The 55391-nt window shown below is 68.9% G+C and carries 56 protein-coding genes (2 of these 56 cut by a window edge); 32 read left to right on the top strand and 24 right to left on the bottom strand.

Annotated elements, in window-relative coordinates; all coding sequences use genetic code 11:
• Window positions 1-485, bottom strand: partial view of a hypothetical protein gene (locus IFT82_RS05410; RefSeq protein ID WP_192125282.1) — the 5' portion only. It extends 49 nt beyond the left edge of the window; only the first 485 of its 534 coding nucleotides appear in the window; it begins with the start codon at window positions 483-485; its stop codon lies off the left edge, out of view.
• Between the two features lie 127 nt (window positions 486-612).
• Window positions 613-1074 carry a hypothetical protein gene (locus IFT82_RS05405; RefSeq protein ID WP_192125281.1) on the bottom strand — a complete coding sequence of 154 codons (462 nt, stop codon included), beginning with the start codon at window positions 1072-1074 and terminating at the stop codon, window positions 613-615.
• 82 nt (window positions 1075-1156) lie between these two features.
• Between IFT82_RS05405 and IFT82_RS05400 the strand changes: the two genes are divergently transcribed.
• From IFT82_RS05400 to IFT82_RS05380, 5 genes are all read left to right on the top strand, one after another.
• The gene (locus IFT82_RS05400; protein WP_192125279.1) at window positions 1157-2815 is read left to right on the top strand and encodes an MFS transporter; all 1659 of its coding nucleotides are present in this window, start codon (window positions 1157-1159) and stop codon (window positions 2813-2815) included.
• Window positions 2812-3999 carry an HlyD family secretion protein gene (locus IFT82_RS05395; protein ID WP_192125277.1) on the top strand — a complete coding sequence of 396 codons (1188 nt, stop codon included), beginning with the start codon at window positions 2812-2814 and terminating at the stop codon, window positions 3997-3999. The genes IFT82_RS05400 and IFT82_RS05395 overlap by 4 nt, the downstream gene beginning before the upstream one ends.
• A 20-nt stretch (window positions 4000-4019) precedes the next feature.
• On the top strand, window positions 4020-5381 hold the full coding sequence (locus IFT82_RS05390; RefSeq protein ID WP_192125498.1) for an efflux transporter outer membrane subunit: 1362 nt from the start codon (window positions 4020-4022) through the stop codon (window positions 5379-5381).
• A 117-nt stretch (window positions 5382-5498) separates the two neighbouring features.
• A complete protein-coding gene (locus IFT82_RS05385; protein WP_192125275.1) occupies window positions 5499-8438 on the top strand; it encodes a TonB-dependent receptor in 2940 nt (979 codons plus the stop codon).
• Between the two features lie 9 nt (window positions 8439-8447).
• The gene (locus IFT82_RS05380; protein WP_192125273.1) at window positions 8448-9797 is read left to right on the top strand and encodes a BNR repeat-containing protein; all 1350 of its coding nucleotides are present in this window, start codon (window positions 8448-8450) and stop codon (window positions 9795-9797) included.
• A 104-nt stretch (window positions 9798-9901) separates the two neighbouring features.
• Here the strand turns inward: IFT82_RS05380 and IFT82_RS05375 are convergent, their stop codons facing one another.
• Together IFT82_RS05375 and IFT82_RS05370 are read right to left on the bottom strand one after the other, a co-directional pair.
• The gene (locus IFT82_RS05375) at window positions 9902-11869 is read right to left on the bottom strand and encodes a CocE/NonD family hydrolase (protein ID WP_192125272.1); all 1968 of its coding nucleotides are present in this window, start codon (window positions 11867-11869) and stop codon (window positions 9902-9904) included.
• A 61-nt stretch (window positions 11870-11930) separates the two neighbouring features.
• A complete protein-coding gene (locus IFT82_RS05370) occupies window positions 11931-12938 on the bottom strand; it encodes an alpha/beta hydrolase (protein WP_192125271.1) in 1008 nt (335 codons plus the stop codon).
• Between the two features lie 261 nt (window positions 12939-13199).
• On the opposite strand from IFT82_RS05370, the gene IFT82_RS05365 reads away from it, so the two are divergent.
• Complete coding sequence (locus tag IFT82_RS05365; RefSeq protein ID WP_342355055.1) at window positions 13200-15293, top strand: M13 family metallopeptidase; 2094 nt, start codon at window positions 13200-13202, stop codon at window positions 15291-15293.
• A gap of 206 nt (window positions 15294-15499) precedes the next feature.
• Here the strand turns inward: IFT82_RS05365 and IFT82_RS05360 are convergent, their stop codons facing one another.
• Window positions 15500-16195, bottom strand: coding sequence for an aspartate/glutamate racemase family protein (locus tag IFT82_RS05360; protein WP_192125270.1), 696 nt, complete (start codon window positions 16193-16195; stop codon window positions 15500-15502).
• A 74-nt stretch (window positions 16196-16269) separates the two neighbouring features.
• On the opposite strand from IFT82_RS05360, the gene IFT82_RS05355 reads away from it, so the two are divergent.
• The 4 genes from IFT82_RS05355 to IFT82_RS05340 all read left to right on the top strand — a co-directional run bounded on the left by IFT82_RS05355 (window position 16270) and on the right by IFT82_RS05340 (window position 18958).
• Window positions 16270-16923 (top strand): HAD-IA family hydrolase, encoded by a 654-nt coding sequence (locus tag IFT82_RS05355; protein ID WP_192125269.1) that lies wholly within the window; start codon window positions 16270-16272, stop codon window positions 16921-16923.
• A complete protein-coding gene (locus tag IFT82_RS05350) occupies window positions 16920-17171 on the top strand; it encodes a hypothetical protein (protein ID WP_244646529.1) in 252 nt (83 codons plus the stop codon). Before IFT82_RS05355 ends, IFT82_RS05350 begins: the two co-directional genes overlap by 4 nt.
• On the top strand, window positions 17168-17848 hold the full coding sequence (locus IFT82_RS05345; RefSeq protein ID WP_192125268.1) for an ATP12 family chaperone protein: 681 nt from the start codon (window positions 17168-17170) through the stop codon (window positions 17846-17848). Before IFT82_RS05350 ends, IFT82_RS05345 begins: the two co-directional genes overlap by 4 nt.
• A 183-nt stretch (window positions 17849-18031) precedes the next feature.
• The gene (locus tag IFT82_RS05340) at window positions 18032-18958 is read left to right on the top strand and encodes an IS110 family transposase (RefSeq protein ID WP_192125267.1); all 927 of its coding nucleotides are present in this window, start codon (window positions 18032-18034) and stop codon (window positions 18956-18958) included.
• A 133-nt stretch (window positions 18959-19091) separates the two neighbouring features.
• On the opposite strand, the gene gmk is transcribed toward IFT82_RS05340, so the two are convergent.
• The 6 genes from gmk to IFT82_RS05310 all read right to left on the bottom strand — a co-directional run bounded on the left by gmk (window position 19092) and on the right by IFT82_RS05310 (window position 22643).
• Window positions 19092-19742: a guanylate kinase gene (gene gmk / locus IFT82_RS05335; protein ID WP_244646528.1), complete on the bottom strand. Its 651-nt coding sequence runs from the start codon at window positions 19740-19742 to the stop codon at window positions 19092-19094.
• A gap of 66 nt (window positions 19743-19808) precedes the next feature.
• Window positions 19809-20018 (bottom strand): hypothetical protein, encoded by a 210-nt coding sequence (locus tag IFT82_RS05330; RefSeq protein WP_192125264.1) that lies wholly within the window; start codon window positions 20016-20018, stop codon window positions 19809-19811.
• Complete coding sequence (locus IFT82_RS05325; RefSeq protein WP_192125262.1) at window positions 20015-20227, bottom strand: hypothetical protein; 213 nt, start codon at window positions 20225-20227, stop codon at window positions 20015-20017. The genes IFT82_RS05330 and IFT82_RS05325 overlap by 4 nt, the downstream gene beginning before the upstream one ends.
• A 63-nt stretch (window positions 20228-20290) precedes the next feature.
• A complete protein-coding gene (gene fumC, locus IFT82_RS05320; RefSeq protein ID WP_192125260.1) occupies window positions 20291-21682 on the bottom strand; it encodes a class II fumarate hydratase in 1392 nt (463 codons plus the stop codon).
• 24 nt (window positions 21683-21706) lie between these two features.
• Entirely contained in the window at window positions 21707-22126 is a 420-nt protein-coding gene (locus IFT82_RS05315) for a GNAT family N-acetyltransferase (RefSeq protein ID WP_342355054.1), read from the bottom strand.
• Between the two features lie 34 nt (window positions 22127-22160).
• On the bottom strand, window positions 22161-22643 hold the full coding sequence (locus IFT82_RS05310; protein ID WP_192125258.1) for an SspB family protein: 483 nt from the start codon (window positions 22641-22643) through the stop codon (window positions 22161-22163).
• A gap of 73 nt (window positions 22644-22716) precedes the next feature.
• Between IFT82_RS05310 and hisB the strand changes: the two genes are divergently transcribed.
• The 9 genes from hisB (at window position 22717) to sppA (ending at window position 29080) form a co-directional block, all read left to right on the top strand.
• Window positions 22717-23316: an imidazoleglycerol-phosphate dehydratase HisB gene (gene hisB / locus IFT82_RS05305; RefSeq protein ID WP_192125256.1), complete on the top strand. Its 600-nt coding sequence runs from the start codon at window positions 22717-22719 to the stop codon at window positions 23314-23316.
• On the top strand, window positions 23313-23597 hold the full coding sequence (locus tag IFT82_RS05300; RefSeq protein ID WP_192125254.1) for a YciI family protein: 285 nt from the start codon (window positions 23313-23315) through the stop codon (window positions 23595-23597). The genes hisB and IFT82_RS05300 overlap by 4 nt, the downstream gene beginning before the upstream one ends.
• The gene (gene hisH / locus IFT82_RS05295; RefSeq protein ID WP_192125252.1) at window positions 23594-24199 is read left to right on the top strand and encodes an imidazole glycerol phosphate synthase subunit HisH; all 606 of its coding nucleotides are present in this window, start codon (window positions 23594-23596) and stop codon (window positions 24197-24199) included. The genes IFT82_RS05300 and hisH overlap by 4 nt, the downstream gene beginning before the upstream one ends.
• The gene (gene hisA / locus IFT82_RS05290; RefSeq protein WP_192125250.1) at window positions 24187-24924 is read left to right on the top strand and encodes a 1-(5-phosphoribosyl)-5-[(5-phosphoribosylamino)methylideneamino]imidazole-4-carboxamide isomerase; all 738 of its coding nucleotides are present in this window, start codon (window positions 24187-24189) and stop codon (window positions 24922-24924) included. Before hisH ends, hisA begins: the two co-directional genes overlap by 13 nt.
• Window positions 24921-25703, top strand: a complete 783-nt coding sequence (gene hisF / locus IFT82_RS05285) for an imidazole glycerol phosphate synthase subunit HisF (protein WP_192125248.1) — start codon at window positions 24921-24923, stop codon at window positions 25701-25703. Before hisA ends, hisF begins: the two co-directional genes overlap by 4 nt.
• A 64-nt stretch (window positions 25704-25767) precedes the next feature.
• The gene (locus IFT82_RS05280; RefSeq protein ID WP_192125246.1) at window positions 25768-26136 is read left to right on the top strand and encodes an STAS/SEC14 domain-containing protein; all 369 of its coding nucleotides are present in this window, start codon (window positions 25768-25770) and stop codon (window positions 26134-26136) included.
• A gap of 41 nt (window positions 26137-26177) precedes the next feature.
• Window positions 26178-26489, top strand: a complete 312-nt coding sequence (locus tag IFT82_RS05275) for a phosphoribosyl-ATP diphosphatase (protein ID WP_192125245.1) — start codon at window positions 26178-26180, stop codon at window positions 26487-26489.
• Window positions 26489-26866, top strand: coding sequence for a histidine triad nucleotide-binding protein (locus IFT82_RS05270; protein WP_192125244.1), 378 nt, complete (start codon window positions 26489-26491; stop codon window positions 26864-26866). The genes IFT82_RS05275 and IFT82_RS05270 overlap by 1 nt, the downstream gene beginning before the upstream one ends.
• Before the next feature lie 276 nt (window positions 26867-27142).
• Window positions 27143-29080 (top strand): signal peptide peptidase SppA, encoded by a 1938-nt coding sequence (sppA, locus tag IFT82_RS05265; RefSeq protein ID WP_192125493.1) that lies wholly within the window; start codon window positions 27143-27145, stop codon window positions 29078-29080.
• 194 nt (window positions 29081-29274) lie between these two features.
• Here sppA and IFT82_RS05260 read toward each other — a convergent pair whose 3' ends face one another.
• Window positions 29275-29919: a trimeric intracellular cation channel family protein gene (locus IFT82_RS05260; RefSeq protein WP_192125243.1), complete on the bottom strand. Its 645-nt coding sequence runs from the start codon at window positions 29917-29919 to the stop codon at window positions 29275-29277.
• Window positions 29920-30068: 149 nt separating this feature from the next.
• Between IFT82_RS05260 and IFT82_RS05255 the strand changes: the two genes are divergently transcribed.
• Together IFT82_RS05255 and IFT82_RS05250 are read left to right on the top strand one after the other, a co-directional pair.
• A complete protein-coding gene (locus tag IFT82_RS05255) occupies window positions 30069-30392 on the top strand; it encodes a glycine zipper 2TM domain-containing protein (protein ID WP_192125242.1) in 324 nt (107 codons plus the stop codon).
• Window positions 30393-30577: 185 nt separating this feature from the next.
• Window positions 30578-31141 carry a glycine zipper 2TM domain-containing protein gene (locus IFT82_RS05250; RefSeq protein ID WP_192125241.1) on the top strand — a complete coding sequence of 188 codons (564 nt, stop codon included), beginning with the start codon at window positions 30578-30580 and terminating at the stop codon, window positions 31139-31141.
• 35 nt (window positions 31142-31176) lie between these two features.
• Here IFT82_RS05250 and IFT82_RS05245 read toward each other — a convergent pair whose 3' ends face one another.
• Window positions 31177-31398: a hypothetical protein gene (locus IFT82_RS05245; protein ID WP_192125240.1), complete on the bottom strand. Its 222-nt coding sequence runs from the start codon at window positions 31396-31398 to the stop codon at window positions 31177-31179.
• 120 nt (window positions 31399-31518) lie between these two features.
• Between IFT82_RS05245 and crcB the strand changes: the two genes are divergently transcribed.
• From crcB to IFT82_RS05230, 3 genes are read left to right on the top strand one after another with little or no spacing between them, the layout of a single operon-like run.
• Window positions 31519-31896, top strand: coding sequence for a fluoride efflux transporter CrcB (crcB, locus tag IFT82_RS05240; RefSeq protein ID WP_192125239.1), 378 nt, complete (start codon window positions 31519-31521; stop codon window positions 31894-31896).
• Complete coding sequence (locus IFT82_RS05235) at window positions 31893-33005, top strand: RluA family pseudouridine synthase (RefSeq protein WP_192125237.1); 1113 nt, start codon at window positions 31893-31895, stop codon at window positions 33003-33005. Before crcB ends, IFT82_RS05235 begins: the two co-directional genes overlap by 4 nt.
• Window positions 33005-33634: an FMN-binding negative transcriptional regulator gene (locus tag IFT82_RS05230; protein ID WP_192125235.1), complete on the top strand. Its 630-nt coding sequence runs from the start codon at window positions 33005-33007 to the stop codon at window positions 33632-33634. The genes IFT82_RS05235 and IFT82_RS05230 overlap by 1 nt, the downstream gene beginning before the upstream one ends.
• Before the next feature lie 66 nt (window positions 33635-33700).
• Here the strand turns inward: IFT82_RS05230 and IFT82_RS05225 are convergent, their stop codons facing one another.
• The 3 genes from IFT82_RS05225 to IFT82_RS05215 form a co-directional block, all read right to left on the bottom strand.
• Window positions 33701-34126, bottom strand: a complete 426-nt coding sequence (locus IFT82_RS05225; protein ID WP_192125233.1) for an organic hydroperoxide resistance protein — start codon at window positions 34124-34126, stop codon at window positions 33701-33703.
• 102 nt (window positions 34127-34228) lie between these two features.
• Window positions 34229-34663 (bottom strand): hypothetical protein, encoded by a 435-nt coding sequence (locus tag IFT82_RS05220; protein WP_192125231.1) that lies wholly within the window; start codon window positions 34661-34663, stop codon window positions 34229-34231.
• 172 nt (window positions 34664-34835) lie between these two features.
• Window positions 34836-35447, bottom strand: a complete 612-nt coding sequence (locus tag IFT82_RS05215) for a TetR/AcrR family transcriptional regulator (protein ID WP_192125229.1) — start codon at window positions 35445-35447, stop codon at window positions 34836-34838.
• 216 nt (window positions 35448-35663) lie between these two features.
• Here IFT82_RS05215 and IFT82_RS05210 point away from each other — a divergent pair, with 216 nt between their 5' ends.
• Complete coding sequence (locus tag IFT82_RS05210; RefSeq protein ID WP_192125227.1) at window positions 35664-36494, top strand: FadR/GntR family transcriptional regulator; 831 nt, start codon at window positions 35664-35666, stop codon at window positions 36492-36494.
• 40 nt (window positions 36495-36534) lie between these two features.
• Here the strand turns inward: IFT82_RS05210 and IFT82_RS05205 are convergent, their stop codons facing one another.
• Window positions 36535-37017, bottom strand: a complete 483-nt coding sequence (locus IFT82_RS05205; protein ID WP_207105738.1) for a hypothetical protein — start codon at window positions 37015-37017, stop codon at window positions 36535-36537.
• A 274-nt stretch (window positions 37018-37291) separates the two neighbouring features.
• On the opposite strand from IFT82_RS05205, the gene IFT82_RS05200 reads away from it, so the two are divergent.
• Both IFT82_RS05200 and IFT82_RS05195 read left to right on the top strand, forming a co-directional pair.
• Entirely contained in the window at window positions 37292-40423 is a 3132-nt protein-coding gene (locus IFT82_RS05200) for a TonB-dependent receptor domain-containing protein (protein WP_342355053.1), read from the top strand.
• A 96-nt stretch (window positions 40424-40519) separates the two neighbouring features.
• On the top strand, window positions 40520-41770 hold the full coding sequence (locus IFT82_RS05195) for an aspartyl/asparaginyl beta-hydroxylase domain-containing protein (protein ID WP_192125221.1): 1251 nt from the start codon (window positions 40520-40522) through the stop codon (window positions 41768-41770).
• A gap of 28 nt (window positions 41771-41798) precedes the next feature.
• Here the strand turns inward: IFT82_RS05195 and IFT82_RS05190 are convergent, their stop codons facing one another.
• Genes IFT82_RS05190 through xseA form a run of 3 tightly spaced genes read right to left on the bottom strand, consistent with a single transcriptional unit; the run spans window position 41799 to window position 44306 of the window.
• The gene (locus IFT82_RS05190; RefSeq protein ID WP_244646527.1) at window positions 41799-42695 is read right to left on the bottom strand and encodes a M23 family metallopeptidase; all 897 of its coding nucleotides are present in this window, start codon (window positions 42693-42695) and stop codon (window positions 41799-41801) included.
• Window positions 42692-42892, bottom strand: coding sequence for a DUF2093 domain-containing protein (locus tag IFT82_RS05185; protein ID WP_192125219.1), 201 nt, complete (start codon window positions 42890-42892; stop codon window positions 42692-42694). The genes IFT82_RS05190 and IFT82_RS05185 overlap by 4 nt, the downstream gene beginning before the upstream one ends.
• Before the next feature lie 28 nt (window positions 42893-42920).
• Window positions 42921-44306, bottom strand: a complete 1386-nt coding sequence (gene xseA / locus IFT82_RS05180; RefSeq protein WP_192125217.1) for an exodeoxyribonuclease VII large subunit — start codon at window positions 44304-44306, stop codon at window positions 42921-42923.
• Between xseA and purD the strand changes: the two genes are divergently transcribed.
• From purD to IFT82_RS05165, 3 genes are all read left to right on the top strand, one after another.
• Entirely contained in the window at window positions 44305-45579 is a 1275-nt protein-coding gene (purD, locus tag IFT82_RS05175) for a phosphoribosylamine--glycine ligase (RefSeq protein ID WP_192125216.1), read from the top strand. The genes xseA and purD overlap by 2 nt on opposite strands.
• 39 nt (window positions 45580-45618) lie before the next feature.
• The gene (locus IFT82_RS05170) at window positions 45619-46440 is read left to right on the top strand and encodes a hypothetical protein (RefSeq protein ID WP_244646526.1); all 822 of its coding nucleotides are present in this window, start codon (window positions 45619-45621) and stop codon (window positions 46438-46440) included.
• A gap of 726 nt (window positions 46441-47166) precedes the next feature.
• On the top strand, window positions 47167-49836 hold the full coding sequence (locus IFT82_RS05165) for a TonB-dependent receptor domain-containing protein (protein ID WP_192125214.1): 2670 nt from the start codon (window positions 47167-47169) through the stop codon (window positions 49834-49836).
• A 75-nt stretch (window positions 49837-49911) separates the two neighbouring features.
• Here IFT82_RS05165 and IFT82_RS05160 read toward each other — a convergent pair whose 3' ends face one another.
• From IFT82_RS05160 to IFT82_RS05150, 3 genes are all read right to left on the bottom strand, one after another.
• Window positions 49912-50121, bottom strand: coding sequence for a hypothetical protein (locus tag IFT82_RS05160; protein ID WP_192125212.1), 210 nt, complete (start codon window positions 50119-50121; stop codon window positions 49912-49914).
• 95 nt (window positions 50122-50216) lie between these two features.
• The gene (gene serA / locus IFT82_RS05155) at window positions 50217-51794 is read right to left on the bottom strand and encodes a phosphoglycerate dehydrogenase (protein ID WP_192125210.1); all 1578 of its coding nucleotides are present in this window, start codon (window positions 51792-51794) and stop codon (window positions 50217-50219) included.
• Between the two features lie 116 nt (window positions 51795-51910).
• The gene (locus IFT82_RS05150; RefSeq protein WP_192125208.1) at window positions 51911-53065 is read right to left on the bottom strand and encodes a phosphoserine transaminase; all 1155 of its coding nucleotides are present in this window, start codon (window positions 53063-53065) and stop codon (window positions 51911-51913) included.
• 414 nt (window positions 53066-53479) lie between these two features.
• On the opposite strand from IFT82_RS05150, the gene IFT82_RS05145 reads away from it, so the two are divergent.
• Together IFT82_RS05145 and IFT82_RS05140 are read left to right on the top strand one after the other, a co-directional pair.
• Entirely contained in the window at window positions 53480-54127 is a 648-nt protein-coding gene (locus IFT82_RS05145) for an extensin family protein (protein ID WP_192125206.1), read from the top strand.
• A 31-nt stretch (window positions 54128-54158) separates the two neighbouring features.
• Window positions 54159-55043 (top strand): LOG family protein, encoded by an 885-nt coding sequence (locus IFT82_RS05140; protein WP_192125204.1) that lies wholly within the window; start codon window positions 54159-54161, stop codon window positions 55041-55043.
• A gap of 186 nt (window positions 55044-55229) precedes the next feature.
• Here the strand turns inward: IFT82_RS05140 and IFT82_RS05135 are convergent, their stop codons facing one another.
• Window positions 55230-55391, bottom strand: the 3' end of a protein-coding gene (locus IFT82_RS05135; protein WP_192125203.1) for a c-type cytochrome. It continues 537 nt past the right edge of the window; 162 of the gene's 699 nt are visible here — the last part of the coding sequence; its start codon lies off the right edge, out of view — the gene reads right to left on this strand; the stop codon is at window positions 55230-55232.

Genomic DNA, 55391 nt, shown 5'->3' with positions numbered 1-55391 from the left:
CAGCCGCCGTCGGTCCGCATCAGATAGGCGGTGCCGAGCACGCCGATCCCCGCCAGCGCGCCCGCCACCACCTGTCGCGCCGCGATGCGTTCCAGCACGACGAAGCCGCCGACGATGTTGGCCGCCCCGTTCAGCGCGATCCACAGATAGGACGGGAACATCCCGATCGATCCCCATAGCGGCAGCTTGATCGTCGCGAAGCCGCGCATCGTCCTGGGAAACAGATCCGCGGCCAGGTGCAGCCCGATCCCGAAGCCCAGACCGGCCGCCACCGCCCCGGTCCGCGGATCGAGCAGCGCCACGAGCAACGGCAGGATGCTGTGGAGCAGCGCGCTGCGATGGCCCAGCCGCAACGGCGCATCCAGATCGGGCAGCCGCGTCCCCGCCGCCGTCGCCAGCACGACGGTGGCGACGATGATCCACGACCCGGTTCCCGCGGTGAACGCCAGGATCACCGCGAGGAGAAGGAACAGGGATGCCGCCATCCCCCGCCGTTAATCATCTGTACCCGTTATGTCCAACGGGGATGGATGCAAATATACGGGCAAGCCCATGGATTCGGGCCGATTCCGAAGCACACCCGCGATCGCCTGCGCGAGATGCGCCGACCCGTCATTTCGGCGCGCCGCCCCCTCGGGCGTGGGCCAGCTTGAGGTAGCGTGGCGCCAGCGGGCCGGTGCGGCGGCTGGCGCCCGGGGGCAGGCCGCCGATCCCCCGCCCGCCATTCCCGTCGATCGCCAGCGTCCAGCAAGCATCGCTTTCGAACCGGAACCGAAGCGTATCGATCGACCGCTCGACCGGGCGGAACGCACCGGTGGCATAGGGCGCGCCGATCGTGATGTGGTCCAGCACGCGATCGTCGCGGAGCAGGACGAGGTGCAACTGCTCCTCGTAAGGCGTATCCTCGTCCAGCACGAGCAGCGTGTCGGTGCCGGACACGGCATATTGCGCAAGAAGGCAGGCGGCATCGAGGACGACCGGTTCGCCCCCGCCCCCATACATGCGACGGAGGACGATGCGGGGCGTCGGCGCGTGCCGATGCTCGACGGCGTGATAGCGATCGGTCGGCGTCATCCCGGAAGGCTATGGATGCCGCATGGCCTGGTCAAACCGCACCCCGCTTCCCGTGCCCGTCATCCGGGTCTAAGCGACGGATATGTATAGCCGCCTGCGTCGATTCCTGTCGGAGGAACGGTGGGACTTCGCCCCCCATGAGGTGCCGGTCATGCCGGGATCGCCGGGGTCGCCGGACCATCCGCACCCGCGCCGGGTCGCCTATGGGCTGATCTCGGTGCTGCTCGGCCTGACCGCGGGGTTCGGCAACGCGCTGATCTCCGCCAACACCTATACGTTGCAGGGCGCGCTGGGGCTCGATCCGGCGCAGATCGCGTGGTTGCCGACGGTCTATGTGATGACCAACGTGTCGATCAACCTCATCATGATCAAGTTCCGGCAGCAGTTCGGCCTGCGCCCGTTCGCGATGATCTTCCTGTTCGTCTATGCGGTGCTGACGCTCGCGCATCTGTTCGTCCACGGTTTCGCCTCCGCGATCGCGGTGCGCGCCGCCAGCGGCATGGCGGGCGCGGCGGTATCCAGCCTCGCGCTGTATTACATGATGCAGGCGCTGCCCGCGAAATGGCGGCTGAAGGCGGTGGTGCTGGGGATCGGCGTGCCGCAATGCGCGACGCCGCTGGCGCGGCTGTTCTCGCCCGAACTGCTGTCGATGTCGCAGTGGCGGACGCTGTACCTGTTCGAACTGGGGCTGGCGCTGTGCAGCCTGGCGGCGGTCGCGTGGCTGCGCCTGCCGCCGACCAACCGGCAAAAGGCGTTCGAGCCGCTCGATTTCGTCACCTTCACGCTGTTCGCCGGCGCGACCGCGCTGTTCGCCGCGGTGCTGGGGCTGGGGCGGATCGTGTGGTGGACGCAGGCGCCGTGGATCGGCTGGGCGCTGATCGCGGCGATCCCGATGCTGGCGGCGGCGCTGCTGATCGAGCATCACCGCGTCAACCCGCTGCTCAACACCCGCTGGCTGGGCAGCGCCGACATCGTCCGCTTCACGATCGTCACGATCATGGCGCGCATCGTGCTGTCGGAACAGACGTTCGCGGCGGTCGGGCTGCTGACGGTGCTGGGCCAGAACAACGACCAGCTGGTGCCGTTCTTCTCGATCATCTTCGTCGCCTCCGTGGTCGGCGTGGTGGCGAGCGCGGTGCTGCTGAACGTGCAGAAGCTGGCGCATCCGGTGATGCTGGCGATCGGGATCGTCGCGATCGCCGCCTTCGCCGATTCCCATTCCACCAGCCTGACCCGCGCGCCCCAGCTATATGTGACGCAGGCGCTGATCGCGTTTTCGGCGACGTTCTTCCTGGGGCCGTCGCTGCTGTTCGGGATGACGCGGGCGTTGCAGGCAGGCACCGGCCACATCATCAGCTTCATCGCGCTGTTCGGGATCATCAACGGCATCGGCGGGCTGGGCGGCACCGCGCTGCTCGGCACGTACCAGACGATCCGGGAGAAGGCGAACAGCGCCGCGATCGTCGAGCAGATCAGCGCCACCGATCCGATCGTCGCGCAGCGCATCCAGGCGGGCGGCGTGGCGGTGGCGCGGGTCGTCGGCGACCCCGCGCTGCGATCGGCGGAAGGCGCGGCGATCCTGTCGCAGACCGCCACGCGTGAGGCGAACATCCTCGCCTATGCCGATGTGTTCCGGCTGGTCGCGGTGCTGGCGGCGGCGACGTTCGGCTATCTGTTTTTCCTGCTCGCACGACGGGACTGGCGCGAACGGCGGGCGAAGACCATCTCGGGGACAGCATGACCGACACGCGTATTCCCGTATCACCTGGCCCGATCACCGAGGAACGGGCGGCCGAGGCGCCCCCCGCCGCCCCGGTCGCCCCGGTCGCCCCGGCGGCGCCATCAGCCGGGCCGCCCGCCGGATCGGGCTGGCGGCCCGGCCGGCCGAGCGCAACCGCGCTGGTGGTGATCCTGCTGGTCGCGGTGGCGGGCATCCTCGCGGTGCTGGCGGCGTGGCGGCTGCCGCCGTTCGTCACGCCCTATGAATCGACCGACAACGCCTATGTCCGCGGGCGCACCACCGTCATCAGCCCGCAGGTGTCGGGTTATGTCACCGCCGTGCTGGTCCGCGATTTCGCCGATGTGAAGGCGGGCGAGCCGCTGGTCCGGATCGACGACCGCATCTATCGCCAGCGGGTGGAACAGGCGCAGGCGCAGGTCGATGCGCAGGGGGCGACGCTGGCCAACGCCGCGCAGTCCGAACGCAGCCGCGAAGCCAGCCTCGCCGCGCAGGATGCCGCGGTCGCCAATGCCGCGGCGCAGTTGATGCGCGCGCAGGCGGACATGAACCGGGTCAACGACCTCGTCACCGACGGTTCGGTGTCGTTGCGCGAACGCGACCAGACGCTGGCGGCGCTGCGGCAGGCACAGGCCGGGGTGCGGCAGGCGAACGCCGCGCGCGAGATCGCCCGACAGGACGTGCGCACCGTGATCGTCGGGCGCGGCGGACAGGTGGCGGGCGTATCGGGGGCGGAAGCGGCACGGCGGCTGGCGCAGATCGACCTTGCCAACACGCTGATCCGCGCGCCGGAATCGGGACGACTGAGCGAAGTGGGCGTGCGGCTGGGCCAATATGTCACCGCCGGATCGCAACTGATGTTCCTCGTGCCCCCCGAAACCTGGGTGATCGCCAATTTCAAGGAGGCGCAGACCGCGCGGATGGCGGTGGGCCAGCCCGCCAGCTTCACCGTCGACGGCTTGGCCGATGCGCGGCTGACCGGGCGGGTCGAGCGGATCTCGCCCGCCGCCGGATCGGAGTTCGCGGTGCTGAAGGCGGATAACGCCACCGGCAATTTCACCAAGGTGCCGCAGCGGATCGCGGTGCGCATCCGGATCGATCCCGGCCAGCGGCTGATCGACCGGTTGCGGCCGGGCATGTCGGTGCAGGCGCGGGTCGACACGTCCGGGGGCCCGGGCGTCCGGTGAGATACGCTGCCGTCCTGTTGATGACCGCCGCGCTGGCGGGCTGTATCGGTCCGCGCCCCGCCCCGCCGGCGGGCGTGGCGGTGGTGCCGCCGCCGGCATGGCGCACCGCGCTCGGTCCCGGCGCGCCGATCCGCGCGGACTGGTGGAACGCGTTCGGCGATCCGGTGCTGGCCGGTCTGGTCGCCCGCGCGCTCGCCAACAGTCCCGATCTGGGCAGTGCGGCGGCGCGGGTGGAGGAGGCGCGCGCCGCCGTCCGCCTCGCCCGCGCGCAACAGGCGCCGCTGGTCAGCGCGGGCGTACCGCTGACCGACGGGCAGACGGTCAGCCCGCTCGGCCGGCCCAGCGACGCGATCGGCGCGCAACCGCTGGTGCAGGCCAGCTACGATCTCGACCTGTTCGGGCGGCTGCGGCAGGCGAGCGCCGCCGCGCGCGCGCAGGCACTGGCGAGCGAGGGCGCGCGCGACACCGTGCGGCTCGCCATCGCCAGTGGCGTCGCGACGGGGTACATCACGCTGCGGTCGCTCGACCAACGGCTGCGCGTCGCGCGCGATACGCTGGCGGCGCGGGCGGAGGCGCTCAGGATCGCGCGGCGGCGCGCGACGACGGGCTATACCTCCAACCTGGAACTGCGGCAGGCGGAGGGGGAATATCACGCCGCCGAGCAACTGGTGCCGCAGGCGGAACTGCTGGTGACGCGGCAGGAGAACGCGCTGTCGGTGCTGATCGGCGACGCGCCGGGGCCGATCGCACGCGGCCTGCCGATCGACCGGCTGCTCGCCCCCGCGATCCCCGACGGTCTGCCCGCCGACCTGCTGCGCCGCCGGCCCGACCTGTTCCAGGCGGAACAGACATTGGTCTCCACCGATCGCAGCCTGGACAGCGCGCGCGCGGCGATGCTGCCGGGGGTGTCGCTGACCGGATCGGCGGGGGTGGTGCTGTCGACCGCGCTGGCGAACCCGATCGGCGTCTTCTCGGTCGGGGGCAGCATCCTGTCGCCGATCTTCGATGCGGGCCGCCTGCGCGCGCAGGCCGATGCCGCCGCCGCCCGCCGCGATGCCGCCGCCTTCGCCTATCGCCGCACCGCGCTGACCGCGTTCCGCGAGGTCGACGACAGTCTGGCCGGGGTGCTGCGATCGGGGCAGCAGGCCACCGCGCTCGCCGCGCAGCGCGCCGCGCTGGCCGGGGCGTTGCGCAACGCATCCAATCGCTACCGTGCGGGATATTCGTCATACATCGACCAGCTCGACGCGCAACGCGGGCTGCTGACCGCCGAGCTGACGCTGATCCAGGCGCAGGCCGACCGGCTGAACGCCTATGTCACGCTGTATCAGGCACTAGGCGGCGGCTGGTCGCGGGAGGATGTCGCCGTCACCACGCGGTAGGCAACCGTCCGACGACATACGATTGCGGCTTGCCTGGTTTCAACTCGTAGTACATGTTCCCGGATATCGGAACGAAGCCCCGAAGGGGATCGTGATGTCGACCAAGGGGGGATGACGATGAAGGGCAAGTTGTACGCCGTATTGATGGCAGGCGCGGCGATGGCGGCCGCCGCCCCGGCATCCGCACAGAGCCAGTCGACCGCGCCGGGCCTGCCCGCGACTTCGCAGACCGACCGGCCGCCGACGCCGGTAGCCGGCACCGATCCGCAGACCGATACCGCCCCGCCCGCCCAGACCGAGATCGGCGTTGCCGCGCAGGCGGCGGGCGACGGGCCAGGCAATGGGGCGGGCGATGCCGACATCGTCGTCACCGGCATCCGCGCCAGCTACGCCAACGCGCTGCAGGCCAAGCGCAACGCGGTGGGCGTGACCGACGGCATCTCGTCGGACGGGATCGGCCGTTTCCCCGACCTGAACGTGGGGGAGGCGTTGCAGCGCGTGCCCGGCGTGCAGATCAACCGCGAGGCGGAAAGCCGCGACGCGACGATCAACCTGCGCGGCCTGCCCGGCACCTATGCGCGCACCACGCTGAACGGCAGCACCTTCGCGGACCCCGTGCTCGATGGGTCGAGCCCGCTCGGCGCGTTCGAATCGGACGTGTTCAGCGCGTTCCAGATCATCAAGTCGCCCTCCGCCGCCGACCAGCCGGGCGGGATCAGCGGCAATGTCGACCTCCAGATCCAGCGTGCGCTCGCCCGCAAGGACGGCGCGCTGAGCGTGCGTTTGTCCGGCGCGTACGAGGAACTGACCGAAAAGTTCAATCCGCAGGGGTCGCTGTCCTATTCGAAGCATTTCCTGAACGACACGCTGGGGCTGTATGTCGTCGGCGCCTATTCGAAGCAGAATTTCCGCCGCGATTCGATCACCTTCGCGCAATATACGCCGCTGTCGCGGACGACGACGCCGGATTACGTCGCGCGCTTCGGCGGCACCGGCAGCGCCAACGTGCTGTTCCCGTCCGACATCCGCCAGTTCGTGAAGACCAACAAAGGCGACCGCTTCACCATCGCGTCGGGCGCGGAATGGGCGGCGACGGACGAACTGACCTTCGGGCTGAACGGCCTTTACACCCGCCGCGACTATAGCGACGCGAACACCGACATCATCGATTACGACATGCGCGACGCCAATACGGTGGTGAACCCGACCGGTGACGTCTTCACCCTGCCCGACGGCAACCGCTACATCGACCGCTACGACTATCGCAACGCGCGCGTCTTCGCCTCGACCCGGGCGGAGCCGTCGAAGATCAGGTCGTACGGCATCTACGGCGATATCGGGTACAAGAACGAGGAGTGGCGGTCGCTGACCACCTTCTCCTATTCCGATGCCAGCAACTCCGTCATCCAGACGCAGTTCGATTACCGCAAGCTGCCGAGCGCGGCGGGCAACGGCACCAGCGGCTCCGCCTATTCGGGCGGCACCAACATCGAGGATTTCCGCTTCCTGCTGAACCCCGCGTCCGCCGTCACCTTCACGCCGGGGCCGTTCGCGGTGCTCGACGCCAATCAGTTGCGCAACGCGTCGGGCGACGTGTTCATCGTCGCGGGCAGCGAGGGGATCGCGCAGAACAACCTCTATGCCGGGCAGAGCGACCTGGAGCGGTACATCAATGTCGGTCCGCTCAAGAGCATCCAGATCGGTGCGCGGTTCGAGAAGACCGAATTCGAATCGCAGCAGTTCCGCTCCACCGTGTTCGGGGTGCAGCAGCAGAACATCGCCCCCGGCCTGATCGTGCAGAGCCCTTTCGCGAACGACTTCTTCGGCGGCCAGATTCCCGGTTACAGCACCAACTGGCAGACGCTGGATTTCGCGGCGGTCGATGCCGCGCTGAAACCGGTGACGCTGGCACCGGGGCAGTCGCTGACCGCCAACGGCTTCGTCAACAACACCGCCGACGGCGGCGTCGGCTCGCTGAACTTCAAGCTCTCCAACGATATCGCCTCGGGTTATGCGATGGCGAAGCTGGATACGATGGTGGCGGGGATCAACGTGCGCAGCAACATCGGCCTGCGCTACGAATATACCCGCCAGCAGACCGAATCGACGCAGTTGCTGCTCGGCCAGCCGGCGCGGGTCGAGCGGACCAGCGATTACGGCGAATGGCTGCCGTCGGTGCTGATCGCCGCCGACCTGACCGACAAGCTGGTGCTGCGCGGCGCCTATTACCGGTCGTTCGTGCGGCCGCAGCCACGGCAGGTGTCGCCCTCCACCGTCATCAGCGGCGGCGGCACGCTGTTCAACGTCACGCTGGGCAATGTCGGCATCAAGCCGTTCAGCGCGGATTCGTTCGACGCGTCGGTGGAATTCTACAACCGGCCGGGCGGCGTCTTCTCCGCCGCCGCCTTCACCAAGCGCATCTCCGGCCTGATCGCGCCGATCACCGATCGCAGCCTGTTGTGCCCCGCCGATGGCGGCGGCTTCGGGCTGGGGCCGTTGCGCCTCGTCGGCGACAGTTGCCAGTCGACCACGCTCGTCTCGGCGGGACAGCCGGTGCAGGTCGTCGTCGGCGGCAACATCAACTCGCCCAACCCGATCACCGTCCGTGGCGTGGAACTGTCGGTGCAGCAGAATTTCGACTGGCTGCCGGGCTTCCTGTCCGGGCTGGGCGGGCAGGTGAACTATTCGTTCACCGACGTGAAGGGCCGCGCCTCGAACGGGACGGAGGCGATCCTGCCCGGCGTGTCGAAGCACGTCGTCAACGTGATCGGCTATTACGAGACCAAGCTGTTCGGCGTGCGCGGTACCTACAACTATCGCAGCCAATACGATCTGGCGGCGGGCGGCACCTTTGCCGGCGCGGCGCGGCAGGTGAAGGCGCGGGGCCAGCTCGATGCGTCCGCCTCGCTCAACATCACCGAGAACGTCTCGCTGACCGCCGACGCGTTCAACCTGACCAACGCCAAGCGGATCGAGTTCGAGAACAACGAACGCAAGCCCCGCCGTGCGGATTTCGACGGCCGCACCTATCAGATCGGCGTGCGCTTCGCGCTGTAAGGAAACCTCATGACCCTCCACCCCCTGCGCGCCGCGCTGCTCCTGTCGCTCGCCATTCCCGTCGCGGCGGGGGCGCAGCAACCGGCGCGGATGCCGGCGCCGACGGGGATGGCGGCAGCTGCAGCTACCCCCGAACTGTCGGCGATCGACCGGGTGTGGTCCGGGCACAGCGCCCGGTTCGCGCTGGCGGTGACGGCGGCGCGGATCACCGTCGCCTATTACGACGCCAACCGGCAGTTGACGGTGGCGTCGCGGCCGCGCGGACAGGCGGCGTGGGTGTATCACAAGCTGGACAGCTGGCTGGGCTGGGACAGCCACAATTACATCGCGATGGCGGTGGATGCGGACGGGCAGGTCCATGTCTCCGCCAACATGCACGGCGATCCGCTGGTCTATTACCGCACCACCGTGGCGGGCGACGTGCGCACGCTGGCGCGCCAGCCGGTGATGGTCGAGACGCGGGTGGAGGGGAAGATGACCTATCCGATCTTCCTGCGCGATGGTGCCGGTCGCCTCGTCTACAAATATCGCGACGGCAGCAGCGGCAACGGCAACGAAATCTACAACGTCTATGATCCCGCCACCAGGACGTGGCGGCATCTGTTGCAGGTGCCGCTGACCGATGGCGAGGGACAGCGGAACGCGTATTTCATGGGGCCGGTGCTGGGGCCGGACAAGTATTTCCACATCGCCTGGGTCTGGCGCGAGACGCCGATGGCGGAGACCAACCACGACCTGTCCTATGCGCGCAGCCGCGATCTGGTGCATTGGGAGACGGCGGCGGGCCGGCCGCTGACGCTGCCGATTACGCTGAAGACCGCCGAGATCGTCGATCCGGTGCCGATCGAGGGCGGGATGATCAACAACAACACCGTGATCGGCTTCGACCCCGCCGGGCGCGCGATGATTACCTTCCACAAGTTCGATGCCAAGGGGAACACGCAGATCTATGTCGCCCGCGCGGAGCCGAAGGGCTGGCGGATCGCGCAGGTCAGCGACTGGCAGGGGTTCCGCTGGGATTTCCGGGGCGGCGGCTCGCTGGAGAGCCGGTTGTTCGTGAAGGGGGCGGAGCCAATGGGGCAGAACCGCATCCGCGTCAGCGTGATCCGCGACGGCAAGCCGATCGATTTCCTGCTGGATGCCGCGACGCTGAAACGCGTGTCGGAGACGCCGGGCAGCCTGCTGGCGGAACGGCTGGCAGGCAGCATCGCGGTGCCGGCGGGGATGCAGATCAATACGGTCGAGGATGCGGGCGGATCGGGGATCGCGCTGGCCTGGGCCACCCTGCCGCCGCACCGCGACCTGCCGGGCGAGGATATTCCCGATCCTACCGTGCTGCGGCTGGTGATGCCGCGGTGACGGTCGGTATCGCACGACGCCTCCCCCATCGCCGTTCGGCCTGAGCGAAGTCGAAGGCCCTGCGTCCGGCGCAGTGCTTCGACTTCGCTCGGCACGAACGGGGGTTACCGCGCCGTCACCGCCGCCTGATCGACCGGCACCACCGGCAACCACACCCGGCTGGGCGTGGCGCCGCCGCGCTCGATCGTCACGGTCGCCTTTTTGTAATCCGTCTTCTTCGCGAGGAAGATGTTGGGGACGTAGGTCTGCGGATTGCGGTCGTAGAGCGGGAACTGGCTCGACTGCACCTGCACCATGATCCGGTGCCCCGGCTGGAAGACGTGGTTCACCGTCGGCAGCCGGAATTTATACTCCTGCACCTTGTTCGCCGGGATCGCCGACGGCTTGGCGAAGCTGTCGCGGTAACGGCCGCGGAAGATGTCCTGCGCGATCGCCAGCTGGTATCCGCCCATCTTCGGATCGGTCGCGTTTTCCGCCGGATAGACGTCGATCACCTTGACGATGAAGTCGCCGTCGGTGCCGGTGGTGCGCGCGAACAGATCGGCGATCGGCGCGCCCGACACGCGGACCGGCGCGGTGAGGGCCGGCGTGCTGTAGGTCATCACGTCGGTCCGCCCGTCGACGCCGCGCTGGTCGCTGACCAGCCAGTCGCCCCAGCGGCCGTCGCCGAAATTCACCGGGCGCGGCAGATGCGGCACCGGCCTGGCGGGGTCGGAGACGTAGCTGTCGCCGCCCGCCGCCACCTTGTCGAACCCCAGCCCGCCGTCCGCGCCCAGATAGATCGGCGTCAGCGGCGCGGCGCAGCCCTGCGCGCACGCCAGCGGCCATGACGTGAACCGGTCCCAATGGTTCTCGCCGGTGTTGTAGATCGCCGCCGCCGGCAGGTTGGCGGGCGCGCCGTCGCGCAGATACTGGTCGAACAGCGGCATCACCATCTGTTCGCGGAACTGCTGCGCGGTGTCGCCATTCCACTGGAACGGCCCGAGCGACCGCCCCTCGCGGTTGATCTGGCTGTGCCGCCACGGCCCCATGACGAGGAAGTTGTTACCCGTCTTGCCCTTGGCCTTCAGCGCCTCCCACGCGGTGATCGCGCCGTACATGTCCTCCTGATCCCACAGCCCCTGTTCCCAGATGGTGGGGACGTTCGACGGGTTGGCGGCGACCAGCTTGTCGAGCGCCTGCCCCTGCCAGAAGCCGTCATAGGCGGGGTGATTCACCATCCGCTGCCAATAGGGCAACTGGTCGTACCCCGATTTCTGCGCCCAGGCGCCGGCCGAGCCGACCTCCCGGAAATTCTCGTAATCGTCCCAGCCGCCGGTCGGCGGCGCGGCGCCCGCGCCCTTGTATCCGGTCTGCGCCCCCAGCCATGCGATGTTGGCGAGGCGGAACGCGCCGTAATGGAACCAGTCGTCGCCCATCCAGCCGTCGATCATCGGGCTTTCGGGCGCCGCCACCTTCAGCGCGGGATGCGGGTTCAGCAGCGCCATGACGACGGTGAAGCCCTCGTAGGACGACCCGATCATCCCGACCCGGCCGTTCGATTCGGGCAGGTTCGCCTTGTTCACCAGCCAGTCGATCGTGTCGTACGCGTCGGTGACGTGATCGACCTTGGTCTGGTTCAGCGGGCCGATCACCGGGCGGGTGACGACGTAATCCCCCTCCGACCCGTATTTGCCGCGAATGTCTTGATAGACGCGGATGTAGCCGCGCTTCACGAACATCTCGTCCGCCAGCGGCAGGGTGGCGAGCATCGACGAACTGTCGCTGCGGCTGGCGCGACCCTTGGCGTTGTAGGGGGTGCGGGTCAGCACGATGGGCGCATTGGTCGCCCCCTTCGGCACGACGATGACGGTGTAGAGCTTGGTGCCGTCGCGCATCGGCACCATCATCACGCGCTTGTCGTAATCGTTCTGCGTGGCGGGCGGCGTGAACTTGGCGGGCACGTCGCCACCGGCACCTTCGGCGCGGGCGGCGGCATCCTTGGGGGCCGGCCCCTGCTGGGCAAAGGCGGGGGCGAGGACGGGGGCGACGACCAGCGAAACGGCGGCGGCGCAGAGTAACGGCTTCATCATGCGGGCATGGCTTCCGGACGGAGACAGGATGGGCGCATCGTGGCGCGCCCGCGCCGCCGGATCAACCGACTCGTTGCGGCGCCGCCGCGCCCTGGCCCAACCCGTGCGTCCCCGCCCAGACCATGAACAGGTCGAGCCACCGCGACGCGGGCTTGCTGTCCGGCAGCGTCAGGCTGAAACCATGGCCGCCCTCGGCGAACAGATGCGTCTCCACCGGCACCTTCGCCGCCTTCAGCGCTGCCCGGAATTCCAGCGTGTTGCCGACATCGACGGCACCATCGTCCTCGGCATGGACCAGGAAACAGGGCGGGGTTCGCGCGCCGACGTTCAGCGCGGTGGAATGGGCGCGCTCCAGCGCGGGCGACGCATCCTTGCCGATCAGCAGCGCGCGCGATCCGCCATGCGCCATCGGCAGCGTCATCGACTGCACCGCATAGATCGGCGCCGCGATCGCCGGTCGCGCGTCCAGCCGGTCGGCCGCGCCGACGGGCGCATAGGTCGGGGCCGCGAACCGCGTGGCGAGATCGCCGCACAGATGCCCGCCCGCCGAAAAGCCCAGCACCCCGACCCGTTCCGGCCGGATGCCATAAGTGGCGGCGCGGGCGCGGATCAGCCGCATCGCCCGCTGCGCATCCGACAGCGCGACGTCCGGCCCCGCCGCCCAGCCGTCCCCCGGCAGGCGATAGAGCAGCACGAACACCGTCCACCCCTGCGCCGCCAGCCGCCGCGCGACCGCATGGCCCTCATGATCCATCGCGATCAGCGAATAACCACCGCCGGGGATCACCAGCAGCGCCGATCCGTTGGCGCGCGCCGGCCGGAACACCAGCAGCCGTGGCCGCACGATCCCCGTGACGGTGCGGTTGTGGTATCCCGGCTCGCGGCTCCGTTCCTCGACCTTCTCGACCGGCGGGGTGGCCGGCATCCCTGGCGCGGCACCGGGCCACAGCTCGATCGTCTCGACCGGGTCGGCGGGCGCGGCCCCGCCCCCGACCTTACCCTGCGCCAGCACCGGTGCGGCGAGACCGGCGGCAAGCGTGCCGAAAATGGCGTGACGGCGATCGATCATGGCGGGGATTCCGGCGGACGGGGACAGGGAAGGCGATGATTATCGCCGATAAACCAATCCGTCACCCCGGGCCTGTCCCGGGGGCCACCGTTCCCCTTGGTCGACATCTTTTGCTTTTGCGGCACCGTGGACCCCGGGACGGGCCCGGGGTGACGGATCGCGCATGGTATCGCGCCCTGCCCTTCCCGGTTGCACGACCGGACGGGCCGTGCGAACCATGGGGAATATTCATGCCTTTCAACGCCCCCGGAGATACTGTCTGTGAAGAAGCTGCTGCTTGCCTCCACCGTCGCGCTGGTGGCGATGGCTCCCCTTGCCGCCCGTGAAGCCCTTTCCCCTGCCGCCCCGGCGCAGACCGCGGCACCGGCCCAGACCGCGGCGCCCGCCGCCGCCACGTCCGCCCCTTACGGCAAATGGGGCATCGATCTGGCCGGCATGGACAGGAGCGTGAAGCCCGGCGACGACTGGTTCCGCTTCGTCAACGGCACCTGGGAAAAGAACACGCCGATCCCGGCCGACCGGTCGAACTACGGCACCTTCGGCGTGCTGCGCGACCTGTCCGAAGCGCGCGAGCGCACACTGATCGAAGGATATCAGCCGACCGACGCCGCCAATCCCGATCGCGCCAAGGTCGCGATGCTCTATCGCGGCTTCATGGATCAGGCGGCGGTGGAACGCGCCGACGCGGCACCGCTGGTGCAGCGGCTGGCCCCGGTGAAGGCGGCGGCGACCAAGGACGACATCGCCCGGCTGATGGGCCGGTCGATCGGCGGGTTCGGCGGCAGCTTCTTCGGCCCCGGCGTCAGCGACGATGCCAAGCAGCCCGATCTCTATGCGCTGTACCTGCGCCAGTCGGGGCTGGGGCTGGGCGACCGCGACCTGTATGTCGATGCGAAGTTCAAACCGCAGCTCGACCGGTATCGCCAGTATGTCGCGCAGATGCTGGGCATGGCCGGCTGGCCCGATGCCGCCGCCGCCGCCGACAAGGTGGTGGCGATGGAGACGCAGGTGGCGCAGGCGCACTGGACCCGCGCGCAGAGCCGCGACCGCGACAAGACCTATAACCCGATGACGCTGGCGCAGTTGCAGGCGAGCGCACCCGGCTTCCCCTGGGCGGCATTCTGGCAGGCGGCCGGGATCGGCGGCGCGGAACGCGCGATCGTGGGGCAGAACACCGCCTTCCCGAAGATCGCCGCCGTCTTCGCCGCGACCGATCTCGACACGCTGAAGGCGTGGCAGGCGTTCCGCGTCACCGACGATATCGCGCCGATGCTGTCGAAGCGGTTCGTCGATGCCAATTTCGAGTTCCGCTCCAAATTCCTGAACGGCCAGCCGCAGCAGCGCGACCGGTGGAAGCGCGCCGTCGCCTTCGCCGATCGCGCGATGGGCGAGGCGATCGGCCGCGATTACGTCGCGCTGTATTTCCCGCCCACGTCGAAGGCGAAAATGGACCAGCTGGTCGCCAACCTGCGCGTCGCGCTGGGCGGGCGCATCCGCAACCTGACGTGGATGGGGCCGGCGACCAAGCAGGAGGCGCTGGCCAAGCTGGCCGGCTTCTCGGTCAAGATCGGCTATCCCGACAAGTGGCGCGATTACGGCGCGTTGCAGGTGCAGGCGGGCGACGTGGTCGGCAATGCCGAACGCGCCGGCCGGTTCGAATGGGATTACCGCCGCAACCGGCTGGCCGGGCCGGTCGACCGGGGCGAATGGGGCATGACCCCGCAGACGGTGAACGCCTATTACAGCCCGGTGAAGAACGAGATCGTCTTCCCCGCCGGCATCCTGCAGGCACCCTATTTCGATCCGAACGCCGATCCGGCGGTCAATTACGGCGCGATCGGCGGCGTGATCGGGCACGAGATCAGCCACGGCTTCGACGATCAGGGCCGCAAGTCCGACGGCAAGGGCGTGCTGCGCGACTGGTGGACCGCGGAGGATGCCGCCAAGTTCGACGCGCAGGCATCCAGCCTGGGTGGCCAGTACGAGGCCTATACCTTCCCCGACCTGCCCGGCCTGCACATCAACGGCGCCGCCTCGATGGGGGAGAATATCGGCGATCTGGGCGGCGTGCTGATCGCGCTCGACGCCTATCACACCTCGCTGGGCGGCAAGCCGGCGAAGGTGATCGACGGCTATACCGGCGACCAGCGCTTTTTCCTCGGCTGGGGCCAGGCGTGGCGCACGCTGACCCGGACGGAGGCGCTGCGCCAGCAACTGGTCAGCGACCCGCACTCCCCCGGCCAGATCCGCGCGGTGAACCCGCTGCGCAACGTCGACGCGTGGTACAAGGCGTTCGATATCCAGCCGGGCGCGAAACAGTATATCGCGCCGGGCGAGCGCGTGCGGATCTGGTAAGCCACGCCTGCCACTCTGGCGGGGGTGAAACCGCCTCCGCCAACTTATCCCCCCCGGCGGAGGCCGGGGCCCAGTTGGGTGAAGTGCGGTAATAACGCACTACGGTCTTTCCAACTGGACCCCGGCCTCCGCCGGGGAGGCATTTCAGGATGGGTGGGGTGACCTTCACCCACTTCCGGATACGCCGGAACGAGCCGGCGGCCCGCTCAATCGTCCCCCAGCGCCCACGCCACCGCCGCCTGCGCGTGCAGCGTCGTCGTATCGAACAGCGGCACCGCGCTGTCGTCGTCGCCCACCAGCAACATGATCTCGGTGCAGCCCAGCACGATCGCCGCCGCGCCGCGCGCCACCAGCCGGGCGATTATCGCGCGGTAGACCGCACGGCTGGCCGGTTCGATCCGGCCCTGCACCAGTTCGTCGTAGATGATCGCATGGGCGGCCCGCCGGTCGTCCGCGTCGGGGACGATCACGTCCAGCCCGTGCCCGGCGAGCCGTTCGGCATAGAAGGGCTGCTCCATCGTGAACGCGGTGCCGATCAGGCCCACCCGCCCATGGCCCGCCGCGCGCACCGCCCGCGCGGCGGCGTCGCCGATATGGAGTAACGGCACGCCGATCGCGCCCGCCACGTCGTCCGCCATCAGGTGCATCGTATTGGTCGCGATCAGCACGCCGTCCGCGCCGCCGCGTTCCAGCGCGCGGGCGGCGTCGATCATCTGCGCCGTCAGCGCGGGCCAGTCCCCCGCCCGCTGCCGCGCCGCGACCTCGGCGAAATCGACCGACAGCATCAGGATGCGCGCGGAATGGAGACCGCCCAGCCGGTCGCGCACCCCCCGGTTGATGAGGCGGTAATATTCCAGCGAGCTTTCCCAGCTCATGCCGCCGATGATGCCGATCGTCTTCATGACCAACGGGGATGACGCGGCTTTATGGCGATTGCGGGGCTGACACGCGCGGCGATCGCGCTATGGCGGGGGCGATGACCCGTCCCGTCCGCCTTGCCGTGTTCGATTGCGACGGCACCCTTGTCGACGGGCAGGCCAATATCGGCCGGGCGATGGACGCGGCGTTCGCGCTGTCCGGCCTGGTGCCGCCGCCCCGTGCCGAGACGCGCCGGATCGTCGGCCTCAGCCTGCCGCAGGCGATGCAGGTGCTGCGCCCCGATGCCGATCACGCGAAACTGACCGCCGATTTCAAAAGCGTCTACCAGCAGTTGCGCCGTGACGGCGGGCTGGACGACGAACCGTTGTTCGACGGGGTGGCGGCGGCGATCGACGTACTGGTGTCGGCCGGCTGGACGCTGGGCGTCGCCACCGGCAAATCCGATCGCGGGCTGGCGCATGTGCTGGAGCGGCATGGCCTGACGGACCGGTTCGTCACGCTCCAGACCGCGGACCGGCACCCCTCGAAACCCCATCCGGCGATGCTGCGCGCGGCGATCGCGGAGGCCGGGGCGACGGCGGCGGAGACGGTGATGATCGGCGACACCAGTTTCGACATGGCGATGGCGCGCAGCGCGGGCACGCGCGCGGTGGGGGTGGCATGGGGTTACCACGCCCCCGCCGAACTGACCGATGCCGGCGCGGACACGGTCGCCACCCATGCCAGCGAACTGCCGGGCTTGCTGGGATGAACGAGTTTCCGGACGATGTCGGCGCCGACCCCGTACCCCCGCAGGTCGCGCAGCGGCGCTGGCTGGTGCTGGTCGGCATCCGCCTTGCCGGGGTGGCGGGGGCGATGCTGGGCATGGTGCTGGCCGCGCGCACGCACGATCTGCTGCCCAAGCTGATCGGCATCGCGCTGGTCCTGTCCGCGCTGGTCGTGATCGCGGTGGTGCCCGCCAGTCTGGCGCATCGCTGGCGCAGTCCGCCCGCGCCATGAAGCGGTTCTGGGATCAGGTCGGTATCGTCGATGGCGGCATCCTGCTGGACGGCCGGCCGGTGCGGACGCCGGGTCGCCTGCCGCTGGTGCTGCCGACGGCGGCGCTCGCCACGCTGGTCGCCGACGAATGGCGCGCGGTGACGGGTGAGGTCGATCCGCACGCGATGCCCGCCACCGGCCTCGCCAATGCCGCGATCGAACGGATCGCCCCCGACCCACGCGCCTTCGCCGCCGGGCTGGCGAAATATGGCGAGACCGACCTGCTCTGCTACCGTGCCGATACGCCCGCGCCGCTGGTCGAACGGCAGGTGGCGGCGTGGGACCCGCCCCTGAACTGGGCGCGACAGCGCTATGACGTGCGGATCGAAACCACCGCCGGCATCGTCCACCGGCCGCAACCGCCCGCGACGATCGCCCGGCTGGGCGAGGCGATCGGGGCGAAGGATGCGTGGACGCTCACCGCCCTGTCGCCGGTCGTGACGATCACCGGATCGCTGGTGCTGGGGCTGGCGCTGGCGGAAGCGGCGATGACGCCCGACGCGGTATGGGCGGCGGCGCGGGTCGACGACGACTGGCAGGCGGAGCAATGGGGCGAGGATACGCTGGCGACCGCCACCACCGCCGCGCATCGCCGCGATTTCGACGCGGCGGCGCGGTTTCTGGCGGCGGTCGGGTAGGGCGGCACGACGGCCCCCCCCCCTGTCTGTTGGCATGATGGTATAAGGCAGTTGCGGAAGGGAGCCCGTCCCCCCCGAGGGTATGGAGCCCGATAGGGAGCAAGGGTCCCTTCCGCTTGGTCATCAACCTGAACAGTTGCCTGGGACTGCTGATCCCGCACGACATGGACAGGAGCCTATACCATGCCACAAGCCGTCATCGGCTGCGACCTTTCGCGTGCCTTCATCGATACCTGCGATCTGCCGTCGGGAAAGATCGGTCGGATCGCCAATACCCCTGATGCCGTTGCCACTTGGCTGGATACGCTCGATCACGATATCCGTATCGTCTTCGAGGCGACCAGCGGTTGCGACGGCGAGTTGATCGCCGCCCTGGCGGCGCGCGGCCACCCTTTCTCGCGCGTCAATCCGCGTCAGGCGCGTGAGTTCGCCCGCGCGACCGGTACGCTCGCCAAGACCGACCGCGTCGACGCCCGCGTGCTGGCGCAGATGGGCGCAGCGCTGGACCTGCCGGCCACCATACCCCTCAGCCCCGCCCGCGCGCGACTCGCCGATTTCCTGCGCCGGCGCAGGCAGTTGGTCGACATGCGCAAAGCCGAAAAGCTGCATCGCCACAGCGCCGGCCAGCCCTACATCGCGCAAGCCATCGAAACCATGATCGACCTGCTCGACCAGCAGATCGCCGCGCTCGACCGCCAGATCGCAGGCTTCATCGCCGAGGATCAGGCCTTGTCCGAACAGGCCGAATTACTCCGGGCCGTTCCCGGCATCGGCCCCACCGTCCTTGCCACCCTGCTCGGCGAACTTCCCGAACTCGGCACCCTGTGCCGCCGCAAGATCGCCTCGCTCGCCGGCCTTGCTCCCCATGCCCGCGAAAGCGGAACATGGCGTGGTGCCAGACGCATCTGGGGCGGACGGCGAAAGGTCCGCGAAGCCCTCTACATCGCTGCCCTAAACGCCTCACGACGCATTCCCGTCCTCACCGCCATGCGCGACAGGATGCGCGCCAAGGGCAAGGCACCCAAAACCATCCTCATCGCCGTCGCGCGGCAGCTCCTCGTCATCCTCAACGCCATGATCCGTAAACGACAGCCTATCGCACTCGCGTGACCAACACAGTTGCCCCCCGCGTCGTCATTGCGAGCGTAGCGAAGCAATCCAGCGCGTCACACGCGGGGCGCTGGATTGCTTCGCTACGCTCGCAATGACGGACTGAAGGGTGTTGGCTTAGTTACCGGCGGGATCACCGCGTCAGGCGGCGGATGAACCCGATCAGGCCGGTCTGGCGCGAACGCTTCAGCCGTTCGGCGGCGAGGATCGTCTTCACGCCTTGGAAGCACGCCTCGACATCGTCGTTGACGAGGACATAGTCATAGCCGTCCCAGTGGCTGACCTCGTTGGCCGCCCGCGCCATCCGCGCGTCGATCACCGCCGCCGAATCGGTCGCGCGCTTTTCCAGACGGTCGCGCAGTTCGGGCATCGAGGGGGGGAAGATGAACACGCGCACCACATCGCCGCCCGCGATCTGGAACAGCTGCTGCGCGCCCTGCCAGTCGATGTCGAACAGCACGTCCTTGCCGGCGTCCAGCAACGCCTCCACCTGCGCCCGCGGCGTGCCGTAGCGATGGTCGAAGACGTGCGCCCATTCGAGGAATTCGTCGTTCGCCGCCATCCGGCGGAATTCTTCGAGGTCGACGAAGTGATAGTCCCGCCCGTCCTCCTCGCCCTTGCGGATCGCACGGGTGGTGGCGGACACGGACATTTCCAGCCCGGCATCGTCGGCGAGCAACTTGCGCGCGATGGTGGATTTGCCGGCCCCCGACGGGGACGAGAGCACGAACAACATGCCCCGCCGCTTGAGGCCGTGTGCATCGTCAGGGAAATGGTGCGCCATGTGCGCCTTTGGCCGGGCGCGGGGGCGGGCGTCAAGCCGCCAGCCACCTGCCCGGCCGATCCGCGATCAGAACGTCGGCGGCACCGAGCGGCCCGCACGACGCCGGTCATAGGCCTTCTTCGCGACATAACCGCCGCCGAGCAACATGCCGAGCGGCCCCATCCGGCGCAGCCCGCCGCCGACCAGCGCGCCCATCGCCGCACCCTTCAACCCGCCGCGGCCATCGCGACGATCCATTTCGCGGCCCACCAGGGCGCCGATAATCTTGCCGATCATTTCACATCTCCAAAAACGGTGTCTTTCAGCTCGCCCGCCCCGCGCAGGACGGCCCAGCCGACGGCATAGGTGATCGCCATCGGCACCACGACCTTCAGCACATTGGCGACGATCGCGCCCTTCAGCGCGCCGTCCCAGCTGGCATCGTCGTCACCACCCATGCTGTCGATGACGCCACCCACCAGCGCGCCGATTGTCGTTGCACCCACGGTCCGATCTCCTTCGTGCCATGCATAGCGCGGGACGGACGATCCGGTTCCGTCCCGGCCCCATCAGCGCCCGATCATCCCCTCCGGCCGGACGACGCGATCGAACGTCTCGGGGTCGACCAGCCCCAGTTGCACGCCCGCCTGTTTCAGCGTCAGCCGTTCGGCATGGGCATGCTTGGCGATCTTCGCGGCATTGTCGTAGCCGATCTCCGGCGCCAGCGCGGTGACCAGCATCAGCGACCGGTCGACCAGGTCGCCGATCCGCTCGCGATCCGCGGTCATGCCGGTGACGGTCCGTTCCGCGAAGCTGGTCATGCCGGTGGCGAGCAGGTCGATCGAGCGCAGCACGTTGGCGCCGATTAATGGCTTGAACACGTTCAGTTCCAGATGCCCCTGCATCCCGCCCATCGTGACCGCGACGTTGTTGCCCATCACCTGCGCCGCCACCATCGTCAGCATCTCGCACTGGGTAGGGTTCACCTTGCCGGGCATGATCGAGCTGCCGGGTTCGTTGGCGGGCAGTTCCAGCTCGCCCAGCCCCGATCGCGGCCCGCTGCCGAGCAGGCGGATGTCGTTGGCGATCTTGCTCAGCGCCACCGCCAGCACGTTGAGCGTGCCGTGCAGGTCGACGAGGCCGTCGTTGCTCGCCAGTGCCTCGAACTTGTTGGCGGCGCTTTCGAAGGGCAGGCCGGTCAGCGCGGCGATCTCCGCCGCCACCGCCTCGCCGAACCCGGCCGGGGCGTTCAGCCCGGTGCCGACCGCCGTGCCCCCTTGCGCCAGCGGCATGATGTTGCGCGCCAGCGTGGCTTCGATCCGGGCGCGGGCGTTGGCGATCTGCGCGGCATAGCCGGAGAATTCCTGCCCCAGCGTCAGCGGCGTCGCATCCTGCAAGTGGGTGCGGCCGATCTTGACGATATCGTCCCATTCCCTTGCCTTCGCATCAAGCGCGGCATGGAGCGTATCGAGCGCGGGATAGAGCGTCGTCGTCACCGCGATCGCGGCGGCGACGTGCAGTGCGGTGGGGAAACTGTCGTTGGACGACTGGCCGCGATTGACGTCGTCATTGGGGTGGATCGGCGTCTTGCCGCCGCGCGTGCCGGCCAGCACCTCGTTGGCGCGGCCGGCGATCACCTCGTTCACGTTCATGTTGGACTGGGTGCCGCTGCCCGTCTGCCAGATCACGAGCGGGAACTGGTCGTCCAGCCGGCCGTCGACGATCTCCGCCGCCGCCGATTCGATCGCGTCCGCCTTGCCCCCGTCCAGCCCGTGCGCGCGATTGGCGCGGGCGCAGGCGCGCTTCACGATCGCCAGCGCATGGACGATGCCGATCGGCATCCGCTCCCGCGCGCCGAACGGGAAGTTTTCGAGACTACGCTCGGTCTGCGCGCCCCAATAGGCGGTGGCGGGAACCTCGATCGGGCCGATCGAATCGGTTTCGGTGCGGGTGTCGGTCATGCCCGCATCAACCCCGAACCCCGGTCAGTCGATCCGTTTGCGCAGGAAGAACCGCGCCTCGCCGGGCGGGAAATCGTCGATCTGCCCGATCACATCGTACCCCAGCTTCTCGTAGAAGCCGCGCGCCTGGAAGCTGAACGTGTCGAGCCAGAGGCCGATGCACCCCAGCCGCCGCGCCTCATCCTCGGCAGCGAGCATCAGCGCGCGGCCCCGCCCCTGCCCCTTCATCGCCGGCGGCACCGCGAGATACTGGACGAACAGCCAGCGAAAGCCGGTCAGGCCCCATAATCCCCCAACGATCGCACCGTCATCGTCGCGCAGGACGATCGCGACGGTGTGCCGCTCGGTCGGGCCGACCATCGATTCGTTATGGGCAACCAAGGGCGCGAGGATCGCGTCGCGGATCGCATCGGTAGGGCCGGATATGATCTCGGGAATGGTCACGGCCGCATTGCTTCGCGATGCGGCGCGCCCCGGCTCATTTCTTCCGCTTGAAATCCACGCTGACGACGTTCGATCCGTCCTCGACCGGCTGCGCGATCGGGCCGTCGTTCTCGGCGTCGTGCACCTCGGCGGCGGCGTCCGGGTCCTCCTGCGCCTGGAAGCGCAGTTCGAAATTGACCGCCGGATCGTGGAAACCGGTGATCGCCGAATAGGGGATGACCAGCTTCGACGGCACCTGATTGAAGCTGAGGCCGACCGAGAACCGCTCGTCGTCCACGGTCAGGTCCCAGTACCGGTTCTGCATGACGATCGTCATCTCGTCCGGAAACCGCTCGATCAGCCGGCGCGGGATGTCGACGCCGGGGGCCTGCGTCTTGAAGGTGATGTAGAAATGATGCTCGCCGGGCAGGCCGCCCGCCTCCGCGACCGATCCCAGCACGCGGCCGACCACGGCACGCAGGGCTTCCTGGACGATCTCGTCATACGGGATCAGGCTATCGGGCAGACCGTCGCTCATGCAGCCTTGGGTAGGCCCCCGTTACCCCCAGCGTCAAGATTGCATGGCGGGCCATGCACGTTATGGGGTGGATATGCGCACCGCCACCATCACCCGCGACACCAGCGAGACCAAGATCGCCGTCACCGTCGATCTCGACGGCACCGGCCAATACGATATCGAGACCGGCGTCGGCTTCTTCGACCATATGCTGGAACAGCTGTCGCGCCATTCGCTGATCGACCTGCACGTCCGCACCAAGGGCGACCTGCATATCGACCAGCACCACACCGTCGAGGATACCGGCATCGCGATCGGCGAGGCGGTGGCCAAGGCGCTGGGCGACAAGCGCGGCATCCACCGTTACGGCGACGCGCTGTCGCCGATGGACGAGACGCTGACGCGGGTGGCGCTCGACATCTCCGGCCGGCCATGGCTGGTGTGGAAGACCGAGTTCAGCCAGAAACGGCTGGGCGAGATGGATACCGAGATGTTCCAGCACTGGTTCCACAGCTTCGCGCAGGCGGCGGGCATCACGCTCCACGTCGAGACGCTGCACGGCGAGAACAACCACCACATCGCTGAAAGCGCGTTCAAGGGCCTGGCCCGCGCGCTGCGCAAGGCGATCGAGATCGATCCGCGAAAAGGGGATGCGATCCCCTCGACCAAGGGCACGTTAGGAGCCGCAGCATGATCGTCGTCATCCTGAATTACGTCGTACCCGTCGAATCGATCGACGCGCATCGGCCCGCGCACCTGACGTGGCTGCACGAGGGCGTTGCGGCGGGGATGCTGCTGTGCGCGGGGCGGCAGGTGCCGCTGACCGGCGGCATGTTCCTGTGCAAGGGCGAGCGTGCGGATGTCGAGGCATGGGCGGCGACCGATCCGTTCGCGGTCCACGGCCTCGCCGAATACCGGTTCATCGAAGTCGCGCCCTCGGTGGTCGCGCCGGGGCTGGACCTGCTGAAGGGATGACGCTGGCGCTGATCGATTACGGCGCGGGCAATCTCCATTCGGTCGAGAACGCGCTGCGCGCGGCGAGCTGCACCGACCTGATCGTCACCGCCGATCCCGATGCGGTCGCGCGGGCTGATCGCATCGTGCTGCCCGGCGTCGGCGCGTTCGGCGCGTGCGCGGGGGCGCTGCGCTCGATCGACGGGATGGTCGAGGCGATGTCCACCCGCGTGCGGCAGCAGGGTACGCCCTTTCTCGGCGTGTGCGTCGGGATGCAGTTGATGGCCGATGCCGGCGAGGAGATGGGCACCCATCCCGGCCTCGGCTGGATCGCCGGCCGCGTCCGCAAGCTGGAACCCGGCACGATGGACGCGAAGGTGCCGCACATGGGCTGGAACGACGTGGTACCGGTCACGCCGCATCCGCTGGTGCGGGCGGGCGAGGCGTATTTCCTCCACAGCTATGCCTTCGATGGCGACGACGTGATCGCCGTCACCGACCATGCCGGCCCGGTCACCGCCGCGATCGGCCGCGACACGATGCTGGGGGTGCAGTTCCACCCCGAAAAGAGCCAGTCCTACGGGCTGGCGCTGCTGGAAAGATTCCTGACATGGGCGCCCTGATCGTCTTCCCCGCCATCGACCTGAAGGGCGGGCAAGTCGTCCGCCTGGCGGAGGGCGATATGGACCGCGCCACCGTGTACGGCGACGACCCCGCCGCGCAGGCGATGCTATTCGCGGACGCGGGCGCGGGCCATCTCCACGTCGTCGATCTCGACGGCGCGTTCGCCGGTGCCTCGGTCAACGGCGATGCGGTGCGCGAGGTGGTCCGCCGCTTTCCCGGCCATGTCCAGCTCGGCGGCGGCATCCGCACGCGAGCGAGCGTGGAGGGCTGGTTCGACCTGGGCGTCGCGCGCGTCGTGATCGGCACCGCCGCGCTGGACGATCCCGATTTCGTGCGCGGCGTGGCGCGCGACTTTCCCGGCGGCATCGTCGTCGCGGTCGATGCGAAGGACGGCATGGTCGCGACCAAGGGCTGGGCCGACGTGTCGACCACCACCGCCACCGATCTCGCCCGCCGGTTCGAGGATGCCGGCGTCGCCGCGCTGCTGTTCACCGATGTCGGCCGCGACGGCCTGCTGAAGGGCTGCAACGTCGAGGCGACGGTCGACCTCGCCCGCGCGGTGTCGATCCCGGTGATCGCGTCGGGCGGGGTCGCGGGGATCGCCGACATCCATGTGCTGGCGCTCCATGCGAAGGACGGGATCGAAGGCGTCATCACCGGCCGCGCGCTGTACGACGGGCGGCTCGATCTGGCCGCGGCATTGAACGTGGCGGCGGCGGCGTGACCGTCCGCGCGCGCGTGATCCCCTGTCTCGACGTGGCGAACGGCCGCGTCGTGAAGGGCGTGAACTTCGTCGAGCTGCGCGATGCCGGCGATCCGGTGGAACAGGCCCGTGCCTATGACGCGGCCGGGGCGGACGAGCTCTGCTTCCTCGACATCACCGCCAGCCACGAGGATCGCGGCACCATCCTCGACGTGGTGCGCCGCACCGCTGCGGTCTGCTTCATGCCGCTGACGGTCGGCGGCGGGGTCCGCACCGCCGACGATGCGCGCGCGCTGCTGCTGGCGGGGGCGGACAAGGTCGCGGTCAATTCCGCCGCCGTCACCCGGCCCGAAGTGGTCGCCGATATCGCCGAGCGGTTCGGCAGCCAATGCTGCGTCGCCTCGGTCGATGCGCGCCGGTCCGGCCCTTCGACCGGCTCAGGACAGAGTGGGTGGGAGGTGTTCACCCATGGCGGCCGCCGCCCGACCGGGATCGATGCGGTGGCGCACGCGCTGCGCCTCGCCGACCTTGGCGCGGGCGAACTGCTCGTCACCTCGATGGACCGCGACGGCACGCGCAGCGGCTACGATCTCGACCTGATCCGCGCGATCGCCGACCGGACGAGCGTGCCGGTCGTGGCATCGGGCGGGGTCGGCGGGCTGGACGATCTGGTCGCGGGGATCGCGGAAGGTCATGCCTCCGCCGTCCTCGCCGCCTCGATCTTCCATTTCGGCGAAGCGAGCGTCGCCGATGCCCATGCCGCGCTCGCCGCCGCCGGCATCCCCGTCCGGGCGCACTGACGGGGCGGTCCGGATCATCGGCGTTAGCGATTTCGTAAAGGTCGCGCTGCCAGAACCCCGGCCGATGTACGCGATTCGCTTCCGGCACGATCTCAACCTGCTCGACATCCGCTGGACCGGCCAGTTCACGCCGGACGCGGTCGATGCCTATGCGCGCGAACTGGTCGCCCGGTTCGTGCGGGAGGGGTTCCGCCCCGGCTATCGCCTGCGCATGGACATGACGGACAGCGCGGTGCAGCCGGTGGCGGCCGCCACGCTCATCAACCGCCGCCTCGGCGACTTCCCCCGCGCCGACCGGATCGCGATCGTCACCCGCAGCGCGATCGCGCGGTTGCAGGTCCGCCGGTTCATGACGCAGTCCTATCTGCGCATCTTCGACGATGCCGCCCTCGCGCTCGACTGGCTGACCGAGGCCGATGTGCAGGCCGCATAAGCCGGATTGACCGACCGGCGGCGAGCGGTCACCAAGCGGGCATGGACCCGCTCGACCGCCTAGCCGCCACGATCCGCGACCGCCGCGGTGCCGATCCCGGCTCCAGCTACGTCGCCAGCCTGTTCGCGAAGGGCCGGCCCAAGATCGCGCAGAAACTGGGCGAGGAGGCGGTCGAGACCGTCATCGCGGCGATGGCCCAGCCCGACAAGATCGTGTCGGAGGCCGCCGACCTGATCTTCCACCTGCTCGTCCTGCTCGCCGATGCCGATGTCACGCTGGACGACGTGCGCGCCGAACTGGCGCGGCGCGAGGGCGTGTCGGGCCACACCGAAAAGGCCGCAAGGAGCGCGTGATGCCGATCGATGCCACCCTGCCCTATGACGATCAGAACATCTTCGCGAAGATCCTGCGCGGCGAGATCCCGTCGCAGCGGGTGTACGAGGACGACTGGGCGATCGCCTTCCACGACATCGCCCCGCAGGCGCCGGTGCATCTGCTGGTGATCCCGCGCGGGCCGTATGTCTCGTGGGACGATTTCAGCGAACGCGCCCCGGCGGAGGACATCGCGGGCTTCGTCCGCGCGGTGGGCCGGGTCGCGCGCGATCACGGGCTGGTCGCGCCGGGGTACCGGCTGCTCGCCAATGTCGGCGGGCATGGCGGGCAGGAGGTGGCGCACCTCCACGTCCATCTGTTCGGCGGCCACCCGCTGGGGCCGATGCTGGCACGGTAAGGCCGGATCAAGGGGCGAATGCTCGCGCGAAGCAGAATTGCTTTCGCGCGGAGGCGCGGAGGACGCAGAGGGGTAGCGGCCGATGCGATCATGTCCCGATCATACAGCGGCCGGTGATCGACGCCGACACTGGCCCGGCACGCAACTCCTCCGCGCCTCTGCGCGAGCCATCACGTCGTCACGGTTTCGCCTGAACGTGCCTCGCTCGAACACCTCGATCGCGATTGCCAGCCATTCGCCGTTGTTCTAGCCGTAGCGGCGATGACCGACAGCGCCATGCCCCGCCCCGCCCCCTCCTTTTCCGACGGCCGGCCGCCGCGCGGGCGCAGCGGCTGGCGGCTGGTGCGCGGCGCGTGGAAACTGCTGGTCGCGGTGAAGGACGCGCTGGTGCTGATCGCGCTGCTGCTGTTCTTCGCACTGCTGTTCGCCGCGCTCAACGCGCGGCCGGGCACGAAGGCGATCGGCGAGGGCGCGTTGCTGCTCGATCTGGACGGATCGATCGTCGAACAGCCGGCGGAGGTCGATACCCTGGCCACCCTGTCCGGCCAGTCGGTCGCCAAGCAATATCGCCTGCGCGACGTGCTGCGCGCGATCGATGCCGCGCGCACCGATGCGCGGGTGAAGGCGGTGGTGCTCGATCTCGACCGGTTCGGCGGCGCCTATCCGGCGGCGCTGGGCGAGGTGGCCGATGCGCTGGTGCGGGTGCGTCAGTCGGGCAAGCCGGTGCTGGCCTATGCCACCGCCTATACCGACGGCAGCTACCGGCTGGCGGCGGCGGCGAGCGAGGTGTGGGTCAACCCGATGGGCGGCACGCTGTTCACCGGGCCGGGCGGCACGCAACTCTACTACAAGGGGCTGATCGACCGGCTGGGGGTGAACACCCATGTCTATCGCGTCGGTCGCTACAAGTCGTTCGTCGAGCCCTATACCCGGGCCGACCAGAGCCCGGATGCGCGCGCCGCGTCGCAGGCGCTGTATGGCGCGCTGCTGGAGCAATGGCGCGAGGGCGTGGCGCGGGCACGGCCCAAGGCGCAGGTCGCGCAGTTCCTCAGCCAGCCGCAACAGGCGGTGCTGGCGACCAACGGCGACATCGCGCAGGCCAATCTGCGCGCCGGGCTGGTCGACAAGCTGGGCGACCGCACCTCGTTCGGGCAGCGCGTGGCGCAGATCGCGGGCACCGAGACGGGCAAGCCGATCGGCTCGTTCCGCACCATCGGCTATGACCGCTGGGTCGCCGCCAATCCGATGTCGACCACCGGCGACGCGATCGGCGTGCTGACCGTGGCGGGCGATATCGTCGATGGCGAGGCCGGTCCCGGCACCGCCGCGGGCGACACGATCGCCAAGGCGATGCTCGACGGTCTCGCGACCAAGAACCTGAAGGCGGTCGTCGTGCGCGTCGATTCGCCGGGCGGCTCCGCCCTCGCCTCCGAACGCATCCGGCTGGCGGTGCTGGAGGCGAAGAAGCGCGGGCTGCCGATCGTGGTGTCGATGGGCGGGCTCGCCGCATCGGGCGGCTACTGGGTGTCGACCGCGGGGGACACGATCTTCGCGGAACCGGCGACGATCACCGGATCGATCGGCATCTTCGGCATCATTCCCACCTTCGAGAACACGCTGGCCAAGATCGGCGTCACCACCGACGGCGTGAAGAGCACGCCGCTGACCGGCCAGCCCGATGTCTTCGGCGGCACCACGCCGGTGATGGACGCGATCCTCCAGGCGGGGATCGAGAACGGCTATCGCCAGTTCATCGGCCGGGTGGCGGACGCACGCCGCATGACCCCGCAACGCGTCGACGAGATCGGGCAGGGCCGGGTGTGGGACGGCGGCACCGCGCGCCAGATCGGGCTGGTCGACCGGTTCGGCTCGCTCGCGGATGCGGTGGCGGAGGCGGCGAATCGCGCCAAGCTCGATCCCGCCAAGGTCCAGACCGTCTATCTGGAAAAGGCGCCCGGCTGGGCCGCGCGACTGGTGGAATCGCTGGGCAGCGGCAATGACGAGGACGGGACCAGCCCCTCGGGCGACGTCTTCGCCCATGCCGCCGCCGACCGCCGCCTGCTGGTGGCGCGCGCGATCGGCGACGTCGCCCGCCTGACCCGTGGCGGGTCGGTGCAGGCGCGCTGCCTGGAATGCGGCGCGATGGGGCCGGGCACCGCCAATGCGGCGGACGGCCGCCTGCTCGACCTGCTGATCGCGCGGCTGGGGTTCTGACGGGCGCCGGTCAGATCGCCCCTATCCACCCACTCCGTCATTGCGAGGAGCGAAGCGACGCGGCAATCCACCGGCCGCGCGCGTGACGCGCTGGATTGCTTCGCTACGCTCGCCATGACGGATGGGCAGGGCTCACGTCATCATGCTCTGGTCATGACGAACAGATGCTCACGCAGCGCCCCGCCCCCGCGTCCTCAATCCGTCCAGCGATACGCGGGCAGCGCCAGTTTCCACCGGATCGCCACCGCGCGCAGGGTGAAGCCCGCCGCCGCGCCGATGATGCCGGCGGTGGTCGGGTCCATCCCCGCCATCGCCAGCGCGACGAAGCTGGCGGAGGCCAGCGCGGCGGCGGTGACATAGAGTTCGGGCCGCATCAGGATCGACGGCTCGCCCGCCAGCACGTCGCGAATGATGCCGCCGACGCACGCCGCCACCACCCCCATCACCGCCGCCGGCACCGGCGCGACCCCATATCGCATCGCCTTCGCCGCGCCGTATGCGGCATAGGCGGCCAGCCCGACCGCATCGAACCAGTCGAGCGCCGCGCTGGACCACCAGCGGCGCGGCGTCGCCCAGATCACGATCGCCACGATCAGGCACAGCCCCGCGACATGGCCGTCGCGCACCCAGAACACCGGCGCGCCGATCAGCAGGTCGCGCACCGTGCCGCCGCCGACCCCGGTAATGAGCGCGAAGAACGACAGCGTCACCAGCGTCTGCCCCCGCCGCGCCGCCGCCAGCGCCCCCGACGCGGCGAACACCGCCAGTCCGGCAAGGTCGAGCCACGGCGCGGCGGTCGGCAGGATCGGTACCGACAGGGGGGGGACGGAGGCTATCATCGCGCCCGCCCTTACCGCCGATCGTCCCGCGATGGGAACGGACTTGTCATGCCGCACGGGCCGTTTCGGTCGTTGTCTGACGTTCATGCAACCGGCGCCCGGCGACAACGTTACGCTAATGGTACGGATTTCCAGACGGGAGAGTTGTAATGCGTAAGATGTTACTGGCGCTGGGCTGCGCCGCGATGGTCGCCCCCAGCCTGATGGTCACGGTGACGACGGCGGATGCACAGCGTCGCTACCGCGACAGCGACCGCAACGGGCGCGTGTATCGCGACAATCGCGGCCGGCTGCGCTGCAAGAAGAAGGATGGCACGACCGGCGCGATCATCGGCGGCGTCGGCGGCGCCCTGCTCGGCCGCACGGTCGACACGCGCGGCGATCGCACGCTCGGCACGCTCGGCGGCGCGGCCGCGGGTGCGCTGGCGGGACGCGCGATCGATCGCGGCAGCGGGAACGACCGCTGCCGTTGATCCTTCGGGTCACGTACGACGGGAAAGGGCATCATGGGACACCCCATGGTGCCCTTTTCCGTATCCGACCCGTGTCCGGCGGGGCGGCCGGTGATCCCGGACATGAACGGCACGTAGTTTGCGGTTCACGCAACCGCGCCGCTCACCGGACCGTTTCACGTCCGTCATCAATATAGGAGCCAGTAATGCGTATCATGCTGTCGATTGCGCTCGCCGCCACGACCGTCGCCGCCCTGCCCGCCGCCGCGCAGGACACCCGCCGCGAGGCGAACCGCGAATATCGCGAGGAACTGCGCGATGCCCGCCGCGACTATCGCCGCGACGTCCGCAACGCCGATTCGCGCCGCGACGTGCGCGAGGCGCAGCGCGATTATCGCAACGACGTGCGCGATGCCCGGCAGGACCGGCGTGGCGACCTGCGCGATATCCGTCGCTATCGCGGCTATGACTATAACCGCTACGAACCCGGCCAGCGCGCCTATTATGCCGACCGCTATTACCGCGACGGCCGCTATTATCAGGAGCGGCGTCTGGGTCGCAACGACCGGGTCTATCGCGGCGGCAACGGCCGGTATTACTGCCGCCGCAACGACGGCACGACCGGGCTGATCGTGGGTGGTCTGGCGGGTGGTGCGCTGGGCAGCGTGATCGCCAATGGCCGGTCGAGCCTGCTCGGCACGCTGATCGGGGCGGGCGGCGGCGCGCTGCTCGGCCAGTCGATCGATCGCGGCAACGTGCGCTGCCGCTGAACGATCGGGGGGCGGCGACCGTGCCGCCCCCTCCCTCAGAAGAGGCCGCCGCCCAGCGACAGGCGGATGGCGAAGATCACGATCAGCACCAGGTTCAGGTTGCGCCCGCCATTGCTGGACGACAGCGCGCCGACCGCCGCCCCGACGATGCCGATCGGGATGACCAGCCAGTTCATCCAGCCCAGCAGGGGCACGAAGGCGACCAGGCCGAGCGCCAGCGTGACGAGGCCGACGAAGATCGAGACGATGTTGAGCATGGTGCGAACATGGCCGCCGCACCCGCCCCCGACAAGACGCCGGTCGTGAAACCCGCCGGATAAGCGCCGGGCGGGCCAGTGTCGATTTGCCGCACCGGCGGGGAGCGGCTACGGCGGGGCATGACTTCCCTGATCCTCGTGATGCTTGGCGGTGCGCTCGGCTCGGGCTCACGCTATCTGACCGGCCGGGCGACGCTGTCGCTGTTCGGCCCCGGCTATCCCTATGGCACGCTGGCGGTGAACCTGCTCGGCGGCCTGGCGATGGGGTTGCTGGTCGGTATACTCGCCCGTGCCGCCGCCGCGGAGCCGTGGCGGCTGTTCGTCGGCGTCGGCGTGCTGGGCGGCTACACCACCTTCTCGTCCTTCGCGCTCGATGCGGTGATGCTGGCCGAAGGCGGCGCGCCGTTCGTCGCGCTGGGGTACGTCCTCCTGTCCGTCACCGGCGCGATCGCCGCGCTGGCCGCCGGGTTGTTCATCGCACGGAGTGTCGCGGCATGAGCGATCCGAAGACCGAGCCGAAGGAAGTCCGCCAGTTCACTGTCGGTTACGACGATGACGGCATCCGGCTGGACCGCTGGTTCAAGCGGCATCTGCCCGACACCAGCTTCACCACCGTCGCCAAATGGGCGCGGACCGGCCAGTTGCGGGTCGACGGATCGCGCGCCACCCCCGGCGACCGGATCACCGCCGGCCAGCAGCTGCGCGTCCCCCCGGCCGAACCGCCCCCGCCCCCCGGTGCCAAGCCGGAGCGGGTGCGTACCCCCCTGTCGGCGGACGAGACCGCCTATGTCCGCGACATGGTGATCCACCGCGATCCGCAGGCGTTCGTCCTCAACAAGCCGCCGGGGCTGGCGACGCAGGGCGGCACGAAGACGACCGCGCATGTCGACGGCCTGCTCGACGGTCTGGTCACCGACGAGGAGGGGCGGCCCAAGCTCGTCCACCGGCTCGACAAGGATACGTCGGGCGCGCTGCTGATCGCGCGCACCTCCCGCGCGGCGGCGTTCTTCGCCAAGGCGTTTTCCAGCCGCACCGCGCGCAAGGTGTACTGGGCGCTGGTCGTCGACGTGCCCTCGATCGAGGACGGCATCGTTGACCTGCCGATCGCCAAGCAACCCGGCACCGGCGGCGAGAAGATGCATATCGACGAGGAGAACGGCCAGGCCGCCCGCACCCGTTACCGCGTGATCGAACGCGCCGGCAACCGCACCGCCTGGGTCGAGCTGCAACCCTTCACCGGCCGCACCCACCAGTTGCGCGTCCACATGGCCGCGATCGGCCACCCGATCGTCGGCGACGGCAAATATGGCGGCGCGGCGGCGTTCCTCACCGGCGGGATCAGCCGCAAGATGCACCTCCACGCGCGCCGCCTGCGCGTCGACCATCCCGATGGCGGCCGCATCGACGAAACCGCCGACCTGCCGACGCACTTCGCCGAAAGCCTCGCCAGCCTCGGCTTCGACCAGGCGCTGGGCGACCGGCTGGAGATCGAGGAGGACAAGGGCCCCCCGCCCAAGGCAGTGCTGAAACAGCGCGCCAAGGCCCATGCCAAATCGGTTCGCAAGGACCGCAAGGGCGAACGCCGGTCGCGGGGTACGCGTAGCTGATGCATCCCGCTCCGGCATTTCGGGATGACGATGCGGCGCTGGAGCGGGTCGTGAATATCGGCTTCGCGCAGATCGTCATCGTCACCCCCGAAGGACTGATGATGGTCCACGCGCCCATGACGCGCCATGCCGCCACGCTGCGCTTTCATGTCGCACGGCATAATCGGGCGGCCCCTTATCTGGACGGGGCATCCGCGCTGCTCAGCGCATCGGCAGTGGACGGTTATCTGAGTCCCAATTGGTATGCCGTGCCGGGGGACCAGGTACCGACATGGAATTATGTCGCGATCGAGGTGGAGGGGCGACTGCACGCGCTGGATGAAGATGAACTTATCGCGCAGTTGGACGATCTGGCGGCTTTCCATGAGCCGCGCGTCAATCCGGGCGCACCATGGACTCGTGGCAAGATGAACGACATCCGGTTCAGGGCTATGTTGCAAGGTATCCGAGGTTATGATCTGCGACCCGCCGCGATCCGTGGCACCACCAAGTTAAGCCAGAACAAATTATTCTCTGATCGGCAAGGCGTTGTCGCGGGCCTGCGCGCCGCCGGAAATTTTTCATTGGCGACGGCGATGGAAGATATCATGCCCGATGCCACGGGCAGCACTTCCGCTCAGCCTCGATAGCCGCGCCTCAATAGACAGTCCCCCACACCTCCGTGACCGATGGTACGGCGCGTGGGGGATGCCATGTCAGACCACCGTCAGCCCGACATCGACATTGTTGCGGGTGGCGTTGGAATAGGGGCACACCTCATGCGCCGCATGCATCAGTCGCTCCGCATCGGCGCGGTCGACGCCCGGCAGGTCGATGGCGAGATCGGCGGTGATGCCGTATCCACCCTCCGAACGCGGACCGAAGCCGATCGTCGCGGTCACGGTGGCGTCGGCGGGAACCTTGACGCCTTCCTTGCCCGACACCGCCTTCATCGCGCCTAGGAAACAGGCCGAATAGCCCGCCGCGAACAGCTTCTCCGGGTTGGCGCCCTCGCCACCCGGTCCACCCATTTCCTTCGGCACGACGAGGTTCACGTCGACGGTGCCGTCCTCGGTCCGGGCGCGGCCGTCACGGCCGCCGGTGGCGGTGGCATTGGTCTTGTAGATCACGTTTACGGACATGCAGCTTTTCCTCGGAACGGCCGTCGGGACAGGCCGGATCGGAGTTAAACGGTCAAGTCCCCTTGCGGTTGCGCGCCGGCGGCATCGGCCGGACCGGGCAGGTCAGGCGAAGGCGACCCGGCCGGTGCGGGCGATCCGGGCATCGTTGATCGTGTCGACGACCATCTCGTACTGGGCGGGCGAATAGCCCGCGGCCAGGAAGGTCCGCAACTCCAGCGCCGGCACCGCATAGCCATGCCGCCAGCTCAGCACCGCGATCCGGCGCAATGCCTCCAGCCGGTCGTCGGCCAGCCGCGGGCTGACGCGCAGCCCGAACAACACCCCCAGCCAGCGCGACACGCGCCCGGGGGTACGCAGGGTCGACACCCGGTCGTGCCGGGCGATGGCGATGACGGAGCGTTCCAGATCGGTCAGCGCGGGCGCCAGCGCCGATACGGCCACCTCGACGCGGGGCGACGGCATCGCCGGCACCGTCGCCGCCAGGCTCGCCCGCGCCGCACCTGCCATGCCGGGTTCGTTGAATGCCAGGAATGCCATGTCCACTATCCCTCTTGCAAGTCCGGCGCCCGGCGTGGAGCCGGGTGGCGGTGCAGGCGGGCCGTTGATCGCCGCCTTCTGTACCGATTGGTATATTTGCGTATTACCGCGCCGTCAACGACTTTCCGTACCGACCGGTAACGAATTATCCGGCCAGCTTATCCGAACGACGTCAGGTACTTGGAAACATCGCCAAGCCGGTATCGACCAGCCGTTCCAGCTCGGCGCGAGAGGCGCCGCTGCCCGCCTGGATCGCCATCCCCTGCAACAGCGCGAACAGATAGCTGTGGAGGCCGTGGACATCGACATGCGCGGGCAGATCGCCCTCGGTCTTGGCGCGTTCGAACCGGGCGATCAGCGCCGCCTGCGACGAGGCGCGGCGGGCGACGACATCCGCCTTGATCGATTCGGCTTCCTCCCCGCACGCCACCGAATGGATCACGCCCAGGCACCCGCGCGGGCCGCTGTTGCTGGTCTGCGCCTCCAGGGCGCCGTGCAGCAGGCATTCCGCCACGCCGCGCGCCGTCGGCTGATCCAGCGCGGCGCGCATATATTGCAGCTTCTCGGCCTCGTAGAGGTCCAGCGCCTTGTGGAACAACGCTTCCTTGTTGCCGAACGCGGCGTACAGGCTGGGTTTGGTGATCCCCATCGCCTCGGTCAGGTCGGTCAGCGACGCGCCTTCATACCCCTTGGTCCAGAACACCCGCAGTGCCGCCGCCAGCGCCCGATCGACGCAGAACTCACGCGGGCGGCCCTTGGTGGCCGTGTGGGTGGCTGTTTCCATAACGCCCGGTATATAAATAGTCGGGCCGCGAAGACAAGCCGCCATGTTGCGGCGCACCCCTGCCCGGCATCGTTGCCGCCGCCGCCAGCCCCCTCTTCCCATACCCCTCCGCACGTGGCGGAGCCGGGCCGGTCGAGGCGCTTATCCCTGCCGGGTGAGCGGCCTGCCCCACGTGGTGCCTTGCGCGCGGCGGGCCGATGCGCTCCACTGGCGCGCATGAATTCCCCCGACGATCTTTCCCCGCCCGCCGCGCCGCCACCCGACGTCACGCCACTCGACGTCACGCTGCCCGACGTGCCCCTCGCCCCCCGTTCGGTGCGCGGCACCGGCCGGCGGCTGTACGGCGCGATCGCCAACCGGCTCGGCACCGCGATCATGTCGGGGGAATACCCTCCCGGCGCGGTGCTGCCCGCCGAGATCGCCTTTTCGGGCGAGCTGGGCGTGTCGCGCGGCGCCTATCGCGAGGCGATGCAGGTACTGATCGCCAAGGGGCTGGTCGAAAGCCGGCCCAAGGCGGGGACGCGGGTGTTGCAGCCCGATCGCTGGAACCTGCTCGATCCCGACGTGCTGGCCTGGGCGTTCGCGGGCACGCCCGATATCGGCTATGTCCGCAGCCTGTTCGAACTGCGCGCGATCGTCGAACCCGCCGCCGCGCGTCTCGCCGCCGAACGCCGCACCCGCGACGACCTGCGCCACATGAAGGACGCGCTGGCCGCGATGCGCCGCCACACGCTGGCCACCGACCAGGGCCGCGCCGCCGACCGCGATTTCCACCACGCGATCCTGCGCGCGACGCAGAACGGCGCGTTGCTGACGCTCAGCGCCAGTATCGGCGCCGCGGTTGGCTGGACCACCCAGTTCAAGCAACGCGCCCGCGCCCTGCCCCGCAACCCCGTGCCCGACCACGTCCGCGTCTACGACATGATCGCCGCCGGCGACATTGACGGCGCGGGCGAGGCGATGCGCCTGCTGGTCGACCTGGCGCTGGACGACACGAAGAGCGCGATGGTGGGAAGCGAGCCATCGTCGGCACCGGGCGACGCCTGAGCGGCGGCGGTTGCCGGCGCGGGCGTGACGGGCGGCACGATCAGCGGATACGCCTGACCTTCACCGATCGCCGCCCCGGTGCGGTTGCGATATAGCTGCCCAGCGCACCGGCCTTGATCGTCACGATGTCCTTGTCGCGCGGCGGCGACATCACCTGTTCGGTCGTTTCCCAGACCCCGCCGTCGTCGAGCGCGAAGCGAAGCAGGCCGCCGGGCAGGAGTGTTGGCGACCGTAGCGTTCCCGCCAGCTGCTTCAGCTGGCCGTCACCGCTACCCTTGCCATCGCGACCGTCGCCATCGCCGTCGCCGAACAGCCTGATCGACGGCAGTGAGAAGCCGAACAGGGATCGTTTCGCCTGCTGGACCTGCGCGCGGTCCATGACGACGATGTCCCTGTCGCGTTCCGCCCGCAGCAACGCATCCGCAGCACGGTCGTAACAGGCGATGCGGCGGTCGTCCTGCGCGATGGCGCGGCACGACCGCAGACTTTCGATCAGCGGTTGCGGCGCCGGGCCCTGCGCCATTGCCATCATCATAATTATCGACAGCATTATTGTCATATCCTCGTGCAAGAAATTCGCTGCCAGCACTGGCAGGCGCGGGATGCAAGGCGTTCGGTCGTTTGCCGAGGCAAAAAGCGACAGTGTTGCGTAGCGGACACATCGGGATTGGAAATGTTACCGTTAGCCCAACACTCATTGCGGCTAGCCTGCATCAATGCATAACCACCACTCAGCCGGCGCGAGCGACCGGAGTAACATCCCTTTCAGAGAGAAGGGAAAAAGGGGTCATATGATAATGCGGTTACGTTCACACCTACTGAACACGACCCTGTTCGCGGGCGCAGCGTTCCTTGCCGCCCCGGCCAGTGCGCAGACAGCGCCGGCGACACAGGAAACCCAGCAAGTTTCGAATGATCCCAACACCCCGCCGCCAGCGGAAGAGGGTCAGGACATCGTCGTCACCGGCACGCTGATCAGCAATCCCAACCTCGTCTCGTCGAGCCCGGTCAACGTGGTGTCCGAGAACGAATTGACGTTACGGAACGTCAACAATGTTGAACAGATCATCCGCGAACTGCCCGGCGCGGTGCCCGGCATCGGTTCGGCCGTGAACAACGGCACCGGCGGCTTCGCGACGATCAACCTGCGCAACCTCGGGTCGCAGCGTAACCTGGTGCTGCTCGACGGCGACCGGTTGGTGCCCGCCGCCGCTGGCGGCACCGTCGACCTCAACAACATCCCGACCGCACTTGTTCAGCGCGTCGACGTGCTGACCGGCGGCGCCTCCACCACCTATGGTGCGGACGCAGTGTCGGGCGTCGCGAACTTCATCACCAAGAAGAACTTCGCGGGAATGGAGGCGAACGTCAGCCAGCAGATCACCGAGCGGGGTGATTCGAACTATTTGCGCGCGGATCTGACGGTCGGCGCCAATTTCGACGACGGCCGCGGCAACGCGACGTTGAGCCTGGGCTATCAGGAAGCCGATCCCCTGTTTCAGGGCGACCGTGATGTTTCGGTGTTCAGCATCGGCGGCGGCAATGGTATCGCCGCTGGCGCATCGCCCACCTCAACGCCGACGCGCATCGCCATCGCCGGCCAGGATCTGCAGGTCAATCCAGGCGGCACCGCGCTGGTACCGTTCTACAACGGCTTCAACTTCAGCCCGTACAACATCTTCCAGACGCCGTTCAAGCGCTACAACATCTTCGCTCAGGCGAACTACGAGGTAAACGACAACCTCGAGGTCTATACCCGCGGCCTGTTCTCGAAGAACACCATCCAGTCGATCATCGCACCATCGGGTATCTTCGGTGAGGCACTGACGATCCCGGGCAACAACCCGTATCTGCCGGCCGGCATCCGCGATCAGCTTTGCGCAGCCAATTTTACGTCGCAGAGTGCTGCGGCAGCCGGTGCAACGAATGGCACGATCAGGGCCGCATTGATAGCTGATGCAGCACGGTATGCTCCTGGTGCTTGTGCGGCGCAAACAGGTGGCACGGCCTTTGTGGCACCTACAGTAAACGCACAGGGCGTAGTGACTTCGACTGGCACGGCGGGTAATGCTATTAGTCTTCCAGAAGTGTATCGCCGCTCGGTCGAACTGGGGCCGCGCGTCTCGACCTACACCACCACCGTCTTCGACTATAAGGCGGGCCTTCGCCTGCGCTTCTCCGATCATGTCAAGCTGGACGTGTCGGGTGCCTATGGCGAGAGCAATCTCGATCAGTCGCAGACCGGCTACGTGTTGCGCAGCCGCGTGCAGCAGGCGCTGAACGCCACCAATGCCGCCACCTGCACGAACACCGCCAATGGCTGCGTGCCGCTGAACCTGTTCGGGGCGGTCGGCTCGATCACCCCCGATCAGGCGGCGTTCCTGAACGGCGAAAGCAGCATCGCGATCAATACCTCGCTGTCGCAGGCCCGCGCGGTGCTGAACGGCGATTTCGGCACCACCTCGCCCTTCGCCAACGAGCCGATCGCGTTCGCGGGCGGCGCCGAGTACCGCAAGTACAGCTACAACCGCATCCCCGATGCGCTGGCGCTGGTTCCCGGTGAGCTGGGCGGTGCGGGCGGCGCGGTGCTGCCGTTCGCCGGCAGCTACGACGTGCGCGAGGCATTCGGCGAGATCATCGCGCCGCTCGTCGCCGACAAGCCGTTCTTCCATTCGCTGACGCTGGAAGCCGGTGTCCGCTATTCGGACTACAAGGTCCAGGCGGCGAACAATCCGAAGTTCAGCGCCACCACCTACAAGTTCGGTGGCAGCTTCGAACCGGTCGAGGAGATCAAGTTCCGCGGCAACTACCAGCGCGCGGTCCGCGCGCCCAACATCTCCGAACTGTTCACGCCGGTATCGACGGCACTCGACAGCCTGCCGCCGGGCCTCGACCCCTGCGTGGGCACGGGTGTGCGCAACAACCCTAATCTGCAGGATGCATGCGTACGACAAGGTGCGCCGCTCTCGGCCATCAACAGCGCGACCGGCATTCTGGAACCGGCATCGGGCCAACCGAACGTCACCGGTGGCGGCAATCCGAACATCCGTCCGGAAAAGGCCGATACCTACACCTTCGGCGTCGTGATCCAGCCGCGCGGTATCGTACCGGGCCTCAGCATCGCGGTCGATTACTTCAACATCAAGGTCAACGACGCGATCACCAGCGCGACGCCGGGTGACATCCTGGCGGCGTGCTTCGGTACCGCGCCGGCGTCGATCACGGCTGCGCAGGCCGCTTCGACGGCCTGCACCAGCATCCGCCGCAGCACCGCGACGGGTCGCCTCAGCGGATCGAGCGCGACGGTCGCCGGCCTGCCGCAGCCGCTCACCAATCGTGGGCGCCTGCGTACCGACGGCATCGACCTGAACGCCAACTACACGCGTAACTTCGGCGAAGTGGGGCTGAACCTCAGCTTCCAGGGCACCTGGACCAACCATCGGTACTTCCGCGCATCGGAAAATGCCTATGACCGCGACTGCGTAGGTTATTACAGCAGCAGCTGCGAATCGATCCAGCCGGAGTTCCAGTGGAACCAGCGCACCAGCCTGAGCTTCGGCCCGGGCACGCTGTCGCTGCTGTGGCGCCATATCGGCAAGGTCGAGTACGAGGCGCTGGCGCCTGACGCCACCGCACGTCTGATCTCCACGCCGCTGTTCAACGGCGTGGTCACCGGTCCGACGCCGCTCGCCGGCGGCACCTACGACTTCAACCGGATCGGCGCCCGCGACTATTTCGACCTCAACGCGCAGGTCGAAGTGAACGAGCACCTGACGTTCACGCTCGGCGTCCGGAACCTGCTCGACAAGGATCCGCCGCTGGTGGGTGCGTCGATCGGGTCGACTGCGTACAACAGCGGCAACACCTATCCGTCGACCTACGACGTGCTGGGTCGCCTCTACACCGCATCGGCCAAGTTGCGGTTCTGAACGCCGCGACCGCTACGGATCGAAACGGAAAGGGGCGGCCTGCGGGTCGCCCCTTTTTCGTTGCGTGATAGCGGTGCCGCGGCGTAGCCCGGTGTCATGTCCGACGCATCCCGCCTTCAGACGATCATCACCCAGGCCGTCGCCGCCCGTCAGCGCGGCGACGCCAGCGGTGAGCGGCGATTGCTGGACGACGGGCTGGCGATTGCGCCCGGCCACCCGCAATTGCTCAACGCCGCCGGCATGCGCGCGATGGCGGATGGGGACCTGTCGCTGGCGCTGGCCCGCTTCGCCGCCGCGGCCGCGCACGATCCGGATCAGCCCGTGCTGTGGATCAACCAGGCGACGATCCATCGCCAGTTGGGCGACGACGGCGCCGAACAGCGGGCGCTGGACCGTGCGCTGGCGATCGATCGGCTGAACTTCACCGCGCAATTGCGCATGACCGAGTTGCACGAACGGCGCGGACGCGCGGCGGAAGCGGCACAGGGCTGGGCGGGAATCGTGCAGATGGCCGCCGCCATGCCTCAACGGACGCCGCCGGTGGAGGACGCGCTGGCCCGGGGCCGCGCCTTCCTGTCTCGCCATACCGGTGATCTCGGCCACCGGATCGACGATGCGCTGGGCGGTCGCGCGTCCCGCCGGATGGCGGCGTGCGTCGATCACATGCTCGGCCGCCGCGCCATCTACGCCAATCAGTGCGACGGCATCCACTTCCCCTTCCTGCCAGCGGACGAATTCTTCGACCGGGCGTTGTTTCCCTGGTTTGCGGAATTGGAGGCACGCACCCCCGCGATCCGGGCCGAGGCATTGGCGCTGATGAAGGACGGTGGCGCCGGCATCCGTCCCTATGTCCGCCAAGAGGCGGGTACGCCCGACAACAAATGGTCGGGGCTCGACAACAATCCCGACTGGAGCGCCTGTTTCCTCTATGAATATGGCGTACGCAACGACGAGGTGTGCGCCCGCTGCCCGGAAACCGCCGCAGCGCTCGCCGCAGCGCCGCAGACCGACATTCCCGGCAAGGCACCCAGCGCCTTCTTCTCGATCCTCAGCCCGCATGCGCACATCCCCGCGCATACCGGCGTCACCAACACCCGCACGATCGTTCATCTGCCGCTGGTGGTGCCCGACAAATGCCGTTTCCGCGTCGGCGGGGAAACCCGCGCGTGGCGCGAGGGCGAGGCATTCGCCTTTGACGACACCATCGAGCACGAGGCATGGAACGACAGCGACGAAGCGCGGATCGTATTGATCCTCGACGTGTGGAACCCGCATCTGACCGCGGACGAACGGATGATGCTGCAACAGGTCTATGCCATCACCGGGCAACAGATGGTGGGCGGCTGACCGGCAGCATCGCCGGCCGCCGGTCGGATCACGGCGTCCCCGCCACCAGCAACGGGTCCAGCTTCGCGCCCATCCATTGCAGCCCCCAATGCACATGCGGGCCGGTGGCGCGGCCGGTGGCGCCGGAGCGGGCGACGGGCTGACCCTGGCGGACGTGATCGCCGACGGTCACGTCGATGCGCGACAGGTGGAGGATCGCGCTGTTCAGCCCCGATCCATGGTCGATCATCAACAGGTTGCCCTCCAGCGTGAAGGGGCGGGCGGCGGCGAGGATGACGACGCCGTCGGCGGGGGCCAGCACCGGCGTGCCCGTTGGCACCGCGATATCGGCGCCGCCATGATAGCTGCCGGGCTTGCCCTGATACACGCGCTGCGCGCCGAACCAGCCCGATTGCCGCCCCGTCGCGGGCCAGCGCAGCGGCTGGCGCCAGCCGGCGGCATCGGTCGCCAGCGCGCGCGCCGCGACGATCTGCGCCAGTTCGGCGGGGCGGGCGGCGGCGAATTCGGCGTCGGTCTTGCCGGCGCGATAGGGGGCGTCGACCCGCTCGATCCGCCAGGCGCGCGGTGCCACCGTCAGCATCGTTTCGGTGGCCAGCACGTGGCCGGCGGGGTCGCGATAGCGCTGGACCAGCAGCGCCGCCGGGCCGGCATCGCGGTCGAAGCCCAGGATGAAGCCGCCATCCGCCGCCACCGGCACCGGCCGGCCATCCAGCATCAGCGTCGCGCCCGGCCGCGCGGCGCCGCGGACCAGCCCGCCCTGAATCGCCGCGCCCTCGATCCGCGGCGGCGTGGCGGCCGGCACCAGCCGCGGCGGCGGGAGTTCGCGGGGGTGGCCGACCGGAGCCTGCGCCACCGGCCCCGGCCCCGGCCCGACGCATCCCGCCATCACGACGACGCCCGCCAGTGCCGCCGCCGCGCGCCTCATCGCGGCGCCATCGCTTCGCTGGCGATCGCGGCGCTGGCATAGGCGGCCTGCTGCGCCACGCTCCAGTAGCGCAGGTCGTCGAGCGGGATGCGCGCCTTCGATACCGCGCACAGCACATGGTCGCCCGGCGCCAGCACGCGGAAGCCGTTGGCCATGAAGTGCAGGCGGGCGGGGCGATCGGTGTTGGACATCAGCATGGCAGCGGCTTTCGCGAAAGATGGCGCCTCACAGCAATGTCTGCTGGTCGGGCGTGGTCGCGACATAGGTTTTGCCGCCCGCGCGCTCAACCCGCGTATCGATCCGGGCATCGACGGTCCCGTCGCGGAAGCGCAGCGACACCGCCCCCGCGCGCCGCACCGCCGCCGCGCTGGACAGCGTCTCGCCGCCGGCCCGCGCAGTGATGCGGGCATAGCCGCGCTCCAGGATACGATCGGGGTTGAGCGACTGGACCAGCCGCCACGTCGCGTCCAGCCGGTCGCGCGCCCACTCCGCCTGCCGCACCAGCACCGCCGGGCGCAGCGCCCCGGCCGCCTGACCCAGATCGCTGCGCGCCCGCGTCACGCGGCGTTCCAGCCCCCGGTCCAGCCGCGCGCCGGCATCGTCCGCGCGCTGCCGCTGCGGCCCGAGCAACGCGTCGCGCTTCGGCAACAGCCGCGCCAGCGCGTCCAGCCGCTCGCGCCCCCGCTCGACATAGCGGCGCGCGCAGCGTTCGGTACGGGTGCCGTGCGAGGCGATGGTCAGCCGCAGGTCGGCCAGCACCGGCACCGCGATCTCGGCCGCCGCGGTGGGGGTCGGCGCGCGCAGGTCGGCGGCATGGTCGCACAGCGTCGTGTCGGTCTCGTGCCCCACCGCGGAGATGATCGGGATCGAACAGCCCGCCACCGCGCGCACCACCGCCTCCTCGTTGAACGCCCACAGATCCTCGATCGAGCCGCCGCCGCGCGCCACGATCACCAGATCGGGGCGCGGCACCGGGCCGCCGGGCGCCAGCGCGTCGAACCCGCGCACGGCGGCGGCGATCTCGGCCGCCGCGCCCTCGCCCTGCACCTTCACCGGCCAGACGACGACATGGGTCGGGCAGCGATCCTCCAGCCGGTGCAGGATGTCGCGGATCACCGCGCCGGTGGGCGAGGTGACGACGCCGATCACGCGCGGCAGGAACGGCAGCGGTTTCTTCCGCGCGCCGTCGAACAGCCCTTCCCCCGCCAGCGTCGCGCGCAGCTTCTCCAGCAGCGCCATCAGCGCGCCGGCCCCGGCCAGTTCCATCCGCTCGATCACGATCTGGTATTTGGAGCGGCCGGGATAGATGGTCAGCTTGCCGGTCGCGATTACCTCGATCCCGTCCTGTGGCGCGAAGGGCAGCGCGGCGGCCGATCCCTTCCACATCACCCCGTCGATCACGGCGGCATCGTCCTTCAGGCTCATATAGACATGGCCGGAGGTCGCGCGCTTGTACCCCGAAATCTCGCCGCGCAGGCGGACATGGCCGAACTCGCCCTCCACCATCCGCTTCAGCTTCGACGACAGTTCGCCGACCGACAGCGCGAGTGCGTTGTCGCCGGGCACCGGCTCGGCTACGAGCCGGACTTCATCGGAAAAGGGATCGGGCATGAACGTCCTGCTGCTGGGCTCGGGGGGCCGCGAACACGCGCTGGCGTGGAAACTGGCGCGATCGCCCTCCCTCGATACGCTGTTCGCGGCGCCCGGCAACCCCGGCATCGCCGCCCATGCGACGTGCCTGCCGCTGGATGCGACGGATCACGGCGCCGTGACGGCGTTCTGCGCCGCCAACGCGATCGGGCTGGTCGTGATCGGGCCGGAGGCGCCGCTGGTCGATGGCCTCGCCGACACCCTCCGCGCCGCCGGCGTCCCCGTGTTCGGCCCCGGCCGGGCGGCGGCGCAGCTGGAAGGATCGAAGGGCTTCACCAAGGATCTGTGCGCGCGCGCCGGCATCCCCACCGCCGGCTACCGCCGCGTCACCGACCGCGACACCGCGATCGCCGCGCTGGCCGGCACCTTCGGCCTGCCCGTCGTCATCAAGGCGGACGGCCTCGCCGCCGGCAAGGGCGTGACGGTGGCGATGACCCGTGACGAGGCGATGGCCGCGATCGACGCGCTGTTCGCGCAACCGGGCGGCGAGGCGGTGATCGAGGAATTCCTGGGTGGCGAGGAGGTCAGCCTGTTCGTCCTGACCGACGGTACCACCCTCGTCCCCTTCGGCACCGCGCAGGATCACAAACGCGTCGGCGAAGGGGATACCGGCCCCAACACCGGCGGCATGGGCGCGTACAGTCCGGCGCGCATCCTGACCCCCGATCTGGAGCAACAGGCGATCGACACGATCGTCCGCCCCACCGTGGATGCGATGCGCGACGAGGGGATGCCCTTCGTCGGCGTCCTCTATGCCGGCCTGATGCTGACCGCGCAGGGGCCGAAGCTGATCGAATACAATGCCCGGTTCGGCGACCCGGAAACGCAGGTGCTGATGCTGCGCTACGAGGGCGATCTGGCGCAGCTGATGCTCGCCACCGCCACCGGTCGGCTGCACGAGGTGCCCGCCCCCGCCTTTTCGTCGCAGGCGGCGCTGACGGTGGTGATGGCCGCGCGCGGCTATCCCGGCACGCCTGCCGCCGGTGGCGCGATCGGCGGGATCGCGGCGGCGGAAGCGACCGGCGCGACCGTGTTCCACGCCGGCACGCGGACGCAAGGCCACGCGCTGGTCGCGGCGGGCGGCCGGGTGCTGGCGGTGACGGCGCTGGGCGACGGCGTCGCGGCGGCGCAGGCGGCGGCGTACCGCGCGGTCGACGCGCTCGATTTCCCCGACGGATTCTGCCGCCGCGACATTGGCTGGCGCGAGGTGGCGCGGGAGGCGACACCCGATTAATACTCGCCGCCCGCCCCTGTCCCCGTTAGGAACGGCCGCATGAACGATACCAGCGCGACATCCTCGACGACCGGCTCGACGACCGGGCAATCCGGCGCCAGCCTGCTCCCCGACGGCGTCGGCGCGATCACCACGATCCATCTCGTGCTGATGGCGCTGGTGGCGATCGCCGCGATCGCGATCATCATCGTCGGGATGCGCCGCGCCGCCGCCCGCCGCCATGCCGAGCGCAAGGTCGAAAGCAACGCCCGCGACGCCGGCGTGCCGACGATCGAGGAAGCCGCGAGGCCGGCATCCGAACCTGCCGCGATCGCGCCGCCACCCCCGCCGCCCGCGCCCGTACCGGTCGCTCCCGCGCCAGCGCCCGTCCCCGCCATGCCGGCGCCGGTGACCCCGCCGCCGGTCGAACGCACGGCGCCAGAGCCGACCCCGCCCGAACCGGCCCCGCTGGCCGACGAGCCGATCGCCGCCGCCGCGCCGTTCGACGCCAGCCCCGCCACCGTCGCCGCGACGGACCCGGCACCCGTCGGCCTCACCCCGATCGAAATGCCAGCCCGGCCCGAACCGGTTGCGCCCGAGCCGGTGCGCCCCGAACCGGTTCAGGCGCCCGCGACCGATCCCGCCGATACGCCGGTGACGATGCTGAAGGGCCTCGGCCCCAAGCTGGAAGCCCGCCTCGCCGCGCTCGGCATCACCACCGTCGGCCAGCTCGCCTCCCTGTCCCCCGCCGAAGCCGCCTCGCTCGACGCGCAGCTCGGCCCCTTCACCGGCCGCATGGCCCGCGACCGCTGGCTCGAACAGGCCCGCCTGCTGGCCAGCGGCGACCGTGCGGGCTTCGAAGCGGCGTTCGGACGGCTGTAGGATCGACGGAACGGCGGGTATCGCCGCCGCGAAACGGACACCCGTTCGCCGCGTGATCCCGCCACCGCTCGCCTGGCGGGGCCGTTCGATGGTTTGGCGGTCGCACCGGCTGCTGCGCCGATACCGCGGCGCGATAGATTTCCCCTGACCGCTCGGGCCATGTGGCCGAAGGGCCGCTGCCGCCATGCCCGGGCGAGCGTGACGAAGCCGATCCCGGAGTCGGCGGTCGTATCACGGCGGGTGGCCACACCGCGCCGGACCGCGCGGTAAAGTCGGCACCGTCGATGCCAGCCGCGTCGCCAGCACGGATCGTCAAACCGGAAAACGGCGATCATGCGGGTCCCCGGCAATTCAGCCCGAAAAAACCTCCATGGATCAGCACGTTGTCCGACACGTCACGGCGTGACGCCAGCATTTCGACGAAAAACCAAGTTCACCGCGTCACTTGCCCCAAGATAGCTGTAAATTTTGTCCGACAATAGACGGTCACCGGTTACCTGTGACCAAATTGTCGCTTGGATTCCGATCGTCACATACATTTCACAATTTACTTGCGTCCGCGAAATACAACTGGCCATTAAAGACGCAGCACGATGCGATCGAACGACGTCGGCACATTTGCAGGATGGCCAAACAACAGATCAGGCGCGACGACAATGGTCGTCGGCCGGGCAATAAACACGTCGGGGGCAGGAGCCTGGGAGTCACTGTCACAAGGGACCTCAGATGATCAGACACACGAGTTCGACTGTTGCAATGGCGTTCGCGTTCCTTGTGGGGGCACCCGCGCTTGCCGCCGGCCAAACCGGATCGGCGCCCGCCGCGCCGACCGCGCCGGTGGAATCGCCGCAGGATGCCGCCGCTTCGGCAGAACCGGCCAGCGACATCGTCGTGCTCGGCACCCGCCGCACCGATCGCACGCTGACCAATTCGGCGTCGCCGGTCGACGTCATCAGCGCCGCCGAACTGACCGCGCAGCCCGCCGCCAACATGATCGACCAGCTGAAGAACATCGTCCCGTCCTTCTATGCCGGCCAGAACACGATTTCCGACGCCTCCACCTTCGTCCGCTCGCCGTCGCTGCGCGGCCTGTCGGGCGACCAGGTGCTGGTGATGGTCAACGGCAAACGGTACAACCGGTCGGCGCTGGTGCAGGTCTATGGGGGCAGCGACACCGGGCTGGGCCGTGGCGCGCAGGGTCCCGACATCTCCGCGATCCCGTCGCTCGCCATCGGCAGCCTGCAGGTGCTGCGCGAGGGCGCGACCGCGCAATATGGATCGGATGCGATCGCCGGCGTGCTCAATTACGGGCTGCGGCAGGATCAGGGCATCGAGATCGTCGGCCGCACCGGGCAATATTATGACGGCGACGGCGAAAGCTATCAGATCGCGGCCAATGCCGGACTGAAGGGTGCGTGGGGCTTCATCAACGTCACCGGCGAATATGTTGACGAGGGGCAGACCAGCCGCGGCGTCACGCGGCCGGCGGCCGCCAATTTCGCGAGCAACTTCCCCGCGCTGGCGTCGCAACTGCCGAACGCGCCGGGACCGGTGCAGTTCTGGGGCAGTTCGCCGTCACACGGCTTCAAGTCGGTGGTCAACGCGGCGATCAACGTCAGCGACAACAGCAAGATCTACGCCTTCGGCAACTTCGCGAAGAGCAAGGGCGACCAGAGCTTCCAGTATCGTCCGTCCGTGTCCAGCACCGCCGTCGACACCAACGGCGTGGTGCGTCCGCAGAACGCCAACGCGGTCTACAACAACACCTTCTTCCTGACCCCCTGCCCGGCGGGCAACGCCACCTGCCCGACCGGCGGGTTCGTGCGCGACGCCAACACGTTCCGCTTCGCCACGCTCTACCCGGCTGGCTTCACCCCGCGCTTCGTGGGAAGGACCGAGGAACTCTACGGCGTGCTGGGTTACAAGGGCACCGCGGGCGACTTCACCTACGACCTGTCGGGCACGCTGGCGCGCAGCAAGATCTCGCTGTCGATGTATAACTCCGCCAACTTCTCCTACGGCCCCGCGACCCAGACCAGCTTCGAATTTGGCGACCTGATCCAGCGCGAGGTGAACTTCAACGCGGACTTCACCTATGCGGCCGATCTCGGCCTGGCCGCGCCGCTGACGATCTCGGCGGGCGGCGAGTTCCGCAAGGAAACCTACGAACAGACCGCCGGCGACCTGCAATCCTATGGCACGGGTCCCTATGCCGTCGCCCAGCGTCTCTACACGCTGACCGCGCCGGGCACCTACACCTTCTCCGGCACGACGGCCGCGCAGGGTGTCGGGGCCAGCGGCTATGCCGGTACCAGCGCCGCCACCGCGGGCAAGTTCAGCCAGAAGGCCTATGGCGCCTATGTCGGGCTGGAAACCGATCTGACCGCGGCGCTGACCGTCGGCGCGGCGGGCCGATACGAACATTACAACACGTTCGGCGACGCCTGGGTGGGCAAGGTCAACGCGCTCTACAAGTTCGCCGATTTCCTCTCGGTCCGCGGCAGCGTCGGCACCGGTTTCCATGCGCCGTCGCCGGGCCAGTCGAACGTGTCGATCGTCACGACCGCCTTCGTCGCGGGCCTTGCCCGCCAGAGCGGTACGTTCCCGACCGACACGGCCGTCGCCCGCTATTATGGCGCGACCGACCTGACGCCGGAAAAGTCGACCAATTACGGGGTAGGCCTCATCCTGGAACCGTTTGCCGGGATGACGATCACGGTCGACGGATACCGGATCGACCTGCGCAACCGGATTGGCGTCACCCAGCCGTTCAGCGTCAGCGCGGCGGATCTGGCGGCACAGCCGGCGCTGCTGCCGGTCGGCATCGGCGGGCAGGTGCAGTATTTCACCAACGGCTTCAAGACGCGCACCCGCGGCGTCGACGTGGTCGCCACCTGGCGGACCCGCCTCAGCGAGGCGCTGCTCAACTTCTCGGTGGCGTATAACTACAACGACACCCAGGTCGGCGAATTCAACGCACGGGTCATCAACCCGGCGCAGCTGATCGACGCGGAAAACCTCGCGCCGAAACACCGCGTGGTGTTCAACGCCAACTGGTCGCTGGACAATCTGACCTTCAACGTGCGCGAGAACTATTACAGCTCGTTCACCAGCGCGCAGGATTACGGGCAGACCAACGGGGTGGCGAATCAGGTTTTCGGGGGCAAGTTCACCACCGATCTGGAACTGAGCTACACCTTCGCCGATCACTTCACGCTGTCGGTGGGTGCGCAGAACTTCACCGACGAGCGTCCCGACCGGCTGAAGCCGACCGCGACGATCCCGATCTATCCGATCACCGGCGGCGCGATCGACGGTCAGGTCTATCCGCGCAACGGCGGCCCGTTCGGGTTCAACGGCGGATTCTATTACACGCGGCTGCGCGTGAAGTACTGACCCGGTGCGGCGGGGCGGCGATCGCCGCCCCGCCGTTTCCCCCCGGCTGCGCGCCGGGCCTGTCAATCGCCGCCCTCAGATCACCCCGATCCGCGCCAGCGTGAACAGCACCACCGGCCACAGCACCGAATTGACGATGTCCTGCGTCGTGTCGGCGATCCGCCACGATCCGGTGCGCAGCCGGTCGAGCGTCTCGTTCGCCAGTTCGGCGACGATCGCCACCACCAGCGGCCAGATCGCGCCGATATCGCCCGCCACCGCGACGCCCACGATCCATATCAACATGCCGATATGGACGTGGAGCGTCGCGTGATCGAGCCCGGTGGTGTTCGCCAGCCAGAGCTTCAGCCGGTTGTGCAGCGGCCCCCCTTCGCCGTCGCTCAGAACGCCAGCCCCATCGCGGTCTTCACGCCCGGCAGCGCCTTCACGGTCGCCAGCAGGTCCGCCGTCACCGGCTCGTCGACCGACAGCAGCAGCACCGCCTCGCCACCCGCCTGACGGCGGCCGAGATGGAAGGTGCCGATGTTCACGCCCGCCTCGCCCAGCGTCGTGCCGAGGCGACCGATGAAGCCCGGCGCATCCTCGTTGACGACATAGAGCATCGCGCCCGCCAGATCGGCCTCGATCTTCACGCCGAACAGTTCGACCAGCCGCGGCGCCTGATCGCCGAACAGCGTGCCCGCGACCGAGCGTTCGCCGTCCTGCGTCTTCACCGACACGCGCACCAGCGTGTGGTAATCGCCCTCGCGCTCGCTCCGGATCTCGCGCACCTCGATGCCGCGATCGCGCGCCAGCAGCGGCGCGTTGACCATGTTGACCGTCGCGGTCTGCGTGCCGAGGAACCCGGCCAGCACCGCGCTGGTGATCGGCTTCTGGTTCAGGTCGGCGGCGCTGCCCTCGCTATGCACCGACAGCCGGGTGATCGCGCCCGTGGTCAACTGGCCGACCAGCGCGCCCAGCTTTTCGGCCAGCGCCATGTACGGCTTCAGCTTGGGGGCTTCCTCCGCCGACAGGCTCGGCATGTTCAGCGCGTTGGTGACGCCGCCCGACACGAGGAAATCGGCCATCTGCTCAGCGACCTGGATCGCCACATTGACCTGCGCCTCGGTGGTCGACGCGCCCAGATGCGGGGTGGAGACGAAATTGGGGGTGCCGAACAGCGGCGATGCCTTGGCCGGCTCCTCGACGAACACGTCGAGCGCGGCGCCGCCGATATGCCCCGAATCGAGCCCCGCCTTCAACGCCGCCTCGTCGATCAGGCCGCCGCGTGCGCAGTTGACGATCCGCACGCCCTTCTTCGTCTTGGCCAGCGCCTCGGCCGACAGGATGTTGCGGGTCTGGTCGGTCAGCGGGGTGTGCAGCGTGATGAAGTCGGCGCGCGCCAGCAACTCGTCCAGCGTCACCTTCTCCACGCCCATCTCCACCGCGCGCTCCGGCGTCAGGAACGGATCGAACGCGATCACCTTCATCTTCAGCCCGCGCGCGCGGTCGGCGACGATCGAGCCGATATTGCCCGCGCCGATCAGCCCCAGCGTCTTCGACGTCAGCTCGACGCCCATGAAGCGGTTCTTCTCCCACTTGCCCGCCTGCGTGCTGGCGTCCGCTTCCGGCAACTGCCGCGCCAGCGCAAACATCAGCGCGATCGCGTGTTCGGCGGTGGTGATCGAATTGCCGAACGGGGTGTTCATCACCACCACGCCCTTGGCACTGGCGGCGGGGATATCGACATTGTCGACGCCGATCCCGGCGCGGCCGACGACCTTGAGGTTGGTCGCGTGCTCCAGGATTTCCTTCGTCACCTTGGTCGACGAACGGATGGCGAGGCCGTCATACTCGCCGATGATCGCGATCAGTTCGGCCGGGGTCTTGCCGGTGATCTCGTCGACCTCGACGCCGCGCTCTCGAAAGATCTGCGCGGCCTTGGGGTCCATCTTGTCGGAAATCAGTACCTTGGGCATGGAAATACGTCCTTCTGCGCCCTCTCCCCTTCAAAGGAGAGGGCCGGGGAGAGGGGAATGGGAAACGGACGGGACAGGGTGGCGCACACCCTCCCCTGTTCCAAAGGGAAGGGGACTCAGCCCGCCTTGGCGGTAGCGTATGCCCAGTCGAGCCACGGGCCGAGCGCCTCGATATCGGCGGTGTCGACGGTCGCGCCGCACCAGATGCGCAGGCCCGCCGGCGCGTCGCGGTAGCCGGCGACGTCATAGGCCGCGCCTTCCGCCTCCAGCAGCGACGCCATCTTCTTGATGAACGCCTCGTCCGCACCCTCGACGGTCAGGCATACGCTGGTCTTCGACCGCGTCGCCGGATCGGCGGCCAGATGCCCCAGCCAGCCGCGCGTCTCGACGATCGCGTCGAGCGCCGCCGCATTGGCATCGGAGCGGGCGATCAGCCCGCTCTCACCCAGCGACTTGCCCCATTCCAGCGCGAAGATCGCATCCTCCACCGCCAGCATCGACGGGGTGTTGATCGTCTCGCCCTTGAACACGCCCTCGGCCAGCTTGCCCTTGCTGACCAGGCGGAACACCTTGGGCAGCGGCCATGCCGGCGTGTAGCTTTCCAGCCGTTCCACCGCGCGCGGGCCCAGGATCAGCACGCCGTGCGCGCCCTCGCCGCCCAGCACCTTCTGCCACGAGAAGGTCGCGACATCGATCTTCACCCAGTCGATGTCATAGGCGAACACGCCCGAGGTGGCATCGGCGAAGGACAGGCCCTCGCGGTCGTCCGGAATGAAATCGGCGTTCGGCACGCGCACGCCGCTGGTGGTGCCGTTCCACGTGAACAGCACGTCGGTCGACCAGTCGATCGCGGCCAGATCGGGCAACTGCCCGTAATCGGCGCGGACCACGACGGGATCGATCCTCAACTGCTTGACGGCATCCGTCACCCAGCCCTCGCCGAAGCTTTCCCAGGCCAGCGCGGTCACGCCGCGCGCGCCCAGCATCGTCCACATCGCCATCTCGAACGCGCCGGTATCCGATCCGGGGACGATGCCGATGCGATGCGTGTCGGGGAGTTTCAGCACCTCGCGCATCAGGTCGATGCAATATTGCAGGCGCTGCTTGCCGATCTTCGAGCGGTGCGACCGGCCAAGGCTGGCGGTGGCAAGCGCGGCGGCATCCCAGCCCGGAGGCTTGGCGCAGGGACCGGAGCTGAAAAAGGGGCGGGCCGGCTTGGTGGTCGGCTTGTGCACAGGCCGAACGTCGGCTGCGGTAACGGTATCCGTCAATGTATCTCTCCTCACAGAGAGCACGCGCCGCGTTGGGGCGGCGTGGCCCGCCGACGGCCTTAGCGATATGGCCGAAGCGGTCAAGCCGAACTTGCCGTCGGGTGCAGCGGCGAAGCAGAAAGAAGGTGGTTCGCGCGGAGGCGCGGAGACGCGGAGAAGAAGAAAACAGGTAATGAACGCGCGCCGCGCGAACCAGCGCCGCAGGCAACCTCCCCCTCCACGTCGGCGGGATCGAGGTCCGGCCCGCCCGGCACGATCCCCATCCCCCCCCTTCTTCTCCGCGTCTCCGCGCCTCCGCGCGAACAAAACCTTCTCCTTTTCTCAGCTTCGCAGCTTCGCAGCTTCGCACGACCAACCCAACGCCCCGTCGCATAACGGCTGACAACCCCGCCCCCGCGCCGGATGAAGGCCCCGATGCGTCGCCTGCTCCCCGCCGTCCTGCTCCTCGCCCTCGCCGCGTGCGGCCGCGCCGATCGTCCCGCCGCGTCCGGGCCGCGCGCGGAGCCGCAGCGGCCCTCGCCGCACGACACCGCGCAGTGCCAGGCCGATCTGCGGCGCGAGGGCGTGTCGTACCGCGAACTGCCCGACAAGGATTACGGCACCGGCTGCGGCGTGTTCGGCGCGGTGCAGCTGATCGATATCGGCGTGCCCGTGACGGGGATCACCGCGATGCGCTGCGGCACCGCGCGCGCCTTTGCCGGCTGGGTGCGCAACGCGGTCGCGCCCGGCGCCTATCAGATGCTGGGGTCGGAACTGGCGCGGGTGGAGGGGATGGGCACCTATGCCTGCCGCAACGTCGTCGGCTCGGCCCGCAACGCCGCGCGCCGGTCGGGCCACGCCCTCGCCAACGCGGTCGATGTCGGCAGCTTCGTGCTGAAGGACGGGCGACGCATCTCGATCCTGCGCGACTGGAATTCGCCCGATCAGCGCACCCGCGATTTCCTGCGCACCGTCCGCGCCTCCGCCTGCCGCCGGTTCGGCACGGTGCTGTCGCCGGACTACAACGCCGCGCACGCCAACCACCTGCATCTGGAGGACGATCGCGCCCGCTTCTGCCGTTGAGGGGCGCCGGACTTTGCCGTAAAGCCCTTGGATGACTGACCCACGAGCCCCGAACCGCGTCTTCCCGCCCGCCAGCCAGGACGCCGCCAGCGCGAAGACCGTCATCTCGACGCCGCAGACGCAGCATCCCGCCTACAAACTCGCCTTTCAGGACATGGACTTCCTGCTGCGCGACGATCTGCGCCCGGTCCGCTTCCAACTGGAACTGCTGAAGGCGCAACTGCTGCTCGACGAAGCGAAGATCGCCTCCACCTTCGTCTTCTACGGTTCCGCGCGCATTCCCGAGCCGGACAAGGCGCACGCGCTGCTGGAGATGGCGAGCGACGACAAATCGCGGAAGATCGCCGAACGCCTCGTCGCCAAGAGCAAATATTACGAGATCGCGCGCGAGCTGGCCCGCATCACCAGCCGCCTGCCGCGCGACGAGGCGGGGCAGCGGCACTTCGTCGTCTGTTCGGGCGGCGGCCCGTCGATCATGGAGGCGGCCAATCGCGGCGCCGCCGATGTCGGCGCGGAATCGGTCGGGCTCAACATCGTGTTGCCGCATGAACAGGCGCCCAATCCCTACGTCACGCCGTCGCTGTCGCTGCAATTCCACTATTTCGCGCTGCGCAAGATGCACTTCCTGCTCCACGCCCGCGCACTGGCGGCGTTTCCGGGCGGGTTTGGCACCTTCGACGAACTGTTCGAACTCCTCACGCTGATCCAGACCGGCAAGATCAAGCCGATTCCGATCCTGCTGTTCGGCCGCGAATTCTGGGAACGCGTGGTCAATTTCGAGGCGCTGGTCGAGGAAGGCGTCGTCTCCGAACGCGATCTCGCCCTGTTCCATTATGTCGAAACCGCCGAGGAAGCCTGGGACTTCGTCCGCCTTTTCTACGAGGAACAGGCGAAGAAGGACGCGGCGGGGGAGTAACACCCCCACGCGCCATCACCCCGACGCCCCCCCCCCTCCCGTCATTGCGAGGAGCGAAGCGACGCGGCAATCCAGGGGCCGCGCGCATGACGCTTCTGGATTGCTTCGCGACGCTCGCAATGACGGAAACGGACAGGGCCGGCCCGACCGCGCCCCTCCCCCAACGGGAGGGGGGGGCCGGACGCCCTACTGCCGCGCGCCCTTGCGCGCCGCTTCCGGATCGACCGAGGGCGCGCCGCTGGCCGGCGTGCCGGTGTTGGCGATATCGCCCGTCTCGCCGCGGGTATCCTCCTCCACCGCGTTCGCGGCGGCGGCGACGTTGCCGCCCGCCTCCTCGACCGGGGCGGC

This window comes from Sphingomonas sp. CFBP 8760 (assembly GCF_014841615.1).
GTDB lineage: Bacteria > Pseudomonadota > Alphaproteobacteria > Sphingomonadales > Sphingomonadaceae > Sphingomonas.
This window is presented reverse-complemented; position numbering and strand designations above follow the sequence as displayed.

What these genes read in the sequence shown, in the direction of transcription:
- IFT82_RS05405 (WP_192125281.1), bottom strand. Translation starts at nt 1,074, where the DNA reads ATGACGCCGACCGATCGCTATCACGCCGTCGAGCATCGGCACGCGCCG.
- IFT82_RS05400 (WP_192125279.1), top strand. Translation starts at nt 1,157, where the DNA reads ATGTATAGCCGCCTGCGTCGATTCCTGTCGGAGGAACGGTGGGACTTC.
- IFT82_RS05395 (WP_192125277.1), top strand. Translation starts at nt 2,812, where the DNA reads ATGACCGACACGCGTATTCCCGTATCACCTGGCCCGATCACCGAGGAA.
- IFT82_RS05390 (WP_192125498.1), top strand. Translation starts at nt 4,020, where the DNA reads ATGACCGCCGCGCTGGCGGGCTGTATCGGTCCGCGCCCCGCCCCGCCG.
- IFT82_RS05385 (WP_192125275.1), top strand. Translation starts at nt 5,499, where the DNA reads ATGAAGGGCAAGTTGTACGCCGTATTGATGGCAGGCGCGGCGATGGCG.
- IFT82_RS05380 (WP_192125273.1), top strand. Translation starts at nt 8,448, where the DNA reads ATGACCCTCCACCCCCTGCGCGCCGCGCTGCTCCTGTCGCTCGCCATT.
- IFT82_RS05375 (WP_192125272.1), bottom strand. Translation starts at nt 11,869, where the DNA reads ATGATGAAGCCGTTACTCTGCGCCGCCGCCGTTTCGCTGGTCGTCGCC.
- IFT82_RS05370 (WP_192125271.1), bottom strand. Translation starts at nt 12,938, where the DNA reads ATGATCGATCGCCGTCACGCCATTTTCGGCACGCTTGCCGCCGGTCTC.
- IFT82_RS05360 (WP_192125270.1), bottom strand. Translation starts at nt 16,195, where the DNA reads ATGAAGACGATCGGCATCATCGGCGGCATGAGCTGGGAAAGCTCGCTG.
- IFT82_RS05355 (WP_192125269.1), top strand. Translation starts at nt 16,270, where the DNA reads ATGACCCGTCCCGTCCGCCTTGCCGTGTTCGATTGCGACGGCACCCTT.
- IFT82_RS05350 (WP_244646529.1), top strand. Translation starts at nt 16,920, where the DNA reads ATGAACGAGTTTCCGGACGATGTCGGCGCCGACCCCGTACCCCCGCAG.
- IFT82_RS05345 (WP_192125268.1), top strand. Translation starts at nt 17,168, where the DNA reads ATGAAGCGGTTCTGGGATCAGGTCGGTATCGTCGATGGCGGCATCCTG.
- IFT82_RS05340 (WP_192125267.1), top strand. Translation starts at nt 18,032, where the DNA reads ATGCCACAAGCCGTCATCGGCTGCGACCTTTCGCGTGCCTTCATCGAT.
- gmk (WP_244646528.1), bottom strand. Translation starts at nt 19,742, where the DNA reads ATGGCGCACCATTTCCCTGACGATGCACACGGCCTCAAGCGGCGGGGC.
- IFT82_RS05330 (WP_192125264.1), bottom strand. Translation starts at nt 20,018, where the DNA reads ATGATCGGCAAGATTATCGGCGCCCTGGTGGGCCGCGAAATGGATCGT.
- fumC (WP_192125260.1), bottom strand. Translation starts at nt 21,682, where the DNA reads ATGACCGACACCCGCACCGAAACCGATTCGATCGGCCCGATCGAGGTT.
- IFT82_RS05310 (WP_192125258.1), bottom strand. Translation starts at nt 22,643, where the DNA reads ATGAGCGACGGTCTGCCCGATAGCCTGATCCCGTATGACGAGATCGTC.
- hisB (WP_192125256.1), top strand. Translation starts at nt 22,717, where the DNA reads ATGCGCACCGCCACCATCACCCGCGACACCAGCGAGACCAAGATCGCC.
- IFT82_RS05300 (WP_192125254.1), top strand. Translation starts at nt 23,313, where the DNA reads ATGATCGTCGTCATCCTGAATTACGTCGTACCCGTCGAATCGATCGAC.
- hisH (WP_192125252.1), top strand. Translation starts at nt 23,594, where the DNA reads ATGACGCTGGCGCTGATCGATTACGGCGCGGGCAATCTCCATTCGGTC.
- hisA (WP_192125250.1), top strand. Translation starts at nt 24,187, where the DNA reads ATGGGCGCCCTGATCGTCTTCCCCGCCATCGACCTGAAGGGCGGGCAA.
- IFT82_RS05280 (WP_192125246.1), top strand. Translation starts at nt 25,768, where the DNA reads ATGTACGCGATTCGCTTCCGGCACGATCTCAACCTGCTCGACATCCGC.
- IFT82_RS05275 (WP_192125245.1), top strand. Translation starts at nt 26,178, where the DNA reads ATGGACCCGCTCGACCGCCTAGCCGCCACGATCCGCGACCGCCGCGGT.
- IFT82_RS05270 (WP_192125244.1), top strand. Translation starts at nt 26,489, where the DNA reads ATGCCGATCGATGCCACCCTGCCCTATGACGATCAGAACATCTTCGCG.
- sppA (WP_192125493.1), top strand. Translation starts at nt 27,143, where the DNA reads ATGCCCCGCCCCGCCCCCTCCTTTTCCGACGGCCGGCCGCCGCGCGGG.
- IFT82_RS05260 (WP_192125243.1), bottom strand. Translation starts at nt 29,919, where the DNA reads ATGATAGCCTCCGTCCCCCCCCTGTCGGTACCGATCCTGCCGACCGCC.
- IFT82_RS05255 (WP_192125242.1), top strand. Translation starts at nt 30,069, where the DNA reads ATGCGTAAGATGTTACTGGCGCTGGGCTGCGCCGCGATGGTCGCCCCC.
- IFT82_RS05250 (WP_192125241.1), top strand. Translation starts at nt 30,578, where the DNA reads ATGCGTATCATGCTGTCGATTGCGCTCGCCGCCACGACCGTCGCCGCC.
- IFT82_RS05245 (WP_192125240.1), bottom strand. Translation starts at nt 31,398, where the DNA reads ATGCTCAACATCGTCTCGATCTTCGTCGGCCTCGTCACGCTGGCGCTC.
- crcB (WP_192125239.1), top strand. Translation starts at nt 31,519, where the DNA reads ATGACTTCCCTGATCCTCGTGATGCTTGGCGGTGCGCTCGGCTCGGGC.
- IFT82_RS05235 (WP_192125237.1), top strand. Translation starts at nt 31,893, where the DNA reads ATGAGCGATCCGAAGACCGAGCCGAAGGAAGTCCGCCAGTTCACTGTC.
- IFT82_RS05230 (WP_192125235.1), top strand. Translation starts at nt 33,005, where the DNA reads ATGCATCCCGCTCCGGCATTTCGGGATGACGATGCGGCGCTGGAGCGG.
- IFT82_RS05225 (WP_192125233.1), bottom strand. Translation starts at nt 34,126, where the DNA reads ATGTCCGTAAACGTGATCTACAAGACCAATGCCACCGCCACCGGCGGC.
- IFT82_RS05220 (WP_192125231.1), bottom strand. Translation starts at nt 34,663, where the DNA reads ATGGCATTCCTGGCATTCAACGAACCCGGCATGGCAGGTGCGGCGCGG.
- IFT82_RS05215 (WP_192125229.1), bottom strand. Translation starts at nt 35,447, where the DNA reads ATGGAAACAGCCACCCACACGGCCACCAAGGGCCGCCCGCGTGAGTTC.
- IFT82_RS05210 (WP_192125227.1), top strand. Translation starts at nt 35,664, where the DNA reads ATGAATTCCCCCGACGATCTTTCCCCGCCCGCCGCGCCGCCACCCGAC.
- IFT82_RS05205 (WP_207105738.1), bottom strand. Translation starts at nt 37,017, where the DNA reads ATGGCGCAGGGCCCGGCGCCGCAACCGCTGATCGAAAGTCTGCGGTCG.
- IFT82_RS05200 (WP_342355053.1), top strand. Translation starts at nt 37,292, where the DNA reads ATGCGGTTACGTTCACACCTACTGAACACGACCCTGTTCGCGGGCGCA.
- IFT82_RS05195 (WP_192125221.1), top strand. Translation starts at nt 40,520, where the DNA reads ATGTCCGACGCATCCCGCCTTCAGACGATCATCACCCAGGCCGTCGCC.
- IFT82_RS05190 (WP_244646527.1), bottom strand. Translation starts at nt 42,695, where the DNA reads ATGAGGCGCGCGGCGGCGGCACTGGCGGGCGTCGTCGTGATGGCGGGA.
- IFT82_RS05185 (WP_192125219.1), bottom strand. Translation starts at nt 42,892, where the DNA reads ATGCTGATGTCCAACACCGATCGCCCCGCCCGCCTGCACTTCATGGCC.
- purD (WP_192125216.1), top strand. Translation starts at nt 44,305, where the DNA reads ATGAACGTCCTGCTGCTGGGCTCGGGGGGCCGCGAACACGCGCTGGCG.
- xseA (WP_192125217.1), bottom strand. Translation starts at nt 44,306, where the DNA reads ATGCCCGATCCCTTTTCCGATGAAGTCCGGCTCGTAGCCGAGCCGGTG.
- IFT82_RS05170 (WP_244646526.1), top strand. Translation starts at nt 45,619, where the DNA reads ATGAACGATACCAGCGCGACATCCTCGACGACCGGCTCGACGACCGGG.
- IFT82_RS05165 (WP_192125214.1), top strand. Translation starts at nt 47,167, where the DNA reads ATGATCAGACACACGAGTTCGACTGTTGCAATGGCGTTCGCGTTCCTT.
- IFT82_RS05160 (WP_192125212.1), bottom strand. Translation starts at nt 50,121, where the DNA reads ATGTTGATATGGATCGTGGGCGTCGCGGTGGCGGGCGATATCGGCGCG.
- serA (WP_192125210.1), bottom strand. Translation starts at nt 51,794, where the DNA reads ATGCCCAAGGTACTGATTTCCGACAAGATGGACCCCAAGGCCGCGCAG.
- IFT82_RS05145 (WP_192125206.1), top strand. Translation starts at nt 53,480, where the DNA reads ATGCGTCGCCTGCTCCCCGCCGTCCTGCTCCTCGCCCTCGCCGCGTGC.
- IFT82_RS05140 (WP_192125204.1), top strand. Translation starts at nt 54,159, where the DNA reads ATGACTGACCCACGAGCCCCGAACCGCGTCTTCCCGCCCGCCAGCCAG.